Raw genomic sequence first — 57,671 nt, forward strand, 5'->3', positions numbered from 1 at the left:
GAGTTTGAACAGGCCTTGTCATGGTACAAGGCCTGTTTTTTTCTTTCTCCGTAAAAGTTTTATCATAAGAATCAGAAACCTGATTATAATGTAAAAGTCTTCCATCGATACGGGTGGTTGACACTAAAGGAGGGAGATGACAAAATGAAATTAGTTCCAAGATTCAGAAAACAATGGTTCGCTTACTTAACGGTTTTGTGTTTGGCTTTGGCAGCAGCGGTATCTTTTGGCGTACCGGCAAAAGCGGCAGAGAACCCGCAAACTTCTGTATCGAATACCGGTAAAGAAGCTGATGCCACGAAAAACCAAACATCAAAAGCAGAACAGGTTTCCGCCCCTTATGAGGGAACCGGAAAAACAAGTAAATCGTTATACGGCGGCCAAACGGAACTGGAGAAAAACATTCAAACCTTACAGCCTTCGAGCATTATCGGAACTGATGAACGCACCAGAATCTCCAGCACTACATCTTTTCCATATAGAGCAACCGTTCAACTGTCAATCAAGTATCCCAACACTTCAAGCACTTATGGATGTACCGGATTTTTAGTCAATCCAAATACAGTCGTCACGGCTGGACATTGTGTGTACAGCCAGGATCATGGATGGGCTTCGACGATAACCGCCGCGCCGGGCCGCAATGGTTCGTCCTATCCGTACGGTACTTATTCAGGCACGATGTTTTACTCCGTCAAAGGATGGACGGAAAGCAAAGACACCAATTATGATTACGGAGCTATTAAATTAAACGGTTCTCCTGGAAACACGGTTGGCTGGTACGGCTACCGGACTACAAACAGCAGCAGTCCCGTGGGCCTTTCCTCGTCAGTGACAGGATTCCCGTGTGACAAAACCTTTGGCACGATGTGGTCTGATACAAAGCCGATTCGCTCCGCTGAAACGTATAAGCTGACCTATACAACCGATACGTACGGCTGCCAAAGCGGCTCGCCTGTTTATCGAAACTACAGTGATACAGGGCAGACAGCTATTGCCATTCACACGAACGGAGGATCGTCATATAACTTGGGAACAAGGGTGACGAACGATGTATTCAACAATATTCAATATTGGGCAAATCAATAAATACAGCAAACTAGCCATATTCATGTCTATTTTGTTTTTATGCGGATGCAGTTCGCAGACGCATTCTTCTCAAAAAGAAACGACTATTCCTGTCACTCTTCATGTGGAGGATGCTAAGGGGCTGCCGGTCGAAGGGGTTCAAGTGACGATTGTCAAAGCGCCCTCTTCAGATGAGGAGCCGAGTACAGAGATTGGCGAGATACTCGGTAAAACAGACAAAAACGGAGATATCAAATGGGATACCGGCAGAAAAGGCGATTACTCAGTCGCGTTGACGAAGGGTGAAATATCAGTAACCCATCACATCTCGTTAACAGAGGATAAGAAAGATCACGCCATTCCGTTAGTCTTCAAAGAATAGCAGTTTCCTTGATTTTAAGGGAACTGCCTTTTTTTATTTATTGCAGGAAACCAAACTATATACTGGAAATTTATTATGTGAGATAATAAGAAATAGGTATTTTTTCTTACGAGACAAAAGGGGCGCTATCCCTTATTTTATATTAATCAAACCCGGAGGAAAAAGAAGAAGATGATACAAGATTCAATGCAGTTTGCCGCGGTTGAAAGTGGTCTGCGCTTTTACCAGGCATATGATCAAAGCCTTTCTTTGTGGCCGATTGAGTCGGAAGCATTCTATGTTTCTACTCGTTTTGGAAAAACACATATCATTGCAAGTGGGCCAAAGGACGCACCTTCGCTCATTTTGCTTCACGGGGGCCTTTTCAGCTCTGCGATGTGGTATCCGAATATCGCGGCGTTGAGCCGTCAATTTCGTACATATGCGGTCGATATAATAGGAGACAAAAATAAAAGTATACCATCAGCAGCCATTGAAACGAGAGCTGATTTTGCAGAATGGATGAAAGATGTCTTTGATTCTCTTGGACTTGAGACGGCACACCTGGCCGGCCTTTCGCTTGGCGGGTCCCATATCGTGAATTTCTTACTCCGCGCGCCTGAAAGAGTAGAGCGGGCGGTTGTTATGAGTCCCGCTGAAGCGTTTATTTCATTTCATCCGGATGTCTATAAATACGCTGCAGAGCTTACAGGGGCAAGAGGAGCTGAATCATATATCAAGTGGATCACAGGCAACAGTTATGATCTGCATCCTTTACTGCAAAGACAAATTGTGGCGGGCGTGGAATGGCAGGAGGAACAAAGGAGCCTGAAGCCGACAGAAAACGGCTTTCCGTACGTGTTCACAGACCAGGAATTGAAATCGATACAAGTCCCGGTACTTCTGATGTTCGGTGAGCACGAGGTCATGTACCATCAGCAAATGGCCTTTGAGCGGGCTTCGGTATTGGTGCCGGGAATTCAGGCTGAAATCGTAAAGAACGCCGGACATCTGTTATCTCTGGAGCAGCCAGAGTACGTCAATCAACGCGTCTTGTCCTTTTTATGCGGGGGGATAAAATAGTAAGGAACATGAAAAGATTGGCATTCATTTTTCAAAAGGTAACAAATGTTGTATAATAATAGAATTTGAATGCTGCTTTTTTTGGAGCATTCTATGTTATCATGCTTATTGGAGAAAAATTTTTCCTGTAACGCTATTCGATCACTATCGTCAAATAATATAGATGGTTTTACAATTGGAGGTTTGGTTACACTGTGAATTACATCCCCTGTATGATTACGATAGGAAACTTCATTTGCGGATTGCTGGCGATTCATTCCTTGCTATATCACAACATTCATTCAGCAGTGCTTTTTATTTTTACAGGCATGTTCCTTGATTTCTTTGACGGGATGGCTGCTCGTAAGCTGAATGCCGTTTCTGATATGGGGAAAGAACTGGATTCGTTTGCCGATCTGGTTACGTTTGGGGTGGCTCCTTCTATGCTTGCTTACAGTGTCGCGTTGTATACCCTGCCATTTATCGGGATCTTATGCGCATTGACGTACAGCATTTGCGGAATGCTTCGCCTCTCTAAATTTAACATTGAACAAAGCAAGCTCCCGACATTTATCGGTATGCCGATTCCGTTTGCGGGCATGTGTCTCGTTATTCTAAGCTTCACCTATAACCCGATCCTTCTGGCAATCGGCACTTGCGGACTTTCATATTTGATGGTGAGTAAAATAAAATTCCCTCATTTTAAAAAACATGCGGCAGAAAATCTGGAGTCCGGGAGATGGAATTAGTTCAGCAGCTCATAGCGGATTACGGTTATCTCGCTATTTTTTTGATGCTGGTATTAGGAATTGTAGGGTTGCCGATTCCAGATGAAGTGATGATGACCGTTGTTGGCTATTTCACGCATACCGATGTATTGAATTATGAGCTTTCGATATTGATCAGTTTTATCGGGGCTTTGTTAGGTATGCTGATCAGCTACATGATTGGCAGAAAAGCCGGACGCCCGTTTATCGACAAGTACGGCAAGTGGGTCGGCTTAAAAGAAAAAAGAATGATGAAAGTGGAGAAGTGGATGAAGAAATACGGTCCATATTCTCTTATTTTAGGTTATTTTATTCCCGGCGTCAGACATGTGACGTGCTACTTTTCGGGGATCGGCAAAATGGATCTGAAAACGTATGTTGCGTTTGCGGCAATCGGCGCCTTTTTATGGTGCTTTGTTTTTATTACAATCGGAAGGGTTATAGGGATTATTCATGTTTAATACGGCTGTAAAGATTCTGTATCGATCATTGATAGAGCTGACGAATCATCGTCTGTCATCCTATCTGATTAAAGGATTTTGTGAGTCAAAAATCAGCAAACCGGTCATTCCGCTTTTCTCAAAACATTTTCGGCTGAATTGGGATGATGTGGACGGTACGGCTGCTGATTATGGATCGCTGTCCGAATTGTTCATTCGACAAATAAATCTGGAGCGGCGCCCTGTATCAAAAGAGGCGCATGCGGTGGTCAGCCCTGTTGACGGTGTGGTTCAGACGGTAGGAATCATCAACCCGAATCAAACCTTTACGGTGAAGGGGAAAGATTACTCATTCGCTGAGCTGACCGGCTGTAAAAGCGCAGACCATCAATACAATGGCGGTTACTTCGTCGTGCTGTATCTAAGCCCGAGGCATTATCACCGTTTCCATTCTCCGATCAGCTGCAGGTATCAAAAGCTGGCCGAGCTCGGAAATCGCTCATACCCGGTAAATCAACTAGGCTTAAAATACGGGAAAGATGTGCTGTCGAAAAATTACCGGTTTGTGTACGAGCTGAATAGCGGCAGCCGAAATGTCTTGATGATTCCTGTCGGCGCGATGAATATTAATTCTATCGTGCAGACGAATACTCGTGCTGAATTGGAGATCGGCGAGGAGCTGGGATACTTTTCATTCGGGTCAACCGTCATTTTGATTTTTGAAAAAGACGCGTTCCAGCCGTCCGCCAATTTAACAGAAGGCCAAGAAGTTCAAGTCGGAGAACTGATAGGTTACGAAGAGTAAAAAGAGGAGCTTGCATAAACGCAGCGCCTCTTTTTTTGAAGAAAGGTGAGACTCATGGAGAAACAAATCATCAGCTGGATTACAGATTATCAGAACACCGGAGATGAAGCCGTCCTGCGGCAAGTGCGAGAAGTATGCTGGCCGATCGTTGAAACAGTTTTGCATGAGAAGGCAATAGATGAAGAGCAAGCGAACAATTTGCGCGAAAAAGGAATTGAGCGGTTTCCATTCATCATCAGCAAATACCAAGCGGATGTGCAGCTTCCGGTTGAGACATTTTTACGAAATACGTATCGGTTTTACTTTCATCAGGTGATGAGAGAATCCAGCTAAAGCTTCTTTCAACAGAGAAGCTTTTTTTGTTGGCAGGAAAAGGAAACTTTTTCTATATCTATCTCGTAATGACTAGAGAACCTAGCAGAAAAGGAGAGATAGAATTGAAACGAATGATAGTGAGAATGACCCTGCCGCTGCTGATCGTTTGTCTGGCGTTTTCTTCTTTTTCAGCCTCTGCCCGTGCTGCTTCTGAAGAAAAATATTGGGATTCATGGATTGAACGACATGCACAGCCGCTGGATGCTTCCAATGCTTCAAACAAAGACCTTCGCTTTCTGAAGAAGGTGCTGAAGGGAAAACGAATCGTTCAGTTAGGAGAAACCACACACGGCGCTGGTGAAATCAACGCCACAAAGGTCCGCATGATCAAATATCTCCACGAAGAGCTGGGATACGATGTATTGGCCTTTGAGTCCGGCTTTCCTGATACAAATGCATCCTACCTTAATATGGACCAATTAACCCCTAAAAGCACGATGAAAAACTCCATTTACGCTGTATGGCACACAGAAGATGTCGTTGAATTGTTTGATTACATGAAAGAGCAAAAAGAGAAAGGCGATCCGCTGATCCTTACCGGTTTTGATATTCAAAGCATGAAGAATTCATTCAATGATGCTGCGACTCAATGGGTAAAAGCGGTGGACCCTGAGAAAGCAGAGTTGCTCTCCCAATCAGAAAATGAGTTTTCGACATTGGTGACAGACAGCAACACGTTTGATGAATTTACGCAAAAGAAGCAAGAGCTTGTGAAAAACTATCAGAAGCTGATCAAGTTCGCTAAAACACATGCTTCAGAGCTAAAAGATAACCTTCCAAAAGAGCCGAAAGCTTATGAGATGTTTATGCATTCTCTTCAGCTGAGAATTGACGTAATGGAAACGTATATGCTGGAAGAAATGAAAGAAAAACTAGAGGAGTATCCGGAGAATATTGAGGATTTTTCATTCTTTATGAGAGACCGCATGATGGCTGAGCAATTTCAGTGGGTAGCTGACACCCTTTATCCGAAAAAGAAAATCATTGTCTGGGGCCACAATTACCATCTGCGCAAACAGAATACGAAGATGATAAAGGACTGGGTACAGCTAAACGGCCCTAACATGGGTGATTATTTGCCGGAGCAGCTGAAAAAACAAACATATACGATTGGCATTTATGCTTACTCAGGTGCGAGTCTTGATAGCTCCGATAATAAGACTGTTAAGCCGGTTACAAGCCCGCCGCCGTTTGGGAGCCTTGAAGCTTTGCTGAAAGCGGCGGACCGGCCGGCTGTTTTTGTTGATTTTCTCCATACAAAAAACAAGAAAGGCACTTCGTGGATGTATACCCCGCGCACAGCACTCTATTGGGGATTCACAGAAGAGCAGATGATCCTTAAGGAACAATATGATGGTGTCATTTGGCTGGAGCATATCACGCCATCTGTCATTATCAAGTGAACGGTGTCCCCTGTGCTATAACAGGTGGAGTTCACCCTTTGTTTGATAGTTTTCAGATAACTACATCCATTAGTAAATGAATGGAAAATACTTGTGTACCATGAGAAACCCTTGTGCCGCTTAGGTTTGTAAGAGCTTGGATATTTTTATCAGTCTGGGCGGATCTGTTCATCTTTGCGGCATTTTCCTGTATGATATAGTAAGAGTGTGCATAGCAACTAACTATAATTGAACAGGGTGTTTAAAACATGGAAAAACAATACAGAGTATTACTTTACTATAAATATGTTCCGATTGAAGATCCAGAGGCGTTTAGAGAGCAGCATCTGGCTTTTTGTAAGGAGCTTGGTTTGTTAGGCCGTATCCTTGTTTCTTCTGAAGGAATTAACGGTACGGTATCAGGTACGGTTGAACAGACTGAAAAATATATGGAAACAATGAAAGCTGATCCTCGTTTTGCGGACATGGTATTTAAAATTGATGAAGCAGAAGGCCATGCCTTCAAAAAAATCTTCGTCCGCCATAAAAAAGAGCTTGTAACGCTTCGTCTTGAAGATGATGTCGATCCGAACGAAACAACAGGCCAGCATTTGAAGCCTGCAGAATTTTATGAGAAGATGCAGGATCCAAACACAATTGTCATCGACGCGCGTAACGATTACGAGTATGACCTTGGCCATTTCAGAGGTGCAGTCCGTCCTGACATCGAAGCCTTCCGCGAATTACCTGAATGGATCGAAGAACACAAAGATATGCTTGAAGGCAAAAAGATTTTAACGTACTGTACAGGCGGCGTACGCTGTGAAAAGTTCTCAGGATGGCTGGTGAAGCAAGGCTTTGAAGATGTAGCACAGCTTGACGGCGGAATCGTGACATACGGAAAAGATCCTGAGGTGCAAGGCAAGCTTTGGGACGGCCAGTGCTACGTATTTGATGAAAGAATCAGCGTGCCTGTCAACCGTGTCGAGCATGTGATTGTCGGCAAGGACTACTTTACAGGAGAACCGTGTGAGCGTTATGTGAACTGCGCAAATCCATCTTGCAATAAAAAAATGATATGCACACCGGAAAATGAGTATAAATATATGCGCAGCTGCAGCCACGAATGCCGCACGAACCCAAGAAACCTGTATGTGAAAGAGCATAATATGACAGAAGAAGAAGTAAACGCAAGACTGGCAGCGATTGAAACAGAAGATCACGCTGCTGCTGAATAAAAAAAGAACACCTCGGATTGAGGTGTTCTTTTTTTCTATATGCTTTCAGTTTGGCTGTTTGCGGAAACCCATTCTTTTTGGCGGAAGGCCTTTTCCCATTTTGATACCACGATACAGGCGATCGCATGTCCCGGTACGTTCACGCCTGTTCTCGCCATATCCATGACGCGGTCAACACCCGCGATAATGGCAACGCCTTCAGCCGGCAGTCCTACAGCATTGGCAGTCGCCAGAAGAACTACAAGTGATCCTGAGGGTACAGCTGCAATGCCTTTACTCGTCATCACAAGCACAAGCATCATGAGCAGCTGCTGGGACAATGTCATGTCTACTTGAAAGGCCTGTGCGAGAAAGATACAAGAAACCGATAAATATAAGCTGGAGCCGTCACAGTTCAATGACAAGCCGGAGGGAACGACAAATGATACCACTCGTTTGGGACAGCCGTATTTCTCCATTCTATCCATCAGCTGAGGGAGAATGGTTTCAGTGCTGGTGGTGGAAAATGCAATTAAAAACAGATCCCATATCATTTTCAATACTTCGAAATACTTAATCTGAAAGATGAGACCGACAAGCGGAAAGAGGACAAAGAGGATCAGGAACAGGCCAAGGAATACGGTGCCAACCAGCTTAAACATAGGGAGGAGGAGTTCAATGCCATATTGGCCTACAGAAGCAGCCATCAAGGCTAACACGCCGATAGGAGCAGTGACCATGACGATTTGCGTGAGCTTGAACATAATCTGAGCTGTAGATTCAAAAAACTTCATTACTGGTTCAGAAGCTTTGCCGATACCAGCTGCGGCGACACCAAATAAAATGGCGAAGAAAATAACGGCAAGCAAATCATTTCTGGCCATGACATCAATAATGTTTGTAGGGATAATATCCAGGATCATTTGCTTGAAATCAACAACTTTGTCTGTGTAGCCGGAAAGTTCATGGATATCTTTTTTTGCCAAATGGGAGAGGTCAAGCCCGACACCTGGTTTTAAGACATTCGCTAATAAAAGTCCAAGCCCTAATACCAACGTTGTAATCACTTCGAACCAAATGATCGTCTTGATGCCGAGGCTGCCCATTTTTTTCATGCTTCCGCTTCCTGCGGCTCCAATGACAATGGTAGAAAATACAATCGGAACAACAATCATTTTAATCAGGCGGATAAATCCATCTCCGACAGGCCTCAGTGCCATCCCGAAATCAGGAAAAAAGTGGCCGATCACCGCGCCGACAGCCAAAGCGATTAAAATTTGAAACGCGATTAATTTTTTCAAATGAATCCCCCTTTAGAACGATAGAATGTAGGCATATTCATATCATTCGTGATTCAAATGCAAACACCTTTTTTCAAGTTATTTTATTTTGGTAGCGCTTTCATTATGTTGGCGAAAAAGTCCCCCGCAGCAGGGGGGACTTTTTTACTTCATTTGAATGTGCTTTAGACCTTCTTCAGAGGTATTTGTGAAAATAACCGGTGTTATGGCTGAAGCGGCATGCTGCTTGATGTAATTGAGATCAAAGGTGAGAAGCAGTTCGCCTTGTTTGACCGCTTGTCCGCTTGTGACATGTGCTTCAAAGCCTTCCCCATTTAGTTTGACGGTATCAACGCCGACATGAATCAGGATTTCAGTGCCGCCGGCGCTCATAAAGCCGATGGCGTGTTTTGTCGGAAAAATCGAGACGATCTCGCCGTCCGCAGGTGCAACGACTTTTCCTTCTGATGGTATAATCGCAAAGCCCTCGCCCATCATTTTTTCTGAAAAGACTTGATCAGGCACATCTTTTAAAGAGACAGTTTCTCCTTTAATCGGATAAATAAAGGTCTCACCGGAAATCGGCTTCTGCGGTTTGTCAGTTACCGTGTCCAGTGCGGCGGCAGTGTCCGGGACGCCTCCGGCCATGATTGTTTTGATGTCGTCTTTTAAGGCATCGGACTTGGTTCCGAATATTGCCTGGAAGTTGTTGTTGACCTCCAGCACACCTACTGCACCAAGCCGTTTTAATTCATCCTTGCTGACTTGGCTTGGCTGATGAACGGTCACACGAAGCCTTGTGATACATGCATCCAGGTTAGCGATATTTTGCTGTCCGCCCAAGGCCTGCAGCACATGAAAGGCAAGCTGGTCTTTTGCAACTGGAGCTTTCTCCTCTTTCTGACCGTCTTCATCTGTCTCACGGCCGGGCGTTTTCAAATTCCATTTCAGAATCGCAAATCGGAACAAATAATAATAAATGAAAGCAAACACGATCCCGACAGGAATGACAACCCAGCCGTTTGCAGACAGTCCGTAGTTCAAGACGTAGTCAATTCCGCCGCCTGAGAACGTATAGCCGTGGCGGACATGGAATAAATCACAAACGACAAAGATGACGCCGGCAAGAATAGAGTTAATCAAATAGAGCACGGGCGCAACGAACAAAAAAGAAAACTCAACCGGCTCTGTAATTCCGGTCAGCATAGATGTGAGCGCCGCAGAAATCATCACGCCAGAGATCATTTTTTTCTTTTCCGGACGCGCGGTATGGATAATGGCAAGAGCAACTGCCGGCAGACAGAAAATCATGTAAGGGAAATCTCCCATCATAAAGCGCCCGGCTGTCGGGTCTCCCGCGAAAAACCTTGTCAGGTCGCCGGTTACGGTGTTGCCTGTTGATGGGTCTGTGTATTCTCCCATCATAAAATAGAAAGGTGTATAAAAAATATGATGCAGGCCAAAAGGAATCAGTAAACGATAGATCGTTGCATAAAAGAACAGTCCGACTGTTGAATCGGCAATTAAACTGCTGGCTGCGTTAATTCCGTTTTGGATCAGCGGCCAAACGAATGAGAAAATGACGCCGATCACCAATGAACTGACGGAAGTAATAATCGGGACAAAGCGTTTTCCAGAGAAAAATCCAAGGACCGGATGCAGCTCGATTGATGAAAATCGCTTATATAAATAGGCGGCGAGAAGCCCGATGATGATTCCTCCGAAAACCCCCATATCAATCAGGTGCTCGGCTCCTTCATACGGAGGCTGAAGGCCGAGCAATTTTCCCATATTGTCGAGGGTGACGGTTAAAATTAAGTATCCGATGACAGCGGCAAGTCCGGCTACACCTTCTCCGCCGGCTAATCCGATCGCGACCCCCACGGCGAAAATCAGCGGGAGATTATCGAATACAACGCCGCCCGCATCCTTTATAATAGGGATGTTCAGTAGATCCTTGTCTCCGAAACGGAGCAAAAGACCTGCTGCCGGCAGGACGGCAACCGGAGTCATCAACGCGCGGCCAAGCTGCTGCAGAATTTGAAATGCCTTTTTAAACATGACAGTCTCCTTTTATTGTGTTATGAGAATGATGCACTCTTTAATTTTTGAGCTGCTTTATAATCGGCGATAACGGTTACATGATTGTGTTTTTGAAGAATAGAGGCCGGTACATCTGTCGTGACAGGGCCTTCAGCCATCTTTTGAATGGCGTCTGCTTTTTCCTCGCCGCTTGCTAAAAGCACAATATGTTTGCTGAATTCCATGATAGTTTTAATGCCCATTGAAATCGCGAGTCTCGGCACCAGCACCGGATCGCCGCCGAAGAATCTGGCATTTGCCTGTATCGTGCTTTCCGAGAGCTTCACAACACGTGTCCGGTCTTCAAAATCAGATCCCGGTTCATTAAAACCGATATGGCCATTGGCGCCGATGCCGAGAATTTGGACATCAATGCCTCCCGCCTGGCGGATGAGATCCTCGTATACTTTGCAATTCGCCTCAAGCTGCGGATTGTCTCCTTTCGGGATATGAATATGATCAGGCTGCATATTGATATGCTGAAAAAGCTGCTCATGCATAAAATGGTTATAACTTTGCGGATGAGATGGAGAGAGACCAGCGTATTCATCCAAATTAAATGTAGTAACCTTTGAAAAATCAATTTCGCCTGCCTGATAGTCTGAAATCAACTGCTTATACAAGCCGACCGGTGTGCTTCCTGTTGCCAGGCCGAGAACGGCATCTTTCTTAGCTTGTATTTGTTCTTTAATAATGGCAGCGCTTAACTTACAGAGTTCTTCGTAGTGCTCGGCGATCAGAATCTTCATGTGACACCCCCTCAAAGAGATAGGCAAGCACCATATTTGTTATGACCAATTTATGATACTTGTCATTACGAATTTAGCACCGCTCTTATCAAACTGTCAATATTAATTTCTGAAAATTTGTTATAAAAGAAGAATACAAATCTTTCATATTGGGATGGCAAATGGTATTATGGTCTCAATGAAAAAGAACGGATTGCATACAGAATGGGGAGAATGAAATGACAGCTTTATATTCTGTTATTAAGTTTAAAATCATTGAGTTAATTAAATCGGGCAAATATCAGGCGAATGATCAGCTGCCGACGGAGAGTGAGTTTTGCGAACAATATGATGTCAGCAGAACAACTGTGAGACTGGCTCTGCAGCAGCTAGAGCTTGAGGGATATATTAAAAGAATTCAAGGAAAAGGGACATTTGTATCGGCGGCAAAAATACAAACGCCGATTCCGCATAAGATTACGAGCTTTGCAGAACAAATGAGAGGCCTTCGTTCTGAATCAAAAGTGCTTGAGCTTGTGGTGATTCCTGCCGATCACTCCATTGCCGAGCTTTTGAAAATGAAAGAGAATGAACCTGTCAACAAGCTTGTTCGAGTCAGATACGCCGAGGGGGAACCTTTGCAGTATCATACCTCATATATTCCCTGGAAGGCGGCACCGGGGCTGGCGCATGAGGAATGCACCGGCTCGCTGTTTGAATTGTTAAGGACAAAATACAACATTGAAATCAGCAGGGGCACGGAATCGATCGAACCGATTTTAACGGATGAAACGATCAGCGGCCACTTATTAACCAATGTCGGAGCGCCTGCGTTTTTATCAGAATCCCTTACCTATGATAAAAATGAAGAAGTGGTGGAATATGCGCAAATTATTACCCGGGGAGACCGAACGAAATTCACCGTAGAACAGTCATATCATTCAAGCAATACGTGATAAGAAGGGAATGGTCGTTCTATGTTTCTATTGACGAATGGAAAAGTGCTGTGGGGAGCAGTGATTGCTGCATTCATCTTTTCAATTGTATTTTACCCTTTTCTGCCGACGCAGATGCCGATTCATTATGATGTAGCGAACAGCCCGGATCTGACAGTTAACAAGCTGGCGGGGATTGTGATACTGCCTGTTTTGATGGTGGTGTTTGCATGGGCGCGGAAGATCAATTGGCAATTTGTATTCGCGGTGTATATTTTGCTGATTTGCCACATTGTCGTCCTTTATTTAGCGCTCTAAATCAAACAGCCAGAATAAAACTGGCTGTTTTTCTTTAATTTCAGCTTCATCTGACAATGAATGTGGTGTATAATAGCTGATGATCCTAAAGAATATTCTGAAATTTATAGGTGTGAAGCGGCGTATGATCAAAGGAAAGGCTGTATACTTTTTGCAGCTTTAAAAAGACTGAATATTTAAACAATTATGTGAAAGGTGTGCTGATTAGATTGAATAAGCTTATTGAACGAGAAAAAACTGTATTTCATAAGGAAAAGCCCGATCCGTCATCCTTGGGATTTGGTCAATATTTTACAGATTATATGTTTGTGATGGACTACGAAGAGGGAATTGGATGGCATCATCCGAGAATTGCGCCGTACGCACCGCTTACGCTTGATCCGTCTTCATCTGTTTTTCATTACGGCCAGGCTGTTTTTGAAGGATTAAAAGCATACAGAACAGACGACGGCAGGGTGCTGCTGTTCCGTCCGGATCAAAATGTCAAACGGCTGAACAGATCGTGTGAGCGCATGAGTATGCCTCCTTTAGACGAAGAGCTGGTGCTTGAGGCATTGACGCAATTAGTTGAGCTGGAGAAAGATTGGGTTCCAAAGGAAAAAGGAACGTCACTGTATATTCGTCCTTTTGTGATTGCCACAGAACCGAGTCTCGGTGTGAAGGCATCCAAGAGCTATACATTCATGATCGTGCTTTCGCCTGTAGGCTCCTACTATGGCGACGATCAGCTGAAGCCGGTAAGAATCTACGTCGAAGATGAGTACGTGCGGGCGGTGAACGGCGGAGTCGGATGTGCAAAAACGTCTGGAAATTACGCGGCCAGTCTTCAGGCACAGCGGAAAGCGAATGAGCTGGGTTATGACCAGGTGCTGTGGCTGGATGCCATTGAAAAGAAATATGTGGAAGAGGTAGGGAGCATGAACATCTTTTTCGTCATAAACGGGGAAGCTGTCACACCTGCTTTAAGCGGAAGTATTTTAAGCGGGGTGACACGTGCGTCTGCGATTGAACTGATTCGAAGCTGGGGCATTCCGGTTCGTGAAGAGAGAATATCGATTGATGAGGTGTATGCGGCCTCTGCACGCGGAGAATTGACAGAGGTCTTCGGCACAGGCACGGCAGCCGTCGTTACGCCTGTCGGTGAACTCAACATTCATGGAAAAACGGTGATTGTAGGCGACGGGAAAATCGGGGAGCTCTCGAAAAAGCTGTATGAAACGATAACAGATATTCAGCTTGGCAAGGTGAAAGGCCCGTTTAACTGGACAGTGGAAGTGTGAAAATCGAAAAAGAACCTGCCCGGAGGCAGGTTCTTTTTATTTTGAATGAGTCATATCAGCAGCCGGCTGGCTTTTGCGGTTTTTCACATAATATGTTGCATAGCAAATGGCCATAAATGGAACGCCGCAATAGAGTGCGATTCTTTGATTCGGATCAAAGGCAATGCCAACAACGGAAGCCAGGCATAACAGAAACGCGGCAATCGGCACGAACGGATACAAAGGGGTTCTGTATTTCAAATCAGTAACCTTGTTTCCCGCTTCGATATAACGTTTTCTGAACATGAATTGAGAAGCAGCGATTCCCATCCACACGACAACGACGGCAAAACCGGAAATCGACACGAGCACAACGTATACAGTGTCTGGCGCAAATACGCTGGACAGCAACGACAGAATGCCGCCGATCATGCTGAACACCAGCGCGTTAAAAGGGGTTCCTTTTGACGTCAGCTTAGCAAATGTCGGATGAAGCGTTTTTTCTTTTGATAAAGACCACAGCATCCGGGAAGAAGCGTAGAGTCCGGAATTAGCCGCTGACAGGATCGCTGTCAGGATAACAAAGTTCATGATATCGGCTGCGTATGGTACACCGACTCTGTCAAAGACAGCGACAAACGGGCTTTTAATGACACCTGCATCTTGAATCGGAATCAGTCCTGACAGCACAAAAATTGTTCCGACAAAGAAGAGTGAGAGACGCCAGACCGTTGTTTTAATCGCTTTTGGTATTGTCTTGTCAGGATCAACGCTTTCACCGGCTGCGATTCCGATTAGTTCCGTTCCCGAAAATGCAAAATTAACGGACAGCATCGTCATCAAAATCGGGACAAATCCATTTGGAAAAAGCCCGCCTTCCGCCATGAAGTTGGACAGCATCGGAGCGGCTTCTCCGCCTTTGATCGGGATGATGCCGAACATGGCAGAGCCGCCTAAAAGAATAAATAATACAATGGCTAATACTTTGATGCTGGAAAACCAAAATTCTGATTCAGCGAAAAACTTGACCGAAAATGCGTTAAGCAAGAAAATGAACAGCGCAAAGACGGCACTCCACATCCAAACCGATGTATGGGGGAACCAGCGCTGCATTAACAGGCCGGCTGCTGTGAATTCTGATCCCAATGCCACGGTCCATGTCAGCCAGTACAGCCAAGCGACCGTAAATCCGGTGCCCGGCCCTATGTATTTGGCTGCATAGGTGTGAAAGGCGCCGGTCACAGGCATGGCGACTGACAGCTCACCGAGGCATAGCATGACCAGATAGACGATGCCGGCCCCGACTAAGTAGGCAAGTATCGTTCCGGCCGGGCCTGCTTGCTGAATGGTATAACCTGAGCTTAAAAACAGCCCGGTTCCGATGACACCTCCCAAGGAAAGCATAAAGAGGTGCCGGCTTTTCATACTTCTCTGAAAGGTTGTCTCATTCTTGTTGTGGACAGAGTTCATCTTTTTCCAACTTTCTATCAGCGATTTATTTCCTCCTAATATAAAAAATCTCATGTCAGAAAGTGACACGAGACTCCGGCGAACCGGCTTTAAGTTAGAATATACAAACTATTCCGATAAGTCAAGTTGTTTTTAAAGAGCGGGCCCAAGCCGCAATTTCTTGAATATTTTCGGGTTTTGTCCGGCAGCAGCCGCCAATCAGCCTCGCTCCTTTTTCATGCCAGGTGCGGGCGCTCGCCCCGTAAGATTCTGCGCATGCTGCGCCGTTCCACGTTTTTGTTTCCGGATCATATTGCTCACCTGAATTCGGGTAGACAATGATCGGTTTTGACGTGTTCTTTTTTAACTCCTCTATCAAGGAAGGGATATGCTGAAGCGGCGTGCAGTTGATGCCGAGTGCTGCAATTTGGCGGTGTTCATCAAGCCACGATGCGCAGTCAGCGGCAGGTGTTCCGTCACTGATATGCAGGCCGTCTTTAGCACTGAAGCTGATCCACGCATACGTTTCAGGAAATTCCTTCAACAGCCGAACAATCGCTTTGGCTTCAGTCAGACACGGAATCGTTTCGCATGCCAAAACATCAGCTCCGGCTTCAATCAGCGCCTTCATCCGGGGACGATGAAATTCAATCAGTTCATCTTCTGGTATTGCGTAGTTGCCGCGATATTCAGACCCGTCTGCAAGATAAGCGCCATAAGGGCCTACAGAAGCCGCAATGATCGGTTTTGGCCGATTCAAACGGTTCTCTTCAAGCGACCAAAATTCATCACGTGCTTCAGCTGCGATGCTGACGGACAACTCGATGAGCCGGCGTGCTTCCGCTTCGCTCAGCCCGCGTGCGGCAAAGCCTTCAAATGTAGACTGATAGCTGGCAGTGATTGCACAATCGGCGCCTGCCGCGAAATAATCAGTATGAACTTGTTTAATCAGATTTGGCTCTTCCATCAGGATTTTTGCCGACCACAGACTGTCGTTCAAATCACAGCCCTTGCGTTCAAGCTCGGTCGCCATGGCGCCGTCTAGCACAATAAGCGGGTATGTATCTAATATGTGTTGGATAGGATTCATAGAATGTACCGATGCCTTCTTTCAGATTTTTTTGAAAAAGATATGAAAATCGTAATGGAGGCTTACGTGTTTGTCAATAAACGCAAAAAGGGAAAGGTGTTCAGCCCATAAGTCTGAACACCCTTTTCTTATGATATTTGTTTGTTGTGCGTGTCAGTCTTTGTGTCTGAAACCGGCCAGCACTCAATGCCATTATGGTTTTTGAGCACATCTTTATAAAAGACCGGATCCTTGCCTGCTTTTTTCTGGCGTGTATAGTCTTTCAGCGCCGTAAAAACGACCTTTGATAGTAAGAAAATCGCGATTAAATTCACGACGACCATCAAACCCATGAACAAATCAGCAAGATCCCAGACGAGCTGGACTTTGGCAACACAGCCAAACACGATCATTGCAAGCACGCCGATACGGTAGACAAAAATCAGTTTTTTGCTTTTGTTCAAAAAGCCGATATTGGTTTCGCCATAATAATAGTTTCCAATTAGAGCACAGAATCCGAATAACAAAATCAGAATGGCGAGAAAGCCTGATGCCCATGATCCGACATGGGAGCTGAGGGAGGCTTGTGTCAAGGCGATTCCGCTCAGACCCGGAGTATGATAGGCGTCCGAAAACAGGATGATAAAGGCGGTGCTTGTACAAATGATTAGCGTATCTGACAGGACACCAAGCGCTTGAATCAGCCCCTGTTTGACAGGATGGCTTGTTGTGGCGGTGGCAGCGGCATTCGGTGCGCTCCCCATTCCCGCTTCGTTTGAAAAAATTCCCCGTCTGACGCCTTGCATGAGTGCCGCGCCCAAAGCCCCGCCGGCGGCCTGGTCAAAACCAAACGCATTTTTCACGATTAGCGCAAGCACACCTGGCAGCTGCGTAATGTTGGTAAAAATGACGAAAAACGCAACTCCGATATACAGGACAGCCAATACGACGACAATGGATTCAGCCAGCTTTGCAATGCGCTTGACTCCGCCAAAAATAATCGTGCCGAATACAGCAATTAAAATGAGTCCCAATGTCAGGCGGTTTGTGCCAAACGCGTTTTCAAAGGCAAGGCTGACTGTATTGGATTGAACCGAGTTGAAGACGATACCGAACGATAAGGTGATTAACACAGCGAACAGCGCGCCCATCCACCTTTTGTTCAGCCCTTTTTCCATGTAATACGCCGGCCCGCCGCGGAAGCCGTTTACATCTTTTACTTTATAAATCTGAGCCAGTGTGCTTTCCACAAAGCTAGATGCTGATCCGATAATGGCGATAATCCACATCCAGAAGATTGCACCGGGCCCGCCGAGTGCAATGGCGATGGCAATGCCCGTAATATTTCCCGTTCCGACACGGGCCGCCATGCTGATGCAAAAGGCTTGAAACGGAGAAATGCTGTTTTTCGACCGGGAAGCAGCACCTTCTCTTAATACCCTGACCATTTCTTTCAGCATGCGAACCTGTAAAAACTTCAGCCTGAACGTAAAATAGATTCCAAAAGAAAGGAGCAAAACAATTAATAGCTTTGACCACAAAAGATCATTTGCAATACCGACGATATGTTCCAGGATTTGCTGCATAGAATCACCTCTTTTTTCATATTTAAAAAATGCTGAGCTCCCATTCCTGCGCCATATGCTTCAGCAGCATACCGCCAGTGAGGCTGTTGCCGTATTCATCAATGGCAGGCCCGTAAATGCCGATGCCGCATCCGGATTGAAAAGGCTGTTCTCTTCTGGCGCTTGGAGGCACCAGCGCCATGATGCCGCCGGAGACGCCGCTTTTGGCCGGCACGCCGACAAACGCCGCATATTTGCCTGAAGCGTTGTACATGCCGCACGTCAGCATTAATGCCTTGGCCAATTTTGCGACATCTTTTGGAATCACCTGCTTGCGTCGAATCGGATGATACCCGTCATGAGCAAGGATCAGGCCGATCAACGCAATATCTTCTGTAGTGCTCTCCATAGCGCATTGCTTCAAGTACACCTCAAGTGTTTCTTCTACTTCAGCTTCTAAAAAGTTTGTTTCTTTTAAATAGTAGGCCAGCGCTCTGTTGCGGTGGGCGGTTTCCCATTCAGAACGGAATACTTCCTCGTGAATTCTTGGCCGTTTTCCTATCAAAGTTTCCATCACCGAGTAAAGAAACTCGAGCTTTTCGTATGCCGATTCTCCGGGAAGAATCGAAGCGATGGTAAGGGCGCCGGCGTTGATCATGGGGTTGAAGGGCTTTCCCGGCTTGTTGATTTCGAGTCGAATGATTGAATTAAAGGCGTCGCCTGTCGGCTCGACATCTACGCGGTCCAGCACATAGGGAATGCCGCGGCTCATGCAGGCGGCAATAAAGCTAATCACTTTTGAAATGCTTTGCAGGGTAAAAGAGACGTTCCAGTCGCCGGCGTGTATCATCGTTCCATCAGGCTCCAATACACAGATGCCGAGCTGTGAATCATTGATTTTTCCTAATGCGGGGATATAGTTTGCACTTTGTCCATTGGCGGCAAAAGGGCGATAGTACTCAACCCAATCATGCAGCTGTAACGTCGGGTTTATGTCTTTCTGGTGCTCTTTTATCAATTCTTTCATCGAATTCCTCCTCACTGATTTTTTTCTTAAAGGACTGAGGTGTATCAAAACGAAGGCTAAAGGGGCGTTAAACGCTTTCATGATAGCGGAAGGTATAATTACTGTATAATGGCGACTACAGAATCATACAAAATACGACAAAAACATTTTGAAAATAAGCAGTAAGATTTATAAAAACCTTATTTTCTGGGTCAAAAGCAATTTGCAGGTTTTCGCCCGATTCCCCAAAATAAAAAGCGAGGATGTGATCAACATAAAACTGGAACGGTTTATTGAAAAAGACGGATATATACTGGCCCTCATGCTGATAACGGTGCCGCTGGCCGGTGAACTGAAATTTTATCCCCTCAATGAAGAATTCCGGGTCAGCTTTGGGGCACCGGTTTTTTTCTTCTTTTTATCGTTGTTGCGGCATGTGCCCGCTGTGCTGCCGGGTTTTCTGACTGGAGCGGCTGTTTTCATCTTTCGCGTCTTACTGGAATTATGGGGCGGAGGACACAATGGACTGACTCCGATTCTGTATGATCAAGCGTCTGGCTTTTTCTTTTATATGACTTACGCCTGTCTGTTTTCCATATTAAAGGCCAATCGTTTCCGTGAACGGCCGATTATGCTCGGTTTCATTGGGTTTATGATTGAAGTTGTGTCAGATTGTGTCGAGCTGGCTGTGCAATTTCTCATTTTTCATACGGTTGTCACGCCTGAGAAAATCACTGACATTGCGGTGATTGCGATTTCTCACACATTTATTGTGATGAGCTTTTATAGTGTGCTGAAGCTGTATGAAACACAATCGAGAGAAAAACAGACAAGGCAGCAGCACGAGCACATGCTGATGATCGTTTCCAATTTATATGAAGAAACGGTGCACCTAAAAAAGACATTGAAAACGACAGAGAAAGTGACAAACGATTCGTATCAGCTCTATCGGGAAATGAAGGGCAAGGATGTTCAGCTGAGCGGCAGAATCCTGAGACTGGCCGGAGAGATTCATGAAGTGAAAAAGGACAACCAGCGGATATTCGCAGGGCTTTCAAAACTGATTTCGAATGAGAGTTTGAGAGATTATATGAGGGCTTCTGATTTGCTTCAGCTCGTGATTCGAATGAATGAAAAGTACGCTGAAGCACTAGGGAAGCAGATTGATTTTTACTGCTCGATCGAGGGAGAGCATGACGAATATCACGTATTTATCGTGCTTTCGATCATTAATAATCTAACAGCAAATGCGGTAGAGGCTATGGATGAAGAGGGAATGGTCAGCCTGAGGCTCCGTAAGCCAAATGAGAGTATGGTAGAATTCCAGGTGGAAGACAATGGCCCCGGGATTTCCGAGAAAATCGGAGACATTGTGTTTGACCCGGGCTTTACTTCAAAATATGACGAATTTGGCACGCCTTCTACGGGTATCGGACTTTCCTACGTAAAGGAAATCGTGACAGAGCTAGAAGGGGATATCACGTTTGATAATCAGCAGCGGGGAGTGGTGTTTGCCATCAGGCTGCCTGTCCGGCATTTGATTCAGAAAGGGTGAACCAAAAGCTATGCGTTTTTTTATTGCAGATGATGACCGTGCGGTGCGGTCAATCTTAAGGCAGATCATTGAGGACGAAGATCTCGGGGAAGTTGCTGGTGAAGCAGACGACGGAAGCCAAGTGGAAGGGCATATGCTGCAATTTAAGCAGATTGATATTTTATTAATCGATCTGTTAATGCCCGGAAGAGACGGCATTGAGACGATTCGTCAGATCCAGAATACGTACTCCGGCAAAATCGTAATGATCTCTCAAGTGGAGGCGAAGGAAATGGTCGGGGAAGCGTACTCGCTCGGCATCGAATATTTTATCCATAAGCCGATTAACCGCATTGAAATTGTCACGGTTCTCCAAAAGGTGAAGGAGCGGATCGAGCTTGAACACTCGATTGGAGCCATTCAGCATTCTCTAAGCCGGCTTGTCAATCGGACTGAACGGAAAGCGCGTCCCCAGCAGAAGAGTGATAGCGGTTTAAAAGAGGCAGGAACATTCCTGTTGTCCGAGCTGGGCATGATGGGAGAAGGCGGCGCACATGATCTCATGGCAGTCCTGCAGTATTTAGCAGAACGCGAGCAATCCGAGCCGCACGAAAAACAAAGCCCTTCGCTAAAACAAATATTCACCCAAGTAGCGGTACGGAAGCTGGGGACAGGGGCCTCACAGACGGAAGTCAATCGCGAAATGAAAGCCTCGGAGCAGCGTATCCGCAGAGCGATTATTCATTCGCTGCACCATTTTGCTTCACTGGGCACAACTGATTTTTCGAATCCAAAATTTGAAACCTATGCATCGAAATTCTTTGATTTTCCGGTTGTCAGCCAGAAAATGAAAGAACTCCAATCCAAGGATGCAAAACCCCTTGCACCTGCTAGAATAAATATGAAAAAATTCATCCACGTGTTTTTTTTGGAAGCAAAGCTTTTGCATGAAACGATGAAACAAAGAAGGATATAAACCAAACAGCCGGCTGACCAGGCTGTTTTTTTGCTGCGCAGAATCCCGGCCGGACAGTGATTTACCGCTTTTTTATAAAATATCAGAAAATAAAGATATTGACTTATTGTTTATTTGTCTTACAATTAAACAAAAGGATATACGGGAAGGGGCGGTTGTAAAAGAAAAATTAATAAAAGCGCTTTCAGTCAAGGGCTGTATACACAAATAACAGGAGGTTATGTTGATGAGCCGTATTAGAAAAGCACCCGCTGGAATTTTAGGTTTTCCGGTTGCTCCTTTTAACACACAAGGAAAACTGGAGGAAGAAGCTCTTTTTCAAAACATTGAGTTTTTGCTGAATGAAGGCTTGGAAGCGATATTTATCGCTTGCGGGTCTGGTGAATTCCAATCTCTCAGCCAGAAGGAATATGAGCAAATGGTGGAAGTCGCAGTCTCAGCAGCCGGAGGAAAGGTGCCGGTCTACACGGGGGTGGGCGGCAACCTCAGCACAGCGCTTGATTGGGCGCAGCTGTCGGAGAAAAAAGGCGCCGACGGCTACTTGATTCTGCCTCCGTATTTGGTGCATGGCGAACAGGAGGGGCTGTACCAGTATGCGAAAACGATTATTGAAAGCACTGACTTGAACGCGATTCTTTATCAGCGCGATAATGCCGTTCTCTCAGTTGAACAGATCAAACGTCTGACCGAATGTGAACAGCTTGTCGGTGTCAAAGACGGGGTAGGAAATATGGATTTGAATATCAACCTCGTCTATACGATCGGCGACCGCTTAGGATGGCTTAACGGAATGCCGATGGCTGAAGTGACGATGCCGGCTTATCTGCCGATCGGGTTCCACTCTTACTCTTCAGCGATTTCAAATTATATCCCGCATATTTCGCGAATGTTCTATGATGCATTGAAAAACGGAAATGACGAGCTTGTGAAGGAACTCTATCGGCATGTGATTCTGCCGATCAACGACATTCGCAAACAACGAAAAGGCTACGCCGTATCCTTGATTAAAGCCGGTATGGAAATCATGGGTTTGAATGTAAGGAATACAGCCAGACCGCCTGTCGGCCCGGTTGAAAAAGATCATTATCAGCAATTGGAAGCAATTTTGAAGCAGGCGGCTGACCGTTTTCCGAAAAAAGCCGCGACGGTTTGACCAGAAAAAACACGAAAGGGGCAATGGGCATGTCTGTGATCACGGAACAAAACACGTACCTCAACTTTATTAACGGAGAGTGGGTTAAGTCTCAATCAGGCGATATGGTCAAGGTCGAAAACCCTGCCGATGTGAATGATATTGTCGGATATGTACAGAATTCAACGGCTGAAGATGTGGAACGTGCCGTCGCCGCCGCCAATGAAGCCAAAACGGCTTGGAGAAAGCTGACGGGTGCCGAGCGCGGCCAATACTTATACAAAACAGCGGATATCATGGAGCAGCGCTTGGAGGAAATCGCCGCCTGCGCAACGCGTGAAATGGGTAAAACATTGCCGGAAGCGAAGGGAGAAACAGCCCGGGGGATTGCCATTCTGCGCTATTACGCCGGAGAGGGCATGCGAAAAACGGGTGACGTCATTCCGTCTACTGACAAAGACGCGCTCATGTTTACCACCCGTGTTCCGCTCGGTGTGGTCGGCGTGATTTCTCCGTGGAACTTCCCAGTGGCGATTCCGATTTGGAAAATGGCGCCGGCATTGGTATACGGCAATACCGTTGTCATCAAACCGGCGACAGAAACAGCTGTGACATGCGCGAAGATCATTGCCTGCTTTGAGGAAGCGGGGCTCCCGGCAGGGGTCATCAATTTGGTGACAGGCCCGGGTTCTGTTGTCGGGCAGGGGCTTGCTGAGCATGACGGTGTAAACGCCGTTACGTTTACCGGTTCAAATCAAGTCGGAAAAATCATCGGGCAAGCCGCTTTAGCGAGGGGAGCCAAATATCAACTTGAGATGGGCGGCAAAAACCCTGTCATCGTAGCCGATGACGCTGACCTTGAAGCTGCGGCAGAAGCTGTCATAACGGGGGCCTTCCGTTCAACCGGCCAGAAATGCACCGCGACAAGCCGTGTCATCGTGCAAAGCGGAATTTATGAGCGCTTTAAAGAAAAACTGCTCCACCGCACAAAAGATATTACAATCGGAGACAGCTTAAAAGAGGATGTCTGGATGGGACCGATTGCCAGCAAGAATCAGCTTGATAACTGCCTGTCATACATTGAGAAAGGCAAACAGGAGGGGGCTTCCCTTTTAATAGGAGGAGAAAAGCTGGAGAACGGAAAGTATCAAAGCGGCTATTATGTTCAGCCTGCCATCTTTGACAATGTGGCATCTGAGATGACAATTGCCCAGGAGGAAATTTTCGGTCCGGTGATCGCCTTGATCAAGGTGGACTCGATGGAGGAGGCGCTGAACATCGCCAATGATGTGAAGTTCGGTTTAAGTGCATCCATCTTCACGGAAAACATCGGCCGAATGCTTTCTTTCATTGATGAAATCGATGCCGGGCTGGTTCGGATCAATGCAGAAAGCGCAGGTGTTGAGCTGCAGGCGCCTTTTGGCGGCATGAAGCAGTCGAGCTCCCACTCCCGAGAACAGGGTGAGGCAGCGAAGGACTTTTTCACAGCGATCAAAACCGTTTTTGTGAAGCCGTAATGGTGCTGGAAAGAGGCGTGCGTCTCTTTCCCGGCTTTATCACAGCCAGCATATGATTCTCTACTTTGAAAAGGAGAAGATACTATGAAAAAAGACTTTGCGAGTGTTACACCGGCGGGCAAAAAAACGTCCGTGCGCTGGTTCATCGTGTTTATGCTGTTTCTTGTGACCTCTATTAACTACGCGGATCGAGCGACGCTTTCCATCACTGGAGATTCCGTCCAGCATGATTTGGGATTGGACTCGGTCGCCATGGGATATGTCTTTTCTGCCTTTGGCTGGGCCTATGTCATCGGACAGCTTCCGGGCGGCTGGCTGCTGGACCGTTTTGGTTCAAAGACTATCATTGCGTTAAGCATCTTTTTCTGGTCGTTTTTTACGCTGCTGCAAGGGGCGATTGGCTTTTTCTCCGCCGGCACAGCGATTATCCTGCTGTTTGCACTGCGTTTTCTGGTTGGTTTATCAGAAGCGCCTTCATTTCCCGGAAACGGCAGAGTTGTTGCCTCATGGTTTCCAAGCTCCGAGCGCGGGACAGCTTCAGCCTTTTTTAATTCAGCACAATACTTCGCAATCGTCATTTTTTCTCCTTTAATGGGCTGGCTTACCCACTCTTTCGGCTGGCATTCCGTCTTCGTTGTCATGGGTATTGCGGGCATTCTTCTGGCTGTCATCTGGCTAAAAACGGTGTATGAACCGAAAAAACACCCAAAGGTTAATGAAGCTGAGCTTGCGTACATCGAACAGGGCGGCGGGCTGATTTCCATGGATGACAGTAAAAGCAAACAAGAAACAGAATCGAAATGGCCGTATATCAAACAGCTGTTAACGAACCGCATGCTGATTGGCGTGTACATCGCGCAATACTGTATTACGACTCTCACCTATTTCTTTCTCACATGGTTTCCGGTATATTTGGTTCAGGCCCGCGGCATGTCTATTCTTGAAGCTGGGTTTGTCGCTTCCCTGCCGGCGCTGTGCGGATTTGCCGGCGGCGTCCTTGGGGGCATTGTGTCAGACATCTTACTCAAAAAAGGCCGTTCACTGACCTTTGCAAGAAAAGTGCCAATCATTGCCGGCATGCTGCTGTCTTGCAGTATGATTGTCTGCAACTATACAGATTCAGCGTGGCTTGTCGTTGTTATTATGTCGCTCGCGTTTTTCGGAAAAGGCTTCGGCGCATTGGGCTGGGCTGTCGTGTCGGACACGTCTCCGAAAGAATGTGCAGGATTAAGCGGCGGTTTGTTCAACACTTTCGGCAATATTGCCTCGATTACAACACCGATTATTATCGGATACATTGTTAATGCCACTGGATCTTTTAATGGCGCGCTTGTGTTTGTCGGCGCTAACGCGATTGCGGCGATCCTCAGCTATTTGCTGCTGGTCGGGCCGATCAAACGGGTCGTGTTAAAGAAACAAGAACAAGACCCCGATCAATCGTTGCCTGTCTAATATTTATGAAAGCGCTTTATAAAGGGAGGAAAATGCATGAGTTCACCGATACAAGAGCAGGTTCAAAAAGAGAAAAGATCGAATATTCCCTCAATTTCTGAAATGAAGGTGATTCCTGTTGCGGGACATGACAGCATGCTGCTGAATCTAAGCGGAGCACACAGCCCGTTTTTTACCCGGAATATCGTAATCTTAACGGACAGCAGCGGAAATCAGGGAGTCGGCGAGGTGCCTGGCGGAGAGCATATTCGCCGCACACTGGAGCTGTCAGAGCCGCTTGTTGTCGGAAAATCTATCGGTGCGTACCAAGCGATATTGCAAACGGTCAGAAAGCAGTTTGGCGATCAGGACAGGGGAGGGCGAGGAAACCAGACGTTTGATTTGCGCACCACTGTGCACGCCGTCACCGCACTGGAAGCGGCTTTGTTAGATTTGTTTGGAAAGTTTCTTCAGGAACCGGTCGCGGCTTTGCTGGGCGAAGGGAAGCAGCGTGATGAAGTAAAAATGCTCGGTTACCTCTTTTACATCGGCGACCGAAAGCGGACGACCTTGCCGTATCAAAGCGATGAGCAGTCAGATTGTGCGTGGTTCCGTCTGCGCCATGAGGAAGCGCTGACGCCGGAGGCCATTGTGCGTCTTGCCGAATCAGCACAGGAGCGCTATGGCTTTCAGGATTTCAAGTTGAAAGGCGGGGTGCTGCGGGGAGAAGAGGAAATCGAAGCTGTTACCGCATTATCGAAACGTTTTCCAGAGGCAAGGATCACTCTTGATCCGAACGGGGCATGGTCATTAGAGGAAGCTATTGCATTATGCAAAGGAAAGCAAGATGTGCTCGCGTATGCGGAAGATCCGTGCGGGGATGAGAATGGCTACTCCGCTCGTGAAGTAATGGCTGAATTCCGCCGTGCGACAGGGCTTCCGACTGCGACAAATATGATTGCGACTGACTGGCGGGAAATGGGTCACGCAATTCAGCTCCATGCGGTGGATATACCGCTGGCTGATCCGCATTTTTGGACGATGCAAGGGTCGGTGCGGGTTGCGCAAATGTGCCATGATTGGGGTTTGACATGGGGCTCGCACTCCAACAACCACTTTGATATTTCCCTTGCGATGTTTACCCATGTGGCAGCAGCGGCTCCGGGGCGGATCACGGCGATTGATACCCATTGGATCTGGCAGGACGGGCAGCGATTAACGAAACAGCCTTTTGAGATTTCTTCTGGCTGTGTCAAGGTGCCGGATAAGCCAGGGCTAGGCGTCGATATTGATATGGAACAAGTGGAAAAAGCGCATGAGATCTACCGGAAAATGAATTTAGGCGCACGGAATGACGCGATCCCAATGCAGTTCCTGATCAGCAACTGGGAATTTGACCGGAAGCGCCCGTGTCTTGTGCGATAAGTTTGATTGTAAATATTGTCATATCCGCTATTTTGTCTTACAATTGAACAACTGAAGGGAGAGTTGTTCGTGTTCGAAGGTTTAGAGGATTTGAAAGTCGATACAGTCAATCGGAAAACATTAGCCAAGCAGGTCATCGAACGGATTGTCCATTTATTATCGAGCGGACAGTTGAGGGCCGGAGACAAATTGCCGACAGAAATGGAACTGATGGACATTTTGCATGTCAGCAGGCCGGTGCTTCGGGAGGCACTCAGTTCACTTGAAACGCTGGGCGTCATTACGAGAAAAACACGAGGGGGCACATATTTCAACGATAAAATCGGCATGCAGCCATTTTCCGTCATGCTTGCCTTGGCCACTGATAATCTTCCGGCTATCATTGAAGCGCGGATGGCGCTAGAACTCGGACTCGTGACAATTGCCGCGGAAAAAATCAATGAGGAAGAGCTTCAGCGCTTGCAGAAGACGATCGACGATATTGCCAACAGCACTGACAATCTTTATGGTGAAGCGGATAAAGAGTTCCATCGAATTATTGCGTTAAGCGCCAATAACCCCGTCGTTGAAGGGATGATTCAGTCCCTGCTGATCACCCATGCGAAAATTGACAGCCAAATTCCGTACAGGGAGAGAGATGTAACGGTCGAATATCACAAAAAAATATACGACGCCCTTGCCAAAAGAGATCCGTACAAAGCACATTACCACATGTATGAGCATCTGAAATTTGTCCGTGACAAAATTCTAAAAGGAATGAATGAAAAATAATGGTGAGCAACCGCAGTTGAAACGTAAGAGCTGCGGTTTTTTTAAAACCAATTTAGAAAACGCTTACTAAGATATGAGGAGTGATTTTCATATGGCGATGAACCTCAGGAAGAACCAAGCGCCCCTTTACATCAAAGTGCATGAAATAGATAACACCGCGATTATTGTAAATGATGGAGGACTGCCAAAGGGCACTGTTTTCTCATGCGGGCTCGTACTTGAAGAGGATGTTCCTCAAGGACATAAGGTGGCCCTCACCGATCTCAATCAAGGGGACGAGATCGTGCGTTACGGAGAGGTGATCGGATTTGCTGATGAGACGATCAAACGCGGGAGCTGGATACGGGAAGCCCTCGTGAGGATGCCCGCTCCTCCGGCGTTAGACGATCTTCCTCTCGCAAACAGGGTGCCGCAGCCGCGGCCGCCTCTTGAAGGCTACACGTTTGAAGGATACCGAAATGCGGATGGCAGTGCGGGGACAAAAAATATTCTCGGCATCACGACAAGTGTTCAATGTGTTGTTGGCGTTTTGGATTATGCAGTCAAACGAATAAAAGAAGAGCTGCTGCCGAAATACCCAAATGTCGATGACGTTGTGCCGCTGCATCATCAATACGGATGCGGCGTGGCGATCAATGCGCCCGACGCTGTTATTCCGATCCGCACGATTCAAAATCTCGCGAAGCATCCGAACTTCGGCGGAGAAGTAATGGTAATCGGATTGGGATGTGAAAAGCTCCTCCCGGAAAGAATTGCCTCCGAAAATGATGATGACATTCTATCGCTCCAGGATCACCGGGGTTTTGCGGCGATGATCCAATCCATTTTGGAAATGGCGGAGGAACGGTTAATCAGGCTGAACAGCAGAACCCGGGTGTCATGCCCTGTTTCGGATCTGGTTATCGGCCTGCAATGCGGCGGCAGTGATGCGTTTTCCGGCGTGACGGCGAACCCTGCCGTGGGGTATGCGGCTGATTTATTGGTTCGCGCAGGTGCAACGGTTTTGTTTTCTGAAGTGACAGAGGTGCGGGATGCCATTCATTTATTAACGCCGCGGGCTGTCAGTGAAGAGGTCGGACAATCACTGATCAAAGAGATGAAGTGGTATGACAGCTATCTCCGGCGGGGAGACGCAGACCGAAGCGCAAACCCGTCACCAGGCAATAAAAAAGGCGGATTATCCAATGTGGTGGAAAAAGCGTTAGGCTCGGTAGCCAAATCAGGCACAAGCCCCATCTCCGGCGTGCTCGGTCCTGGTGAAAGAGCAGAGCAAAAAGGCCTGCTGTTCGCGGCGACACCGGCAAGCGATTTTGTGTGCGGCACCCTGCAGCTGGCTGCGGGCATGAATCTGCAGGTGTTTACGACAGGGAGGGGAACACCGTATGGCCTGGCTGCTGCGCCGGTGCTGAAAGTATCGACGCGGCATTCCTTATCAGAGCATTGGGCAGATTTAATCGATATCAATGCCGGCCGAATCGCGACAGGAGAGGCCAGTATCGAAGATGTAGGCTGGGAAATCTTCAGGACGATTTTGGATGTGGCAAGCGGCCGCAAACAAACGTGGGCAGACCGTTGGGGTCTTCATAATGATTTGTGCTTGTTTAATCCTGCTCCAGTGACTTGATTCATTGTTCTAGAAGATCGAAATTGGAATATGATAATTTACGTACAAAGAACGGAGGGGTTACAGCATGGCATTCATTAGATTCCGAGTGACACGAATTCAATAGTGAACAACTCTCGCCTGAATGCGAGAGAATCGGGATGAATCCGCCTATGTATGAGCCCTTATATGGTTATAAAAAAAGAGGGTGGCGTGCCTGCCCTTTTTTTGTGCCTTCAAGCATCCCTTCTCTCTACTGCAGGCCGGAGCATGAGAAGGGGGAAATGGGATGACAAACCTTAACGAAAAACAGCTTATCACTGAGATTGTCGGGCTTGCACGCAGCCAAGGTTTGACGGTTCATTCTGAGAACGCGCAATTGAATGAAACCGGAATGGACTTTCAAGTTGTATTTGCCAAGGACGACACAGGTATGCCATGGGTGCTGCGAAAACCGCGGCGAAGTGATGTTGTGGAAAGAGCATCCGCAGAAGGCATAACGCTTGCCTTTCTCCGCGCGAATCTGACTGCTGATGTGCCGGATTGGAGAATTCATACACCGGAATTGATCGCTTACCCCATGTTAAAAGGAACGCCGGCTGCTGGAATTGATTTGGAACAAAAAAAATATGTATGGAATATGGATCATCAGCCGCCGTCAGACGATTTTGTCGGCACACTTGCCGACATACTGGCTGAATTACATGGCACGGATCAAATATCTGCTGGGCAATCCGGAATAGAAGTGATAAGGCCAGAAGATTTCAGGCAAATGACAGCAGACTCTATGGTTGATGTGAAGAATAAGCTTGGCGTATCTACGACGCTTTGGGAAAGATGGCAAAAGTGGATAGATGATGATGCATACTGGCCGGGTTTCTCTTCTTTGATACACGGCGATCTCCACCCGCCGCATATCCTTATCGATCAAAATGGACGTGTCACAGGACTTCTGGATTGGACAGAAGCGAAGGTTGCTGACCCAGCCAAAGATTTTATCTTTTATCAAATGCTGTTCGGGGAAGAGGAAACTGCCCGTTTGCTTGAATACTATGATCAAGCAGGCGGCCGGAAATGGGCCAAAATGCAGGAACACATCTCAGAGATGCAAGCGGCATATCCATTGGAAATAGCTAAATTCGCTCTGCAAACACAGCAGGAGGAGCACGTCAATATGGCGCTAGAAGCACTCGGTGTAACATCGGATTAAGAATTGACTTCGTTTCATGAACCGAGTATTATAAACTTTACAAATAATAGAACGGATCAACAATCGTGAGGAAGAGCAAGTACGCACAGAATGGAGGTTCAGAGAGTCGGTGGCAGGTGTGAACCGATCCTCCCCTGTTGCCGAATGGGCTTCTGAATTGCTTTGCTGAACGGATAGTAGGCGATGCCGGGTTTCTCTCCCCGTTACCAAGAGAGGAGTATCGAAACATAGGTTTTCTGTACTTAGAGTGAATGGCTGTATAGCTGTTAATAAAGGTGGTACCGCGAGACCCTCGTCCTTTGCATAGGACGGGGGTTTTTGTGTTTCTTAAAGGAGGTGACGGCCAATGGACGATGGCTGGTGGTGGCATAGCAGATGAGTTAGAAAGGAGGATATCAAATGGTCATTGCAACTGATGATCTTGAGGTCGCATGTCCTAAATGTGAAAGAGCGGGAGAAATCGAAGGAACACCTTGCCCGGCCTGCAGCGGCAAAGGTGTTATTCTGACTGCTCAAGGATATACGCTTCTGGATTTTATCCAAAAGCATTTGAATAAGTAAAGGAGAAAAGCTGAGCTGAGATGAGAGCAAAAGAGCAGAGTAAGATTAGTGAGGCCGCATCAGGTACGATTTTTTTGCTGATCGGAACAGTTTGTTTTGCGTCTAAATCGATTTGGATAAAATGGTTATACCAAATGGGTGCTGAGCCAGATGCCGTGCTGCTATACAGGCAGCTGCTGGCTGTTCCGCTGTTTTGGCTGATTTTTTTAATATACCGTCCTCCAATGCCAGACGGTAAGAAAAAAGGAGACATATGGAAGGCTTGTGGCGCGGGAGTGTTTTGTTTTTTTCTGTCTCCCTTGCTTGATTTTATCGGGCTGAACCATGTATCCGCAATGGTTGAACGTATATTGCTGATGAGCTATCCGTTGTTTGTGTTTGGACTCACCGCGTGTCGTGACCGGAAAATGTCCTCAATTCAGGACCTTTTCGCAGTTCTGGCGGTCATGTTTGGGCTTTTCTTGGCGCTGGGCGGCTGGAATGCTGAGCTTTTTCAGGCGAATATGATTGGAGCTGTATTCATTTTGTTATCTTCGGCCGTCTATGCTGGTTATCTTGTCCTTTCCGGGCATCTCGTCCATCAAATCGGGGGTATCCGTCTCAATGCATACGGGATGACAGCTGCTGGAGCTGCCATGATGCTTTACACAGGGATAAAATCGGCGGCTGGCATGAATACGCCAATGGCAGCATATCCGCTTGCTATGTATGGTTTGTTCGCGGTAATTGCAGTCGTGACCACTGTGATTCCATTTGTGCTAATGCTTGAGGGCATAAAACGAATCGGGGCACAGCGAGCCGCCGCCATTTCAATGGCAGGGCCTATCCTGACGATTTTCTATGGAGCTTTATTTCTCGGTGAACGGCTCGGGCTTATTCAAGTCATTGGATGCGCTGCCGTATTCTTTGTCATTACGGGCATAGAATACAGGAAGCTGAAAACAGGAAAAAAAGAATAATTTTTATAAAACACACACGTTTTTCAATTACAATAAGTGTAATTACGTGTGTGTTTTTTGATTTTGTAAAGGTTAGGTGAGAAGATGCAGCGCATATTGCTTGTAGAAGACGACCACTCAATCAGTGAAATGGTGGATCATTATTTAACAAAAGAAGGCTTTGGAATTGTGCATGCTTTCGACGGAGAAGAGGGCATCCGGCTGTTTCAGCAGGGTTCATACGATTTAGTCCTCCTTGATATCATGCTCCCGAAACTGAACGGCATGGATTTTCTGAAAATCATCCGGGAAAAAAGCAATATACCGGTCTTAATGATTTCGGCAAAAGACGGAGATGTGGACAAGGCATTGGGACTGGGCTTTGGGGCGGATGATTATATCGCCAAACCGTTTTCGATGATTGAGCTGACAGCTAGAGTAAAAGCCGCGATACGGCGGGCGACGCAATATTCGGCAGAGGAGCCGGCTGTGAATAAGGTGATCCGGATTCACCAGCTTGCGATAGACGTAGACAATGTTTCCGTTTTGAAAAACGGACAACCGCTCCAGCTGACGTCAACAGAATGGCAGCTGCTGTGCTTATTTGCATCAAATCCTAAAAAAGTGTTTACGAAAGAACAAATCTACCGTTCCGTCTGGAATGAAGAGTACTTTGATGATCAGAACATCATTAACGTACATATGCGGCGGCTCAGAGAAAAGATTGAGGATGACCCCTCCTCCCCTCAATATATTAAAACGCTATGGGGCATCGGTTATAAATTAGGAGAGTTTTAGAATGACAGTGCTATGGGTGGCCGCTGTCATCGCTCTGGCGTGTCTGAATGTGATTCAATTCATAATGAAAAAGAAGCGGGACGGGAATCTGGCTTACACGGCTGACCAGCTTAGCTACATGCTCAGCCGGGATTCGGCAGGACAAATTTTGCTTCCTACAGACGATCATGCGCTCAAAGACTTGCTTGTTAACATCAATCTTATCGTTGAGAATCGTCAGCAGATCAGCGCCCAATTTGCCAAAACAGAGCAATCCATGAAGCGGATGCTGACCAATATGTCGCACGACCTGAAAACGCCGTTAACGGTCATTCTCGGTTATATCGAAGCCATTCAAAGTGACCCGAACATGCCGGACGAAGAGCGGGAAAGATTGCTGGGGAAGCTCCGCCAGAAAACAAATGAACTTATTCAGATGATCAATTCCTTTTTTGATTTAGCGAAATTAGAATCTGAAGATAAAGAGATCCCGATCACCAAAGTACATATGAACGACATATGCAAACGAAATATCCTTCACTATTATGACACTGTTCAGTCAAAAGGCTTTCAAGCAGCCATCGATATTCCCGATACGCCGGTGTATGCGCAGGCGAATGAAGAGGCTCTGGACAGAATCCTGCAAAACCTATTGTCCAATGCGATTCAATATGGCGCGGCCGGCAAGTTAATCGGGCTGACGCTGTCTTATGATGAGAGGAACATCGCCATCACCGTATGGGATCGCGGAAAAGGGATTAGTGAAACCGATCAGCAGCGGGTGTTTGAGAGGCTGTACACACTTGAAGAATCCAGAAATAAAGCATTTCAAGGAAGCGGACTGGGTTTAACCATTACAAAACGGCTTACAGAAAAAATGGGAGGCACCATATCCGTCCAAAGCAAGCCGTACGAACGGACTGCATTTACGATCACATTGAAACGCATGACATATTAATCGTAAGAATTTCTTAAGGTTTGAGAAATAAAAATGACAGGGCTCGCCGCTACAATAGAAAACAGGAAAAGAGAGGGAAGGAGCAACAAAGTTGACTTATATCGTACAAACAAACGGACTGACCAAAACGTATCAGGGCAAAGAGGTCGTATCCAATGTCAGCATGCATATTAAAAAAGGTGAAATCTATGGCTTTCTCGGCCCGAACGGCGCGGGGAAAACAACCATTATGAAAATGCTGACGAGCCTTGTCAAACCGACTAGCGGTGAAATCATCATCCTTGGGAACAAGTTCACCCACACGTCATATGAGGTACTGGGGAACATCGGCAGCATGATTGAATATCCGATTTTTTATGAAAACCTGTCAGCTGAAGAAAATTTAGATCTGCATTGTGAATATATGGGATACCACAATAAAAAAGCCATACAAGAAGTGCTGGATATGGTGAATTTAAAACAAATCGACAAAAAACCCGTCAAAACCTTTTCCCTCGGGATGAAGCAGCGCCTTGGAATTGCGCGTGCCATCCTCACGAAGACGGATCTGCTCATTCTGGATGAGCCGGTGAATGGTCTTGACCCTATCGGCATTAAAAAGATCAGGCAATTGTTTCAAGTGCTGAGCAAAGAGTACGGTATGACGCTGCTGATCTCAAGCCACTTGCTGAGTGAAATCGAACAAATCGCGGACACGATCGGCGTCATTCGGGACGGCAGGCTGCTTGAAGAGGTATCAATGGAGGATGTCAGGGGCCAGAACACTGAATACATCGAGCTTGTTACATCGAATCAGACAAAGGCCTGCTTCGTTCTTGAGAAAGAGCTGCAATTAACCAACTTTAAAATTTTAAATGAGAAAACAATCCGAATTTACGAAGCCGAAGCCTCACAGGCTGCTATATCCAAAGCGCTGATTTTAAATGATGTAGACATTGAATCATTGAACAGAAAGTATACGTCGCTGGAGGATTATTTTATCAAATTGATCAACGGCAATAGCATCAGTGCGTAAAGGAGGAGAGACACGTTGATGAATTTGATCAGAATCGAATTAAGAAAAATGAAAATGGGCTGGTATATCAGAGGTGCCCTCATTGCCAACGTGATCATTATGGGCTTTATGTGGCTGATCAGTTATTCCGAAAAAGCCGATGGCGGGGTTTCGTTCCAAAGTACGGATGAAGCATTCCTCATCATCGGCACCTTCGTCAGAGCGGTATTTATCGTATTTGGCGCTGTGCTGATCGTAAAATTGGTGATTTCGGAATATAAAAACAAAACCATTCTTGTGATGTTCACGTACCCGATCAGCCGTAAAAAGCTGCTCACCGCTAAGCTCATGATCGCGAGCGGACTGACGTTTATCACGATTTTACTTTCAAATATACTCATAGCCGCTGGTTTCTTTTGGCTGAACTCGATCTACCATTTCATACCGGGAGAGCTTACTTCCGAGATCATTTCTCAACAGGCGGTCAAAATGGCGGTTTTCGCTTTTGGCGCCGCTGGAACCAGTTTAGTTCCCATCTTTTTTGGGATGCGTAGACACTCAGTTCCGGCGACCATCATTTCATCTGTAGTAATTGTGATGCTCATCAGCTCAACAAGTCCGGGCTTCTCGATTTCATCTGTTGTGTATATCCCGTTATCGTTAGCGGCATTCGGATTGTTCTTTTCCTACATGGCGATCAGGAATGCGGACAAGCAGGATGCGTAAACAAAGGCGCCCAATATGTATAAAAGGCCGATGCTGTCAGCACCGGCCTTTCCATTATGAGTCTGTTCTTGTTTCAAGATAATGCTTCTTGCCAATCTCTTTGCTCATCATATAGAAATGGAAGCAATATTCACCGATTGCCATGACGATCGCGCCGAATAAAGCCGCCAATGCAACTTCACCGCCAGTCATCCCCATAGAAAGCGGCATGCCCATCAGCCAAATCACGAGAAAAGCCAAGCCAAAATCAGCCAAAGTTGCAATCATATTATTCCATTTCGGCAATACATAAAGATCGCCCAGCAAATAAGAAATAACCCCTAACACAATCGTCATTAGCAGCGTATCACCAAACGTGAAACCAAAGCCCAGACCAAGCACCAGATACAACACAATAATCGTCATAATACCTTTAATAGCGAGCGCTTTCACATGTGTCATTGCAATTCCTCCTTTTGTCATTTGATTTGTTATGTATAATTCCTCAAATGTAAAAAGTTAAACCTTATTTCTTTTCGGAGGCGGGTGCAAATCTGCTGGGGAGGGGTCAATGATGTGAATCCAGGAATTGAGGCTGCGGCGCTTCGACAGCGGAAACATGAAGCTTGTACCGCACCGGACGCTGCTTTGACGTTAGATGAATGAATTTAAAAACTTCTCTGTCCCTCCGTCATCACTTTTGAAGTAATGAAATATGATGAAAAGAGATGAAGGGGAGGTGACGTGATGGCGGTCGTGAGAGCAACGAGTGCGGATGTTGATTTGATGGCAAGGCTGCTCAGAGCGGAAGCGGAAGGTGAAGGCAAGCAGGGGATGCTGCTTGTCGGCAACGTTGGAATTAATCGGCTGCGGGCGAATTGCTCAGATTTTAAAGGCCTCCGCACCATCAGGCAGATGATTTATCAGCCACACGCGTTTGAGGCTGTGACTCATGGATATTTTTATCAAAGGGCGCGAGATAGCGAGCGTGCCCTTGCACGGCGGTCGATTAACGGTGAAAGACGCTGGCCGGCAAAATTTAGTTTGTGGTACTTCAGGCCGGAGGGGGACTGTCCAGCCCAGTGGTATAACCAGCCGTTTGTGGCCAGATTTAAGTCACACTGCTTTTATCAGCCGACGGCGGAGACGTGTGAAAATGTATATAACACATTTTAGAGACAGGACACCGTTCAAATTGAACGGTGTTTTTCTTTGAAAAGATGCAATGGAAAATATGCCTGTGAGATAATCGAAAAAAAAGAGTTGACGGAGATGACAGAATGGCAACAATTGACCTGCAAAAGAAAAGTGTAAAGATCGTACTGGAGAAAAAGCAGTTAACGAAGGTGACGGCTCGTGTCGGACTGGTTCTTGATATGACGGGATCGATGAGACCGCTCTACAAAAACGGGACGGTTCAAAATGTGGTGGAGCGGATTTTGGCAGTGGCTGATCAGTTTGATGATAACGGTTTGCTGGATGTATGGGTGTATGATAATGAATTTTCCCGATTAAAGCCAGTTTCAGAAAAGGATTTTTCGGGCTATGTCGATCGTGAAATTTTAAATAATGACAGCTTGCATAAATTCGGCAGAAATGATGAGCCGCCAGTCATGAAGGACGTGCTGCGCAAATATGTTGCGGAGGAACCGAGCTCGTATCCTGCTTTCATTGTTTTTATCAATGACGGGGGCTGTAAAAAGTCAATCAAACCGATAATTGAAGCTTCTTCTGATAAACCGGTGTTCTGGCAGTTTGTCGGCATCGGAAACGGAAACTTTGATTTTCTCAATAAACTGGATACGTTAGAAGGGCGTGTCATTGATAACACGAACTTCCTGCATATCGAAGAGATTGACCGCATTTCTGATGATGAGCTTTATGATGCTCTGCTTGCTGAATTTCCATTTTGGCTGAAAGAAGCGAAGGAAAAAGGGATTGTAAGAGAACAAGAGCCTCCTGCTGAAAAGCCGAAAAAGAAGGGCTTTTTCAGCAGATTGTTTTCGAAATAACTGATAAGGCACTGAGTCATTCTGCGAAATGGCTCGGTGTTTTTGTTTTTTTAAGATCATGTGAAGAAAAATAGTCCGAATGGGCGGCTTGCAAACGACAGGATATGCAGAAAACGCGTCATTCAGCCAGCTTTCGGCATGTTTCAGCGGCAGGCTTGTGAGGGAAGACCTGTTTTTGATGTTCAGCGCTTACAATCGGTTCACACTTCTTCACAGTCGTTTAACAATGATTTCCTATAATGGAGACGATCAATGAGGAGAGAGGGGATCTTGAATGGCATACGACAGTCGTTTTGATGAATGGGTACAGAAACTGAAAGAGGAAAGCTTTCAAAACAATACGTTTGACCGCCGTAAATTTATTCAAGGAGCGGGGAAGATTGCAGGACTTTCTCTTGGATTAACGATTGCCCAGTCGGTTGGGGCCTTTGAAGTAAATGCTGCGCCTAAATTCTCAAGCTATCCGTTTACATTAGGGGTAGCGTCAGGTGATCCGCTTTCTGACAGTGTCGTGCTTTGGACACGCCTGGCACCAGATCCGCTGAATGGCGGGGGAATGCCGAAGCAAGCAGTGCCTGTCAAATGGGAGGTCGCAAAGGATGAGCATTTCCGCAAAATCGTAAGAAAAGGCACTGAAATGGCTAAACCGAGTCTTGCCCATTCCGTTCATGTGGAAGCGGACGGGCTTGAGCCAAACAAAGTGTACTATTACCGTTTCAAAACCGGCCATGAACTAAGCCCTGTCGGAAAAACAAAAACACTGCCTGCCCCTGGCGCCAATGTGCCGCAAATGACCTTTGCATTTGCTTCCTGCCAGCAATATGAGCACGGATATTATACGGCCTACAAGCATATGGCAAAGGAAAAGCTTGATCTTGTCTTCCATCTCGGTGATTACATATATGAATACGGCCCAAATGAATATGTATCAAAAACAGGCAATGTCCGCACGCACAACAGCGCGGAAATCATTACGCTGCAAGACTATCGGAACCGTCACGCTCAATACCGTTCTGATGCCAATCTTAAAGCTGCACATGCGGCATTCCCTTGGGTTGTAACTTGGGATGACCATGAAGTTGAAAACAACTATGCCAATAAAATACCTGAAAAAGGACAGTCGGTTGAAGCATTCGTGCTCCGCCGCGCGGCAGCATACCAGGCATACTATGAACATATGCCGCTCCGCATTTCCTCTTTGCCGAATGGCCCAGATATGCAGCTGTACCGGCACTTTACGTACGGAAACCTGGCGTCCTTCAATGTGCTTGATACCCGCCAGTACAGGGACGACCAAGCCAATAACGACGGCAATAAGCCGCCTTCTGATGAATCGCGCAATCCGAATCGGACCCTGCTTGGAAAAGAACAGGAGCAGTGGCTCTTCGACAATTTGGGCAGCTCGACAGCCCACTGGAATGTGCTGGCGCAGCAGATTTTCTTTGCAAAGTGGAATTTCGGGACAAGCGCAAGTCCGATCTACAGCATGGATTCGTGGGACGGCTACCCGGCTCAGCGCGAACGGGTTATCAATTTCATTAAAAGTAAAAATCTGAATAATGTTGTCGTACTGACAGGTGATGTACACGCAAGCTGGGCATCGAATTTGCATGTCGATTTCGAGAAGACAAGTTCAAAAATATTCGGAGCCGAATTTGTCGGAACCTCGATCACATCCGGAGGAAACGGAGCCGATAAGCGAGCGGATACGGACCAAATTTTAAAAGAAAATCCGCACATCAAATTCTTTAACGACTATCGCGGATATGTCCGCTGTACAGTGACGCCTCACCAGTGGAAAGCCGATTATCGGGTGATGCCATTTGTGACCGAGCCGGGCGCAGCCATTTCCACGAGGGCTTCATTCGTTTACCAGAAAGACCAAACTGGGTTGAGAAAGGTATCATCCACAACAATCCAAGGCGGGGTGAAGCAATCCGATGAGGTCGAAGAGGATCGTTTCTTTGCGCACAACAAAGCCCACGAAAAACAAATGATTAAGAAGCGGGCAAAAATCACGAATTAAGGAGTGGAAATTATGTTTTCAAACATTGGAATACCGGGCTTGATTCTGATCTTCGTCATCGCCCTCATTATTTTTGGCCCTTCCAAGCTGCCGGAAATCGGGCGTGCCGCCGGACGGACACTGCTGGAATTTAAAAGCGCCACAAAATCACTTGTGTCTGGTGATGAAAAAGAAGAGAAATCAGCTGAGCTGACAGCGGTAAAGCAGGACAAAAACGCGGGCTGAATGCTGATGAGGCAGACACCGGGTCTGCCTCTTTTTTTATGAAAGGGAGGGCTTTTTTGAATGGATAAAAAAGAAACCCATCTGATCGGGCATTTAGAAGAGCTTCGCCGCCGGATTATCGTCACCCTTGCGGCATTTTTTCTATTTCTCATCACGGCTTTTTTGTTCGTACAGGACATTTATGACTGGCTGATCAGGGATTTGGATGGAAAGCTGGCTGTGCTTGGGCCGAGTGAAATCCTCTGGGTGTATATGATGCTTTCCGGCATTTGTGCCATTGCGGCTTCTATCCCTGTTGCCGCGTACCAGCTGTGGCGTTTCGTTGCACCGGCGCTGACGAAAACGGAGCGCAAGGTGACGCTCATGTACATACCAGGTTTATTTGCGTTGTTTTTGGCGGGCATCTCCTTCGGATACTTTGTCTTGTTTCCGATCGTGCTCAGCTTTTTGACTCATTTATCCTCCGGCCACTTTGAAACAATGTTTACGGCTGACCGCTACTTTAGGTTTATGGTGAATTTGAGCCTGCCGTTCGGCTTCTTGTTTGAGATGCCCTTGGTGGTGATGTTTTTAACAAGGCTGGGCCTCTTAAATCCTTACAGACTGGCCAAAGCGAGAAAGCTTTCCTATTTTCTGCTGATTGTCGTGTCCATATTGATTACACCGCCTGATTTTATTTCTGATTTTCTCGTGATGATCCCGCTTCTTGTCCTGTTTGAAGTGAGTGTCACCCTATCGGCGTTTGTCTATAAAAAGAGGCTGAGGGAAGAAACAGCGGCGGCCGCTTAGTGCAGCGTACCGCCCGGTGACTTCACATCCTCATCATATTGTGCGGCCGTAACAGCGGCGATTCTCAATGCCCGGACAATCGTGTCCAGGCTGAGGCTCGGCGCTGTTTTGTCGATTGTTTGCTGCGGAATGTAAGGAATATGAATAAAACCGCCGCGAATGTGCGGGGATGTCCGGCTAATGTGATCCATTAACCCGTAGAACAAATAGTTGCATACAAAGGTCCCCGCTGTGTAGGAAACCGCAGCTGGAATGCCGTGTTCCTTCATCTTAGCAGTCATTCGTTTCACGGGAAGCCCTGTCCAGTAAGCGGCGGGTCCGTCTGGAGAAATCTCTTCATCAATCGGCTGATGTCCTTCGTTATCGGGGATCCGCGCATCTGCAAGATTGATCGCCACTCGTTCCGGTGTAATCTGCATCCGTCCTCCTGCTTGGCCGACACAAATTACGATATCCGGCTGATGTTTTTGAATGGCTTGGCGCAGAGTGTCCAGAGCGGATCTAAAGACAGTAGGAATTTGTTCCGCTGTAATGATTGCTTCTTCCGTCTCGAAACCATTAAGCCGTTTCGCCGCTTCCCATGATGGATTGACGGTTTCTTTGTCAAAAGGGTCAAAGCCAGTGATCAGCACTTTTTTTCTCATTTTCCCATCTCCTTTTTCTTTCATTCTATTGTTTATTTATGGGTTTTTCATCAAAATAATGTAAAGGAGTGAATCATAATGGAGCATTTGCCGCAGCAGTATCGTCATTTATTCCCAACCTTGCAGACGCATACGATGCTTGCCAGCTGTTCTCAGAGCGCATTGGCAGAGCCAGTATCAAGGGCGATCCAGGATTATCATGATAGCCTGCTGTATATGGGGACGAACTGGAAAGAAGCGATCGAAAAAACAGAGTTTGCGAGAAACGAGTTTGCAAAGCTGATCGGGGCTGAACCGGATGAAGTGGCGATTGTGCCGTCAGTTTCTGATGCGCTGGTTTCTGTAGCATCGTCCTTAACTGCATTTGGAAAGAAGCACGTTGTATATACAGATATGGATTTTCCGGCGGTGTCTCATGTTTGGCAGGTACACTCCGATTATACCGTATCCGTCATTCCATCAATAGGCGGCGTGCTGCCGCTTGAACAGTATGAAACGCATATTTCGGATGAAACAGTACTGACGTGTGTTCCTCACGTTCATTATCGTGACGGCTATGTTCAGGATATAAAAGCGATTGCCGAGATTTCTCAGAGAAAGGGCTCTTTATTGTTTGTAGATGCTTATCAATCAGCCGGGCATATTCCCATTGATGTGAAGGAATGGGGCGTAGATATGCTGGCAGCAGGCACCCGGAAGTATTTGCTCGGCATACCGGGTGTGGCGTTTCTTTATGTGAGAAAGGAGCTGGCTGACGCACTGAAGCCGAAAGCATCAGCTTGGTTCGGCAGAGAGAACGGATTTGATGGGGATTATGCAAAAGACGCGCGTCGTTTTCAAACGGGCACCCCAGCTTTTATCAGCGTATACGCAGCTGCAGCTGCTTTATCGCTGCTGAATCATATTGGGGTTTCTCATATCCGGGAACATGTGAAAATGATCTGTGCCGATGCAGTTCAATATGCCGCTGAAAAAGGCCTGAAGCTGGCGGCAGGACAAGAGGGGATTCAGCCGGGCATGGTTGCGATCCGGGATGAGCGGGCATCGGAAACGGCGGCGTTGCTGAAGAAGAAAAAAGTGATTTGCGCGCCGCGGGACAATGTTATCCGTCTCGCTCCCCATTTTTATAATACGAAGGAGGAAATGCGGCACGCGATTGATGAAATCGCGGCGAAAATGGTCTATAAGTAAACATAGAAAAACCCCTGAACACTAGGTCAGGGGTTTTTCATATTAATGATCTACCTTCACGCGCTTCATAAAGAAAGCGCCAATTAAACCGATAATGGCAACAATCATTGCAAACACAAATGCGTGCTGTACACCCGCTGTCAAAGCTTGCGGGATGACTGCCGGATCGGCAGGGTTTTTAACTGTACTCATATAATCATGCTGGCCTGCAGCCATAATGCTGACCGCAACCGCTGTTCCGATAGCGCCGGCCATTTGCTGCAGCGTGTTCATAATGGCGGTGCCGTCTGGATAAAATTCGCGCGGCAGTTGGTTTAAACCGTTTGTCTGTGCAGGCATCATGATCATAGAAATCCCGATCATCAAGCAGGTGTGCAGGATGATAATCAGCACAGCCGTTGAAGTGGTCGTGACATTTGAGAAGAACCATAGTACAACGGTGACAATCACAAATCCCGGAATGACAAGCCATTTCGGCCCGTATTTATCGAACAAGCGGCCTGTAACAGGGGACATAAATCCATTTAAAATACCGCCCGGCAAGAGAACAAGACCAGCTGCAAATGCAGTCAGGACTAAGCCGCCTTGCAGATACATCGGCAGAAGCAGCATAGATGACAGAATGACCATCATACAAATGAACACCATGATCACACCCAAAATAAACATCGGGTATTTGAACGCACGGAGGTTCATCATCGGCTGCTTCATTGTCAGCTGGCGGATTGAAAATAGGATAAGGCCGACAACGCCGACAATCAGCGACACGATAACAGTCGGGCTGGACCATCCCCCGGAGCCTTCACCCGCGTTGCTGAATCCGAACACAATGCCGCCGAAGCCAATCGTCGACAGGATGATAGACAATACATCGATTTTCGGCTTTGTCGTTTCAGATACATTCTGCATATATGCGATACCGAAAACAAGCGCCAGCACAAGGAATGGAAGAGAGATCCAGAAAATCCAGTGCCAGTTGAGATGCTCCAGAACCAATCCTGAGAAAGTTGGGCCGATGGCGGGCGCGAACATAATGACAAGACCGATCGTTCCCATTGCGGCGCCCCGTTTATGAGGCGGGAAAATCACCAAGATTGTGTTAAACATTAGGGGCAGTAAAAGACCGGTTCCAAGTGCCTGAACGATCCTTGCCGCTAATAAAAACGAGAAGCTCGGCGCAAGCGCCGCAATGAATGTACCTAAAATTGAAAAGATAAGTGACACGGTAAAAAGCTGTCTTGTTGTGAACCACTGCAACAGCAGTCCTGAAACAGGAACAAGGATACCGAGTACGAGCAGGTAGCCCGTCGTTAACCATTGGACGGTTGCCGCTGTAATGTTCAATTCCTTCATAAGGTCGGTTAACGCAATATTCAGCGCTGTTTCACTGAACATGCCGATAAAACCGGCCAACAGCAAGGAAATCATAATCGGCATCACTTTGTATTGCTGAGATGCTTTAGCTGTTGTTTCCAAAATTATTTCCCCTCTCTATCAACTGCATGTAGTATGTCGTTTTTTTATCTCTTCAGCAGGTCAGGAATGCAGCTGGAGATATGAAGGAGCGGCGTACTGTTTTTTGCCGTCAAAGATAAAAGGATGCCGCCTTCAATCATCGCATTAACCACAGTGCTGGCTTCTTTTGCACGGCTCTCGCTGCAGCCAGTCTGCCGCAGTTTTTCCTCATACACAGAGGCCCATTCTTTGTAGGCTTCATGACAGGCTTCGCGCAACGGTTCGCTTTTCAATGACGTCTCAGCCGCTAGCAAGCCCACAGGCAAGCCTTCAATGTCTTCCGTACATGAAAACTGGCAGGAGAGCTCCTTCAAAAAGGCTTGAATGCCTTCCGCTGGATCGGTGTAGGCTTCCATGCAGTCCGCGATTTTCTGACGGATATACTCCTTCATCTCATTCACGGCTTCCATCGCAAGCTGTTCTTTACCCCCGGGAAAGTGGTAGTAAAGAGAGCCTTTAGGCGCGCCGCTTTCCTTTATAATCTGGTTCAGCCCCGTGCCGTAATACCCTTGCAGCTGAAAAAGCCGGGTAGCTGCCGAAAGGATTTTCTCACGGGAATCTCCATAACTCATAACATTCCCACCTTACTGAATTGCAATCAAAAATATAGTGACTGGTCTATTATCTTGATTCAATCATCAATTGTCAAGAAAAAATCATTGTATGAAAAGACAAAAAAAGAAGGATATGACAACAAAAAATACTGAGAGAAAAGCTGACTGATCTTTTGACTGAATAGATAAAATATTCAAAGATTAATCATCATATGGATGCAAGGAGAGAAATAGATGAAAAAACAACGAATGCTCGTACTTTTTACCGCACTATTGTTTGTTTTTACCGGATGTTCACATTCTCCTGAAACAAAAGAATCCCCGAAAGAAAAAACGCAGACACAAAAAGTCTCTTCGGCTTCTGCCTCTGAAAAAAAGGATCTGCCGAATATTAGAATTTTAGCGACAGGAGGCACGATAGCTGGTGCCGATCAATCGAAAACCTCAACAACTGAATATAAAGCAGGTGTTGTCGGCGTTGAATCACTGATCGAGGCAGTTCCAGAAATGAAGGACATTGCAAACGTCAGCGGCGAGCAGATTGTTAACGTCGGCAGCACAAATATTGATAATAAAATATTGCTGAAGCTGGCGAAACGCATCAACCACTTGCTCGCTACAGATGATGTAGACGGAATCGTCGTGACTCATGGAACAGATACATTGGAGGAAACCGCTTATTTTTTGAATCTTACCGTGAAAAGTGATAAACCGGTTGTTATTGTCGGTTCGATGAGACCTTCCACAGCCATCAGCGCTGATGGGCCTTCTAACCTGTACAATGCAGTGAAAGTGGCAGGTGCACCTGTGGCAAAAGGGAAAGGGACGCTTGTTGTTCTAAACGACCGGATTGCCTCAGCCCGATATGTCACCAAAACAAACACAACCACAACAGATACATTTAAATCAGAAGAAATGGGCTTCGTCGGAACAATTGCAGATGATATCTATTTTAATAATGAGATTACCCGTAAGCATACGAAGGACACGGATTTCTCGGTTTCTAATCTTGATGAACTGCCGCAGGTTGACATTATCTATGGATACCAAAATGACGGAAGCTACCTGTTTGACGCTGCTGTAAAAGCCGGAGCAAAGGGGATTGTATTTGCCGGTTCTGGGAACGGGTCTTTATCTGATGCAGCCGAAAAAGGGGCGGACAGCGCAGTCAAAAAAGGCGTCACAGTGGTGCGCTCTACCCGCACGGGAAATGGTGTCGTCACACCAAACCAAGACTATGCGGAAAAGGACCTGCTGGAATCGAACTCTTTAAACCCCCAAAAAGCACGGATGTTGCTGATGCTTGCGCTTACCAAAACAAATGATCCTCAAAAAATCCAAGCTTATTTCAATGAGTATTGAAGAAAAGAAGGCGAATAAGCCTTCTTTTTTTTGGCTTTTTAGGACCAATAATGACCTCTGAATCTTAAAATTTCTTTAAAAATAAGCCGAAATTACCCTTTACTTAATTAATTTGGTAACGTAATATAATTGGAGAATTTGTTACAAAAAAGGAGGATATTATGAAATTTGTAAAAAGTAAGTTCATTGCACTTGTAACAATTTTGATGCTGTCTGTTACATCGCTGTTTGCGTTGCAGCCGTCAGCAAAAGCCGCTGAACACAATCCAGTCGTTATGGTTCACGGTATTGGAGGGGCATCATTCAATTTTGCGGGAATTAAGAGCTATCTCGTATCTCAGGGCTGGTCGCGGGACAAGCTGTATGCAGTTGATTTTTGGGACAAGACAGGGACAAATTATAACAATGGCCCGGTATTATCACGATTTGTGCAAAAGGTTTTAGATGAAACGGGCGCGAAAAAAGTGGATATTGTCGCTCACAGCATGGGGGGCGCGAACACACTTTACTACATAAAAAATCTGGACGGCGGAAATAAAATTGCAAACGTCGTAACGCTTGGCGGCGCCAACCGTTTGACGACAGGCAAGGCGCTTCCGGGAACAGATCCAAATCAAAAGATTTTATACACATCCATTTACAGCAGTGCCGATATGATTGTCATGAATTACTTATCAAGATTAGATGGTGCTAGAAACGTTCAAATCCATGGCGTTGGACACATCGGCCTTCTGTACAGCAGCCAAGTCAACAGCTTGATTAAAGAAGGGCTGAACGGCGGGGGCCAGAATACAAACTAATCAGATCAATAACCTTGAAGAATGCTATTCTTCAAGGTTATTCTGCTTTCAGCACAATGGTTTTCGCAGCCATATCATGAACGGCTTGTTTTTTCTTCGTAAATGCGGCTGTCAAATAGATCAGGCGGGAGAATACATGCACCCACGCTATGATGTAACGGACAATCGCCTGTAGGAAAGAAATTTTCTCGTGTGTTTCGTCTCTTACGATTTGCAGTCCGATGATTTTTTTGCCCAGTGTGCCCTTCCAATTTGTCAGCGGCATCAGCAAAGGATACACAAGCAACATGAGTATGGCTACAATAATGACGCCTGCGGAGCCGTCGCCAAACGTAAATCCGGCAGCCAAAATCACTGCTGCGGCAATGATTACATCAAGTACAAGAGCGCAGGCGCGCAGCATAAAACCAGCTAGTTCCAACTTAAACACTCCTTAAAATTTTAGATAAATACCTAATGATTGTAAAAAAGAAGGGCCTAAAGTGGGAATAGGTGATAAGCCTTAATTCACAAAAGATGATGAAAATGTCATAGGTAAATTGGCATAATCAGCCAGCCAATCATATTACCAAATTCTTTTTTAGCCCGAAACCAAGCCCTCAGAAGTTATTTTTGTTAAAATAGAAAAGTTACAACAGAATTCGGAGGGTTTATTGTGGGAAAAGTGAAACGAAATGCCCCTTGCCCATGCGGCAGCGGCAAGAAATATAAAAAATGCTGCGGAAGTAAAGTTGTCGACTTCCCGGCGGAACTAGCGGCAAAAGAAGCGAAACAAATTCAGGAAGACTTAGTGGAGTATGCCTTCACAGTACATAGAGAAAGCATTTCAGGCTTTATCAACCAGCATGATTTTCTTTCTGCTATGGACAGACAGACCAAAGACATCAGCGTATTTAACTTAGGAATCTGGGGAATTTTCTTCCACCCGCTTGCTGGTGAGAAGACAATCTTCGAAGAGTACCTTCAGAAAAAAGGCGATTCGATCACTCGTCCGAAAACGCGTGAGATCGTAGAATCATGGCAGAGCATGACGCCTGCTTTATTGCTGCTGAAGGACCTGAAGGAAGGCATCATTCACTTTGAAGATGTCATTACGGCAAAACAATTCGAAGTGGAAATGGACGCCAGCAATCAAGACCTTCCTCCAGTGGGAAGCCTGATTCTTGGATACCCAATCCACGAAGCGGAAAAAGCAGAATTCTTCATGCAGTTCACGATCTTCCCGGTGAAGAGAACAGAAGCTCTGATCAGCAAGGTGAAGAAATATGCGGATGCCGCTGTGAAGGACGGCAAAACGCCGGAGGACTTCATGAAGCAGGAATTCAACAACGTTCTGTTCGCGTTGTTAGCTGAGAAAGATGAAGAGCCACAAGCAGAGAAAGCGGAAGTAAGCACTGTTGAGTGGGCAAACGACTTGGAGAAAGAAACCGCTGCGGCTATTGAAGAAGGCATGAGCGGGGAAGAGTATCCGACTGAATTGATCCCAGCTGTTATTGACATCTGGAAAACATTCTGCGAGAAAAAATCACCTGTCATCAGAAAGCCCGAAGCTTTTGCGGCGGCAGTTGAATATTATGTAAACGCGATTTCTCTTAACGGCGCGTCCGTTTCTCAAGCTAAACTGGCGAAAAAATACGGCGTCAGCGCATCAACGATTTCCAGCCGTTACAAAGAAATTGAAAGCACGCTGCAGGATGAAGCGGATCGTTTTGCACAAGCGTTATCCTCATAATGAAAAAAACCTTGAAAAGCCAGGCTTTTCAAGGTTTTTTTATTTCTGAAACGGAATTTTGATTTCTAACCGGAAGACGGGGTGGCGGTAGGTAAAATCCAGTCTGCCAAAAGCGCTCTTCACCAGTTTTTGAATGATATATGTGCCCATGCCTTCATGAGCGCCGTTTTTCGTTGAGCGGCCAAACGATTGATAGATTGTATCGAGCACTTTTGGGTCCATCCCGGGAGTGCTGTTTTCACAAGTCAGTACATAAAGTCCGCTGCGCAGTGAAGTCTCCAGTTTAATCTCTGCTTTTTCTCGGGCCTCCGCCGCGCTGTCGAGCGCATTTTCTAATATGTTGCCGACCAAGCTGACCTGATCAGCAGGCGAAAACGGAAGGGAAGAAAGCGGTGTATGCATATGCAGCGAAACACTCACATTCGAGGCGCGGGCTTTTTCTAAAAAATCATAAAGCACCCCTGCAACGTACGCGTTCTCTCCTTTCAAAAAACGGTCATATTGACTGTATTGATCCGCCCAGTTTTGAATATATGCTTGTGTATCTGCCTTGGGCTGAGCTGATTTGATTGCAGTGATATGTTTCATTGTGTCATGATTCCGGCTTCTGACATCAATCAGCATTTGATTGGCGTGCTGTTCAGCCTGAGTCAGCTTATCAATTTGATCAGAAAGCCTTGCCTGCAAAGCAGACTGTCCGATACGGAGCCCTTCACACCCTGCAAATATCGCGATTACACATAATGCCGGCATGATGTTTGTGCCGATCAGCACCACTCCCGCCGACATCACTTGAATCACGGCAATCCATGCACAAAGACCTGAGGAACAGTGTTTCCACATCCGCTTCGTTTTCCAAATGTACAATCCTGCAGCAGCTGCGCCTAAAACAGCGGTGAGCCAAGAGACGGCTGTGCTGTGTGAAAGAGCAGCAGCTCCCTGATAACATATGAAACTAAATAAAATCAGATAAAGACATTGAAAAAGGGTAATCACGTACTAAACTCCTCAAAAATAGTAGTTTTGAAAATAATCAAGCTGCTGCTTGGTGATCATCGCTTTTTTAGACGTTCCCTCAAAGGAAACTGTAAATGAATGCTTGGTATAAGCGGAAAAATGCTTTATGTAATGAATGTTGATAATAAAGGAACGATGCGAACGAAGAAAATCTTTTTCGGGCAGGTCGCCTTTAATATCATTTAATGTTTGATACGTTTGCACCTCTTCGGCGGTTGTCACAATCGTCGTCGAACGTCCCGTCCGTTCTGCGAAAATAATATCCTTCTTTTGCAGGACATGCATTTCAGACTTTTGCTTTATCAATATACGCCCATTTAAACTCGTTTCCGTTTTCTTTTTCAAGTACCGGTCGAAGGAAGCGGCCAGACGGTCGGCATAGTACGGCTTCATAATATAATCATGGACGTTCAGGTCAAAGGCGTGAACCGCATAACCGCCGTGGCCGGTAACAAAAATCACATCCACATCAAGTGAATGGGATTTGATCAAATCAGCAAGCTCGTAGCCAGACATATGGGGCATCTCGATATCGGCAAGCAGCAGATCAATGTCTCCGTTCTTTACCCGCGTGTAGGCTTCCTTCGCTGAATCGGTGGAAAAGACAATTTCGACGTCCTGCATTCTGGACACGATCGCTTCCAGCTTCTCTAAATCTACTCGATAATCATCTACAAGTCCGACTTTTACCATTATCATTCCCCTAGTTACATAGAATCATCTTTATTCTATCCCATTTCGCGACATAAAAAGAACTCTTCGCGACAACTTTATCCAACTAATCCAGCTTTTCGTATATAGTCATTACTAGAAATAAAGATAAGGGAGATTGTGACATGATTACACTGACCGATTGCAGCCGCAGGTTTCAGGATAAGAAAAAAGTAGTCAAAGCGGTGCGAGATGTAAGTTTAACAATTGAAAAAGGAGAAGTCGTCGGCATTCTCGGAGAAAACGGTGCCGGCAAAACCACGATGCTGAGAATGATTGCTTCCTTGCTTGAACCATCACAGGGTGTAATCACAGTAGACGGCTTTGACACGGTCAAGCAGCCGGCTGAGGTCAAAAAAAGAATCGGTGTCTTATTCGGAGGAGAAACCGGGCTTTACGACAGGATGACCGCTAAAGAAAATCTCCAATACTTCGGTAGGCTGTATGGGCTGAACCGCCACGAGATCAAAGCAAGAATAGAAGATTTATCGAAACGGTTCGGCATGCGCGATTATATGAACCGGAGAGTGGGCGGGTTTTCTAAAGGCATGAGGCAGAAAGTCGCCATTGCCAGAGCGCTGATTCACGATCCGGACATCATTTTATTTGATGAGCCGACAACTGGGCTTGATATTACGTCAAGCAACATCTTCCGCGAATTTATTCAGCAGCTGAAAAGAGAACAAAAAACGATTCTTTTCTCCAGCCACATTATGGAGGAAGTGCAGGCGCTCTGTGACAGTGTCATCATGATTCACAGCGGAGAGGTGATTTACCGAGGGGCGCTTGAATCCCTATACGAGAGCGAGCGCAGTGAGGATTTGAATTACATCTTTATGTCTAAGCTTGTCAGGGGGATTTCTTAAATGCTGAGCCATATTTATAAAAAAGAAATGATCGACGCTTTGCGCGACAGAAAAACGATTTTACTCACAATCTTAGTGCCGATGATTATGATGCTTGGACTTGTCTTCTTTTATGAAAGCATGCTGTCCGACAAAGGGGAGCAGTACACGCTGGCTGTCGGCCATTCGCTTCCGCCCGCACTGGAAAGCAAGCTTAATGAGATTGACGAAATCAGCGTAAAAACATTTGCAAAGCCTGAAGAGGCAGTTGATGAAGGAAAAGCAGATGCCTATCTGAACGTCCCGAAAGAGTTCGACTCATATGTCAACAGCATGACACCTTTTAAGGTTGATTTTTACGGCAATTCAATCGATCAAGGGTCGTCAAATGCCATGCAGCTTGTGCAGTCTGCCTTAGATCAGTACAAAAATGAAATTGTGCAGCAACGTTTAACAAATAAGCATATTGATCAATCGGTGATCCAGCCGTTTACGATTCAGCAAAAGGAAGCGGATGAGGAGAAAGGGACTTCCGCTATTATGCTTTCCGCCATTCTGCCCATGCTGATTCTGACTTCCATTGTTTCCGGCGCAATGCCGATCGCTCTTGATATCATGGCCGGTGAAAAGGACCGGAAGTCAATCGAGGCGCTGCTATTAACGCCAGTCAGCAGAAACAAAATGCTGGTCGGCAAGTGGCTTGCGGTTTCCACTTTTGGCGTGGCTTCAGGTGTATTGGCTTTGGTGTTTTTGATTTTGTCCACCGTGTTATTCACCGAAAATTTAAAAACGGCCTTCCAGCTGGGAGATCATATGTGGAGTGTAATCGGCGCTTCAGCCTTAATCATTGTGCTCTCTGCATTGCTGATCTCTGCGATGGAGCTTTTCATCAGCATCATGTCCAGCTCGGTAAAAGAAGCGCAAAGTTATATGTCTCTCGTCGTCTTTCTGCCTGTGTTCCCGATGTTTTTCATCTTCAGCAAGGCACCGAACCAATTTGACTTATCATACTTTCTCATCCCGTTTCTGAACCTGCATGCGTTATTTAAACAGCTTTTATTCGGGATGGTTGACCCGGCTGCCATTTTGTCTACGTCAGGAACCATCGCCGTGCTCATCGCCATCTTCTTTTTACTAGCCAGAGCCTGCTTCCTGAAAGACAAATGGGTTCTTCCAAAATAAACTTGCGAAAGGAGAAATACACTTTCTCCTTTTTGTATATCCTGAAAAAAGAAGGAAAATAGAAAAAGGATATCTAATACAAAAAGTGACCCTGCACTATTTTTCATCAAAATTGGTTTCAAAGGAGAAGGAACAATGGATCAAACAAGTACACTCGGCAAAACGAAGCTGAAGGTGAAGCGGATCGGATTCGGCGCGAATGCGGTCGGCGGGCATAATCTATTTCCAAATCTAAATGATGAAACAGGGAAGGATTTAGTGCGCACGGCATTGGATGGCGGCGTCAATTTTATCGATACCGCCTTTATATATGGATTGGGGCGATCTGAAGAATTAATCGGCGAAGTCTTACAGGAACGCGGCGTGCGGAATGAGCTCATCATCGCCACCAAAGGAGCTCATAAAGAAGTGGACGGCAGCATTGAATTAGACAATAGCCGGGAGTTTCTTCGCAGCGAGGTCGAGAAGAGCCTGAAGCGGCTGAAAACAGATTACATTGATTTGTATTATGTTCACTTTCCGGATGGAAAAACACCTCTCGCTGAAGTGGCGGGCACTTTGAAAGAGCTGAAGGATGAGGGGAAAATCAAAGCAATCGGCGCTTCGAACCTCGATTATCAGCAATTGCAGGATTTTAATGCTGACGGCTATTTGGAGGTCTTCCAGGCCGAATATTCTCTCATACAGCGTGATGCCGAGAAAGAGCTTCTTCCGTACTGTGAAAAACAAGGCATCTCCTTTATTCCTTACTTTCCGCTTGCGTCCGGACTGCTGACAGGAAAATTCACGCGAGACACCGTCTTTGATGATTTCAGAAAGGATAAACCTCAATTTCAGGGTGAAACGTTTATCCACAATCTCAAAAAAGTAGATAAGCTGAAAGCAGTAGCGGAGGAAAAACAAGCGGATACGGCACATGTCGCCTTGGCGTGGCTGTTAACGAGACCGGCGATTGATGCCATTATTCCAGGAGCTAAACGACCTGAGCAATTACAGGATAACCTGAAAACCTTGAACATTGAACTGACCGAAGACGAAGTGAATTTCATCAGCGACATTTTTAAATAAAAAGGAAATAGCCGTCACGGCTATTTCCTTTTGGTGTTTTATTCTTTGATGAATGCTTCGACTAATTCTGCTGCTCTGTAATCATCCATATCAAGCTGCCATTGGTCGATGTCATTTTTCTTCATTTTCACTTCAACTGTTTTTTCAGATGAAGCAGGTCCAAGCTTTTTGAATTCCTCAGGATAGACTTGAAGCGCGTATTTCACTGCCTCTTCATAGCTGGCACTAGAGTTTTTACTGTAGTAGTCTTTCACTTTGTCTTCGATACGGTCTGAAAGAGAAGATGCATCTACAGGTTTAACTGTGGCTTCAACAATTGCTTCGTCTTTAGAGATTGAAGTCGTTTTTGCCTGAATGGAAGAGTTTTTGCTTAATCCCTCTTTAATGCCGTTCACGATATTATCAAGCGCTTTGCTGTCCGCATATGTGCTGGAAAGGCCAGAAGCTGAGAGATAACCGTCTTTGGCTGATTCATTAAAATCATTTACAATTTCATTTTTGTTAGCGCCGGTGATTTTTTCGAAATCGGCGTTATCTTTGCCGAAAAGAAGGACATCAACATAAGCTGATAACGCTTTTGCAGAATCTTGGAGCTTATCTGCCGTCGCCAGGATTTTTTTGTCTTTTCCGTCAATTTTAAAAGTAACTGATTTTGGCTTTTTATCACCGTAAGATTCCGGCGTATAGTTAAGCTCGTATTGCTTGCCTTTATCTACAACGAAGAAAAGATTTCCTTCTACGGATTTGTCAGCGTTAATCGTGCTGCCTTGAAGCTTTTCGCTATAGTCTTCAGGGTCTGTGTCAGACATTTTGGTATCACCTTGATACAATGTGAAATCCATACTGTCTACATTCAGCGGGTCTTTTCCTGTGTTTTTCACCGCGACATTGACTTTTAACACAAGCTGGTCATCTGAAGTGGACTTATCATATTTAGACGGAAGCGTGTAAGAGACATCCTTGATTTTGACTTGAGCTATATCTGAGCTTTTTTCTGTTTCTGATTCTTTCTTCTCCGCGCTTGTTTTGCTGCCGGAACAAGCAGCTGTAAACATCATCAGCAGAAGAATTAGGAAAACAGCGTACGTTTTTTTCTGAAACATTCATTTTTCCTCCTCAAATGGTTTAGGAAAGGGGAGTCTTTTGTCTTTGAGAAATGGATCTTTTTGAATGGATTAGCATCATATAACCAAAAAAATCAGTTCTTTTCTCACGGTTTTCACCGGATTTTCTGGAAACTCCGCCCTCCTTTGTCATGAATGGACCTATAAAAAGTTACAACGGAATTAATTTTAAGATTATTAGCTTTTATATTGAATAGGTTCATCATCCTATTTTTGGTGAAAAATGTTCTGGTAAAACTGGTAAACTCAGAAAACTGTGTATTTTAGACTATTACTTTTTGATTAGTTGGAGGGAACTTAAGAAGGATGAAAGGGGCTGCCTTTGTGAAGAAAGAGGGACTGAAACAAAAAGCACTGGAAATCGGCCGGGTGCCGACACACTTAAAACTGGAAATTGAAGATTATGGCGGTGATGACAAAAGAGCTCATTTTTGTTGGGCAGATCCTCAGGATGAGAATATCGGCATTATCGTGGAACTTGGACCGGACGGAGAGCTGGAATCCCTTTCCCGTGATATTGAACCTGAAAGCGGAGAAAGGCTGTCTGAGGAGAAACTAGAGGATATCATGCGCCAATTTGTCGAGACTCATCATCCGGGGGCACTCTCTGCCTTTGTTCGTGAAGAAAATGACCGTGCATACGGCAATAAAGTGAGATTTTCATATGTTCAAATGGAGGCTGGGCTTCCTCTCCCCATGAGCGGATTTATGGCTGATGTTTCCTTATCAGGTGAGATCGTTTACTTCCGCTATTACGGCGAAGCAGGCAGCATCATCAAGCCAAAGAGGGTCGCGGATGTTGAAGAGGCACTTGCCTTTATCAAGAAGGACGTGGAGTTCGACCTTTTGTTTCAGGTTCTCCATCGTTCTGTTTACAAAAATGGAGATGATAAGCCGCATTTGGTGTATGAGCCTGAATGTAGGGCGATTACCGTACCTGCGGATTTGGTTCAAGAAGAACAAGGAGGAGTTGATGATGACGATAATTACAGGGAGCCTGAGAGCTTTCCTCTCCCTTTATTCGAGGGCATCCACGAAAAGGCCGATCCTGACAGCATGATTGGTATTGAAAATGGGTTTGTCAAAGAGCGGGAAGCGGATTTGGGAGATGGGAGAATCGGAATCGTTTGGCGGAATCCGGATGACCCTGTGTATCAGCCGGCGGATAAAAGCATGGACAGCTGGTTTAAGGGACGGACTCATCAAGTGCTGAAAACCATCTATAACAAAGAAACCGGAAAACTTGAAGGCGTCATGTCATTTATGGAGAAAAAAGGGCCGCTGACAGTAACTTTGGCAGAGTGTGAAAAAATCGCGCTTCGCTTTCTGTTTGCTTTATTTCCGAATGCCGATCAATATTTTAGGATCAGATACGACGAAAAGGATGAAGAGGAAAACGCAGTCGCTGTTTTTACATTTGAAGCGCATTGTCACGGAGTTCCGATCCGATTTGGGCAGATCAGAATTTGTGTCAGCCGCCAGACAGGGTATATCACCGTTTATATGGGACCGGATATTGACCCAAATGAGCTGGCAACCATTGATCCTGTGCCGGCCATTTCAGTTGAACAAGCCAAGTCTATCTTTTGTCAGCATTTTAAAGTTGAGCTTGGCTGGGAAAGAGAATATCACGATAATGAAGAACACAGCTACCGGCTCGTCTATAGGCCGGTGTATCCGCATTTTATCGATGCACATACAGGAGAGGCTGTCTTCAGCTTATGGTGAAACAGCCAAAAGTCACGCAATTGCCTCGGATATAGAAGAGAGTATGTGATGAAAGTAACAGAAAGAATCTCGAAAAACAATGACAATAATAGAAAAGGACCTTTCTTCACTTTAAATGAAGAAAGGTCTTTTTATATAATAAACAGGATTCTCTTTGTCGTAGACTCTTTGAAAGGGATGACTTCATTGGTTAATAAACAGCTGAAAAAGAAGGCGCAGGAGATCGGAAAAGTACCGACGCATTATGAGATTGAGATAGAAGATTACGACCAAAAGCAAAAGAAGAACGGGCAGGCATATTTTATCTGGAAGGACCCTAAAGATCCGGAAAAGCACATTACAGTTGAACTTAGAAATGACGGCGCTTTGCTCACCTTTTCAACAACTGTCCGCTCCGAGACAGACAAACAACTTCCAGATGCCGAGCTGAAGCTGACGGCTCTTCAGTTTGCCGCTGCCAATCATCCCGGCACATTTATGAATTTTCATTTTCAAGGCAAGGAAGAACGGGGGCAGCACATCCGGTTTGTCTATACCAAAATGGAGCTGGGGCTTCCGATTCCCAATTCAGGCTTTTTAATTGATATGACACGCAGCGGTCAGATTGTCCACTTTCTATATTACGGGGAAGGGCATAAAGCCGAAGTTCCGACGGAATTTGTAGCAAAAGAGAAGGTTGTGTCCCATTACTTAAACACAATGTCTTTTGAGCTGATGTACGATGTCATTGATGGCGAACAGGAACCAAGGCTCGTATATGAACCGATTCTCCCGGGATACAGCTATCCTGCAGATGTAGACGAAATTGTGCCCGACCAGCATATCGCAGATGAAAGAATAGAAAACACGGCGCCACTGCCGCCGCTTCAGAACAAGGAAGAAGTTGATATATTTGCCTTGCTGGGTTTTACCTCTGATATGCAGAAAGTCAGTGAAAGAGACTTTGGAGAACAAATTGGAAGCACATGGCGCAGGGGCGCTTCGCCGGAGCGTAAGGATTTAAGCATCGGAAGCTATTTTGAAATGAGAAATAAAAACACAATCAAAATGAAGACGGATAAAAGAACCGGAAAATTAAAAGCAGCGCTTTCTTTTATGGAGCGGCCGAACAACCGCCAATGCTCCACGGAAGAATGCCAAGAGATAGCGCTTCAATTTTTGTATGCCCTCTATCCGAGAGCGGCTGAGTTTTTCAGGGTGAATCCCGTCCGAATTGATGAGAGAGGGAGAGTCCGCAACCATTTTTCTGTCTGGTATAAAGGAGTGCCGCTGCGGTTCGGCGCTGCCCGCATCATTGTCAATCCGGAAACTGGGTTGATTGACGCTTTTATGGCGCCTGATATTGAACCTGAACAATTGGAAGCGATAAATCACAGGCCGGATGTTTCCGCTGAAGAAGCGAGAGAAGCGTTTTTAGCCGCTTTTGATGTGAAGCTGGAATGGCAGCCT

Annotated in this window: 60 protein-coding genes and 1 other annotated feature (2 of these 61 running past the window's edge); of the genes, 43 read left to right on the forward strand and 17 right to left on the reverse strand. The window is 46.0% G+C overall.

The features are described from left to right. From purT to MHH79_RS01370, 10 genes are all read left to right on the forward strand, one after another. Window position 1: a 1-nt sliver of a phosphoribosylglycinamide formyltransferase 2 gene (purT, locus tag MHH79_RS01325; protein ID WP_301183770.1), read on the forward strand. 1,169 nt of this gene lie to the left of the window's left edge; just 1 of its 1,170 coding nucleotides falls inside the window; its start codon lies beyond the left edge, outside the window; the stop codon is cut by the window's left edge — 1 of its three bases falls inside, at window position 1. Between the two features lie 143 nt (window positions 2-144). Then, window positions 145-1,086 (forward strand): extracellular metalloprotease Mpr, encoded by a 942-nt coding sequence (gene mpr / locus MHH79_RS01330; RefSeq protein WP_015252930.1) that lies wholly within the window; start codon window positions 145-147, stop codon window positions 1,084-1,086. Then, the gene (locus MHH79_RS01335; protein WP_015482736.1) at window positions 1,049-1,447 is read left to right on the forward strand and encodes a YbfJ family protein; all 399 of its coding nucleotides are present in this window, start codon (window positions 1,049-1,051) and stop codon (window positions 1,445-1,447) included. The genes mpr and MHH79_RS01335 overlap by 38 nt, the downstream gene beginning before the upstream one ends. 171 nt (window positions 1,448-1,618) lie before the next feature. Next, window positions 1,619-2,509, forward strand: coding sequence for an enantioselective carboxylesterase CesB (gene cesB, locus MHH79_RS01340; protein WP_309529908.1), 891 nt, complete (start codon window positions 1,619-1,621; stop codon window positions 2,507-2,509). 194 nt (window positions 2,510-2,703) lie between these two features. Beyond that, window positions 2,704-3,237 (forward strand): CDP-diacylglycerol--serine O-phosphatidyltransferase, encoded by a 534-nt coding sequence (gene pssA / locus MHH79_RS01345; protein WP_014475661.1) that lies wholly within the window; start codon window positions 2,704-2,706, stop codon window positions 3,235-3,237. Beyond that, entirely contained in the window at window positions 3,228-3,716 is a 489-nt protein-coding gene (locus tag MHH79_RS01350) for a DedA family protein (RefSeq protein ID WP_309529907.1), read from the forward strand. The genes pssA and MHH79_RS01350 overlap by 10 nt, the downstream gene beginning before the upstream one ends. After that, complete coding sequence (locus MHH79_RS01355) at window positions 3,709-4,500, forward strand: phosphatidylserine decarboxylase (RefSeq protein WP_014475662.1); 792 nt, start codon at window positions 3,709-3,711, stop codon at window positions 4,498-4,500. The genes MHH79_RS01350 and MHH79_RS01355 overlap by 8 nt, the downstream gene beginning before the upstream one ends. Window positions 4,501-4,554: 54 nt before the next feature. Further along, window positions 4,555-4,833, forward strand: coding sequence for a hypothetical protein (locus tag MHH79_RS01360; RefSeq protein WP_047182011.1), 279 nt, complete (start codon window positions 4,555-4,557; stop codon window positions 4,831-4,833). A 104-nt stretch (window positions 4,834-4,937) separates the two neighbouring features. Then, a complete protein-coding gene (locus tag MHH79_RS01365) occupies window positions 4,938-6,278 on the forward strand; it encodes an erythromycin esterase family protein (RefSeq protein WP_251218054.1) in 1,341 nt (446 codons plus the stop codon). Between the two features lie 248 nt (window positions 6,279-6,526). After that, window positions 6,527-7,495, forward strand: coding sequence for a rhodanese-related sulfurtransferase (locus MHH79_RS01370; protein ID WP_003246287.1), 969 nt, complete (start codon window positions 6,527-6,529; stop codon window positions 7,493-7,495). Window positions 7,496-7,530: 35 nt separating this feature from the next. Here the strand turns inward: MHH79_RS01370 and gltP are convergent, their stop codons facing one another. From gltP to nagB, 3 genes are all read right to left on the reverse strand, one after another. After that, window positions 7,531-8,775, reverse strand: a complete 1,245-nt coding sequence (gene gltP, locus MHH79_RS01375; protein ID WP_003234847.1) for a glutamate-aspartate/proton symporter GltP — start codon at window positions 8,773-8,775, stop codon at window positions 7,531-7,533. A gap of 144 nt (window positions 8,776-8,919) precedes the next feature. Continuing rightward, window positions 8,920-10,815, reverse strand: a complete 1,896-nt coding sequence (gene ptsG / locus MHH79_RS01380) for a glucose-specific PTS transporter subunit IIBC (protein WP_063335982.1) — start codon at window positions 10,813-10,815, stop codon at window positions 8,920-8,922. Window positions 10,816-10,835: 20 nt separating this feature from the next. After that, window positions 10,836-11,585 carry a glucosamine-6-phosphate deaminase gene (gene nagB, locus MHH79_RS01385; RefSeq protein ID WP_063335983.1) on the reverse strand — a complete coding sequence of 250 codons (750 nt, stop codon included), beginning with the start codon at window positions 11,583-11,585 and terminating at the stop codon, window positions 10,836-10,838. Between the two features lie 218 nt (window positions 11,586-11,803). Between nagB and gamR the strand changes: the two genes are divergently transcribed. From gamR to MHH79_RS01400, 3 genes are all read left to right on the forward strand, one after another. Beyond that, window positions 11,804-12,520 (forward strand): transcriptional regulator GamR, encoded by a 717-nt coding sequence (gene gamR, locus MHH79_RS01390; protein WP_100506641.1) that lies wholly within the window; start codon window positions 11,804-11,806, stop codon window positions 12,518-12,520. Window positions 12,521-12,541: 21 nt separating this feature from the next. Further along, window positions 12,542-12,817 (forward strand): DUF1648 domain-containing protein, encoded by a 276-nt coding sequence (locus MHH79_RS01395; RefSeq protein ID WP_015382652.1) that lies wholly within the window; start codon window positions 12,542-12,544, stop codon window positions 12,815-12,817. Window positions 12,818-13,026: 209 nt separating this feature from the next. Beyond that, window positions 13,027-14,097: a branched-chain amino acid aminotransferase gene (locus MHH79_RS01400; protein WP_063335986.1), complete on the forward strand. Its 1,071-nt coding sequence runs from the start codon at window positions 13,027-13,029 to the stop codon at window positions 14,095-14,097. Window positions 14,098-14,133: 36 nt separating this feature from the next. On the opposite strand, the gene mmuP is transcribed toward MHH79_RS01400, so the two are convergent. The 4 genes from mmuP to MHH79_RS01420 all read right to left on the reverse strand — a co-directional run bounded on the left by mmuP (window position 14,134) and on the right by MHH79_RS01420 (window position 19,186). Then, window positions 14,134-15,546: an S-methylmethionine permease gene (gene mmuP / locus MHH79_RS01405; protein ID WP_015482742.1), complete on the reverse strand. Its 1,413-nt coding sequence runs from the start codon at window positions 15,544-15,546 to the stop codon at window positions 14,134-14,136. 121 nt (window positions 15,547-15,667) lie between these two features. Beyond that, a complete protein-coding gene (mmuM, locus tag MHH79_RS01410; protein WP_047182017.1) occupies window positions 15,668-16,615 on the reverse strand; it encodes a homocysteine S-methyltransferase in 948 nt (315 codons plus the stop codon). A 128-nt stretch (window positions 16,616-16,743) separates the two neighbouring features. Further along, on the reverse strand, window positions 16,744-18,180 hold the full coding sequence (locus MHH79_RS01415) for an alanine/glycine:cation symporter family protein (protein WP_015382657.1): 1,437 nt from the start codon (window positions 18,178-18,180) through the stop codon (window positions 16,744-16,746). Between the two features lie 22 nt (window positions 18,181-18,202). After that, complete coding sequence (locus MHH79_RS01420) at window positions 18,203-19,186, reverse strand: glutaminase (protein ID WP_063335988.1); 984 nt, start codon at window positions 19,184-19,186, stop codon at window positions 18,203-18,205. A gap of 301 nt (window positions 19,187-19,487) precedes the next feature. On the opposite strand from MHH79_RS01420, the gene glnK reads away from it, so the two are divergent. The 15 genes from glnK to MHH79_RS01495 all read left to right on the forward strand — a co-directional run bounded on the left by glnK (window position 19,488) and on the right by MHH79_RS01495 (window position 35,718). Then, window positions 19,488-20,720, forward strand: a complete 1,233-nt coding sequence (gene glnK, locus MHH79_RS01425) for a two-component system sensor histidine kinase GlnK (RefSeq protein ID WP_080030709.1) — start codon at window positions 19,488-19,490, stop codon at window positions 20,718-20,720. 10 nt (window positions 20,721-20,730) lie between these two features. Then, on the forward strand, window positions 20,731-21,675 hold the full coding sequence (gene glnL / locus MHH79_RS01430) for a glutamine utilization two-component system response regulator GlnL (RefSeq protein WP_340034920.1): 945 nt from the start codon (window positions 20,731-20,733) through the stop codon (window positions 21,673-21,675). A gap of 226 nt (window positions 21,676-21,901) precedes the next feature. Next, window positions 21,902-22,828 (forward strand): 5-dehydro-4-deoxyglucarate dehydratase, encoded by a 927-nt coding sequence (gene kdgD, locus MHH79_RS01435; protein WP_003246372.1) that lies wholly within the window; start codon window positions 21,902-21,904, stop codon window positions 22,826-22,828. A gap of 29 nt (window positions 22,829-22,857) precedes the next feature. Next, a complete protein-coding gene (gene gucD / locus MHH79_RS01440; protein WP_063335990.1) occupies window positions 22,858-24,324 on the forward strand; it encodes an alpha-ketoglutaric semialdehyde dehydrogenase GucD in 1,467 nt (488 codons plus the stop codon). An 84-nt stretch (window positions 24,325-24,408) separates the two neighbouring features. Next, window positions 24,409-25,776 carry a glucarate transporter GudP gene (gudP, locus tag MHH79_RS01445; RefSeq protein ID WP_003234818.1) on the forward strand — a complete coding sequence of 456 codons (1,368 nt, stop codon included), beginning with the start codon at window positions 24,409-24,411 and terminating at the stop codon, window positions 25,774-25,776. Window positions 25,777-25,812: 36 nt separating this feature from the next. After that, a complete protein-coding gene (gene gudD, locus MHH79_RS01450) occupies window positions 25,813-27,180 on the forward strand; it encodes a glucarate dehydratase (protein ID WP_063335991.1) in 1,368 nt (455 codons plus the stop codon). Window positions 27,181-27,249: 69 nt separating this feature from the next. Continuing rightward, window positions 27,250-27,951, forward strand: a complete 702-nt coding sequence (locus MHH79_RS01455) for a FadR/GntR family transcriptional regulator (protein ID WP_063335992.1) — start codon at window positions 27,250-27,252, stop codon at window positions 27,949-27,951. 91 nt (window positions 27,952-28,042) lie between these two features. Further along, on the forward strand, window positions 28,043-29,575 hold the full coding sequence (gene garD, locus MHH79_RS01460) for a galactarate dehydratase (protein ID WP_014478709.1): 1,533 nt from the start codon (window positions 28,043-28,045) through the stop codon (window positions 29,573-29,575). A 268-nt stretch (window positions 29,576-29,843) separates the two neighbouring features. Further along, window positions 29,844-30,764: a macrolide 2'-phosphotransferase MphK gene (mphK, locus tag MHH79_RS01465; RefSeq protein WP_309529899.1), complete on the forward strand. Its 921-nt coding sequence runs from the start codon at window positions 29,844-29,846 to the stop codon at window positions 30,762-30,764. 56 nt (window positions 30,765-30,820) lie between these two features. Continuing rightward, window positions 30,821-31,067 (forward strand) — a binding site (T-box leader). 96 nt (window positions 31,068-31,163) lie between these two features. Beyond that, window positions 31,164-31,325, forward strand: a complete 162-nt coding sequence (gene rtpA / locus MHH79_RS01470; protein WP_003234807.1) for an anti-TRAP regulator — start codon at window positions 31,164-31,166, stop codon at window positions 31,323-31,325. A gap of 20 nt (window positions 31,326-31,345) precedes the next feature. Further along, window positions 31,346-32,284, forward strand: coding sequence for a DMT family transporter (locus MHH79_RS01475; RefSeq protein ID WP_340034921.1), 939 nt, complete (start codon window positions 31,346-31,348; stop codon window positions 32,282-32,284). A gap of 96 nt (window positions 32,285-32,380) precedes the next feature. Next, the gene (gene ycbL / locus MHH79_RS01480; RefSeq protein WP_080344252.1) at window positions 32,381-33,061 is read left to right on the forward strand and encodes a two-component system response regulator YcbL; all 681 of its coding nucleotides are present in this window, start codon (window positions 32,381-32,383) and stop codon (window positions 33,059-33,061) included. Between the two features lies 1 nt (window position 33,062). Further along, window positions 33,063-33,998, forward strand: coding sequence for a two-component system sensor histidine kinase YcbM (gene ycbM / locus MHH79_RS01485; RefSeq protein ID WP_063335995.1), 936 nt, complete (start codon window positions 33,063-33,065; stop codon window positions 33,996-33,998). A 91-nt stretch (window positions 33,999-34,089) separates the two neighbouring features. Next, window positions 34,090-35,013: an ABC transporter ATP-binding protein gene (locus MHH79_RS01490; protein WP_340034923.1), complete on the forward strand. Its 924-nt coding sequence runs from the start codon at window positions 34,090-34,092 to the stop codon at window positions 35,011-35,013. Between the two features lie 18 nt (window positions 35,014-35,031). Beyond that, on the forward strand, window positions 35,032-35,718 hold the full coding sequence (locus MHH79_RS01495) for an ABC transporter permease (protein ID WP_080467383.1): 687 nt from the start codon (window positions 35,032-35,034) through the stop codon (window positions 35,716-35,718). Here the strand turns inward: MHH79_RS01495 and MHH79_RS01500 are convergent. Together MHH79_RS01500 and MHH79_RS01505 are read right to left on the reverse strand one after the other, a co-directional pair. Next, complete coding sequence (locus tag MHH79_RS01500) at window positions 35,679-35,813, reverse strand: hypothetical protein (protein ID WP_119122840.1); 135 nt, start codon at window positions 35,811-35,813, stop codon at window positions 35,679-35,681. The two genes, MHH79_RS01495 and MHH79_RS01500, sit on opposite strands and share 40 nt — an antisense overlap. After that, entirely contained in the window at window positions 35,773-36,159 is a 387-nt protein-coding gene (locus MHH79_RS01505) for a YndM family protein (protein ID WP_003246313.1), read from the reverse strand. Before MHH79_RS01505 ends, MHH79_RS01500 begins: the two co-directional genes overlap by 41 nt. Window positions 36,160-36,444: 285 nt before the next feature. Here MHH79_RS01505 and cwlJ point away from each other — a divergent pair, with 285 nt between their 5' ends. From cwlJ to tatC, 6 genes are all read left to right on the forward strand, one after another. Continuing rightward, the gene (gene cwlJ, locus MHH79_RS01510; protein ID WP_015715185.1) at window positions 36,445-36,873 is read left to right on the forward strand and encodes a cell wall hydrolase CwlJ; all 429 of its coding nucleotides are present in this window, start codon (window positions 36,445-36,447) and stop codon (window positions 36,871-36,873) included. Window positions 36,874-36,977: 104 nt separating this feature from the next. Then, on the forward strand, window positions 36,978-37,709 hold the full coding sequence (locus MHH79_RS01515) for a VWA domain-containing protein (RefSeq protein WP_047183526.1): 732 nt from the start codon (window positions 36,978-36,980) through the stop codon (window positions 37,707-37,709). A gap of 79 nt (window positions 37,710-37,788) precedes the next feature. Further along, window positions 37,789-37,965, forward strand: a complete 177-nt coding sequence (locus tag MHH79_RS01520) for a hypothetical protein (RefSeq protein WP_003234785.1) — start codon at window positions 37,789-37,791, stop codon at window positions 37,963-37,965. Window positions 37,966-37,983: 18 nt separating this feature from the next. After that, window positions 37,984-39,735 (forward strand): alkaline phosphatase PhoD, encoded by a 1,752-nt coding sequence (gene phoD, locus MHH79_RS01525; protein WP_015382673.1) that lies wholly within the window; start codon window positions 37,984-37,986, stop codon window positions 39,733-39,735. Window positions 39,736-39,747: 12 nt separating this feature from the next. Beyond that, window positions 39,748-39,960: a sec-independent protein translocase protein TatAD gene (tatAD, locus tag MHH79_RS01530; RefSeq protein ID WP_003223835.1), complete on the forward strand. Its 213-nt coding sequence runs from the start codon at window positions 39,748-39,750 to the stop codon at window positions 39,958-39,960. Window positions 39,961-40,020: 60 nt separating this feature from the next. Further along, window positions 40,021-40,749, forward strand: coding sequence for a twin-arginine translocase subunit TatC (gene tatC, locus MHH79_RS01535; RefSeq protein ID WP_047182026.1), 729 nt, complete (start codon window positions 40,021-40,023; stop codon window positions 40,747-40,749). On the opposite strand, the gene pcp is transcribed toward tatC, so the two are convergent. Further along, complete coding sequence (pcp, locus tag MHH79_RS01540; RefSeq protein WP_021481871.1) at window positions 40,746-41,393, reverse strand: pyroglutamyl-peptidase I; 648 nt, start codon at window positions 41,391-41,393, stop codon at window positions 40,746-40,748. The genes tatC and pcp overlap by 4 nt on opposite strands. 78 nt (window positions 41,394-41,471) lie before the next feature. Between pcp and MHH79_RS01545 the strand changes: the two genes are divergently transcribed. After that, window positions 41,472-42,584 carry an aminotransferase class V-fold PLP-dependent enzyme gene (locus tag MHH79_RS01545; RefSeq protein WP_340034924.1) on the forward strand — a complete coding sequence of 371 codons (1,113 nt, stop codon included), beginning with the start codon at window positions 41,472-41,474 and terminating at the stop codon, window positions 42,582-42,584. 42 nt (window positions 42,585-42,626) lie between these two features. On the opposite strand, the gene lmr(B) is transcribed toward MHH79_RS01545, so the two are convergent. Then, on the reverse strand, window positions 42,627-44,066 hold the full coding sequence (gene lmr(B), locus MHH79_RS01550) for a lincomycin efflux MFS transporter Lmr(B) (RefSeq protein ID WP_063336001.1): 1,440 nt from the start codon (window positions 44,064-44,066) through the stop codon (window positions 42,627-42,629). Window positions 44,067-44,104: 38 nt separating this feature from the next. Then, window positions 44,105-44,671, reverse strand: a complete 567-nt coding sequence (gene lmrA / locus MHH79_RS01555) for a transcriptional regulator LmrA (protein WP_063336002.1) — start codon at window positions 44,669-44,671, stop codon at window positions 44,105-44,107. 216 nt (window positions 44,672-44,887) lie between these two features. Here lmrA and ansZ point away from each other — a divergent pair, with 216 nt between their 5' ends. Then, on the forward strand, window positions 44,888-46,015 hold the full coding sequence (gene ansZ, locus MHH79_RS01560; RefSeq protein WP_340034925.1) for an asparaginase AnsZ: 1,128 nt from the start codon (window positions 44,888-44,890) through the stop codon (window positions 46,013-46,015). A 161-nt stretch (window positions 46,016-46,176) separates the two neighbouring features. Further along, window positions 46,177-46,815, forward strand: a complete 639-nt coding sequence (lipA, locus tag MHH79_RS01565; protein WP_063336004.1) for a lipase LipA — start codon at window positions 46,177-46,179, stop codon at window positions 46,813-46,815. A gap of 37 nt (window positions 46,816-46,852) precedes the next feature. Here the strand turns inward: lipA and MHH79_RS01570 are convergent, their stop codons facing one another. Beyond that, a complete protein-coding gene (locus tag MHH79_RS01570) occupies window positions 46,853-47,236 on the reverse strand; it encodes an RDD family protein (RefSeq protein ID WP_063336005.1) in 384 nt (127 codons plus the stop codon). A 234-nt stretch (window positions 47,237-47,470) separates the two neighbouring features. On the opposite strand from MHH79_RS01570, the gene MHH79_RS01575 reads away from it, so the two are divergent. Then, window positions 47,471-48,547 carry a helix-turn-helix domain-containing protein gene (locus tag MHH79_RS01575; protein WP_003246276.1) on the forward strand — a complete coding sequence of 359 codons (1,077 nt, stop codon included), beginning with the start codon at window positions 47,471-47,473 and terminating at the stop codon, window positions 48,545-48,547. Window positions 48,548-48,586: 39 nt separating this feature from the next. Here the strand turns inward: MHH79_RS01575 and natK are convergent, their stop codons facing one another. Then, window positions 48,587-49,543, reverse strand: coding sequence for a two-component system sensor histidine kinase NatK (gene natK, locus MHH79_RS01580; RefSeq protein WP_340034926.1), 957 nt, complete (start codon window positions 49,541-49,543; stop codon window positions 48,587-48,589). 12 nt (window positions 49,544-49,555) lie between these two features. Further along, a complete protein-coding gene (gene natR / locus MHH79_RS01585; protein ID WP_063336007.1) occupies window positions 49,556-50,257 on the reverse strand; it encodes a two-component system response regulator NatR in 702 nt (233 codons plus the stop codon). 143 nt (window positions 50,258-50,400) lie between these two features. Between natR and natA the strand changes: the two genes are divergently transcribed. The 3 genes from natA (at window position 50,401) to MHH79_RS01600 (ending at window position 53,370) form a co-directional block, all read left to right on the forward strand. Beyond that, window positions 50,401-51,141 (forward strand): sodium ABC transporter ATP-binding protein NatA, encoded by a 741-nt coding sequence (gene natA, locus MHH79_RS01590; RefSeq protein WP_015252894.1) that lies wholly within the window; start codon window positions 50,401-50,403, stop codon window positions 51,139-51,141. Beyond that, window positions 51,142-52,302 (forward strand): sodium ABC transporter permease NatB, encoded by a 1,161-nt coding sequence (gene natB / locus MHH79_RS01595; RefSeq protein ID WP_340034927.1) that lies wholly within the window; start codon window positions 51,142-51,144, stop codon window positions 52,300-52,302. 135 nt (window positions 52,303-52,437) lie between these two features. Continuing rightward, window positions 52,438-53,370, forward strand: a complete 933-nt coding sequence (locus tag MHH79_RS01600) for an aldo/keto reductase (protein ID WP_063336009.1) — start codon at window positions 52,438-52,440, stop codon at window positions 53,368-53,370. Window positions 53,371-53,408: 38 nt separating this feature from the next. On the opposite strand, the gene MHH79_RS01605 is transcribed toward MHH79_RS01600, so the two are convergent. After that, window positions 53,409-54,473: a DUF4352 domain-containing protein gene (locus MHH79_RS01605; RefSeq protein WP_003234750.1), complete on the reverse strand. Its 1,065-nt coding sequence runs from the start codon at window positions 54,471-54,473 to the stop codon at window positions 53,409-53,411. Between the two features lie 22 nt (window positions 54,474-54,495). Further along, a complete protein-coding gene (locus MHH79_RS01610; protein WP_003246334.1) occupies window positions 54,496-54,627 on the reverse strand; it encodes a hypothetical protein in 132 nt (43 codons plus the stop codon). 173 nt (window positions 54,628-54,800) lie between these two features. On the opposite strand from MHH79_RS01610, the gene MHH79_RS01615 reads away from it, so the two are divergent. Together MHH79_RS01615 and MHH79_RS01620 are read left to right on the forward strand one after the other, a co-directional pair. After that, window positions 54,801-56,222: a YcdB/YcdC domain-containing protein gene (locus tag MHH79_RS01615; protein WP_063336010.1), complete on the forward strand. Its 1,422-nt coding sequence runs from the start codon at window positions 54,801-54,803 to the stop codon at window positions 56,220-56,222. A gap of 186 nt (window positions 56,223-56,408) precedes the next feature. Further along, on the forward strand, window positions 56,409-57,671 hold the 5' portion of the coding sequence (locus MHH79_RS01620; protein ID WP_063336042.1) for a YcdB/YcdC domain-containing protein. It continues 99 nt past the right edge of the window; only the first 1,263 of its 1,362 coding nucleotides appear in the window; it begins with the start codon at window positions 56,409-56,411; its stop codon lies beyond the right edge, outside the window.

The sequence above is a fragment of the Bacillus sp. FSL K6-0993 genome, from assembly GCF_037977205.1.
In the GTDB taxonomy this organism is placed as follows: domain Bacteria; phylum Bacillota; class Bacilli; order Bacillales; family Bacillaceae; genus Bacillus; species Bacillus subtilis.

What these genes read in the sequence shown, in the direction of transcription:
- mpr (WP_015252930.1), top strand. Translation starts at nt 145, where the DNA reads ATGAAATTAGTTCCAAGATTCAGAAAACAATGGTTCGCTTACTTAACG.
- MHH79_RS01335 (WP_015482736.1), top strand. Translation starts at nt 1,049, where the DNA reads ATGTATTCAACAATATTCAATATTGGGCAAATCAATAAATACAGCAAA.
- cesB (WP_309529908.1), top strand. Translation starts at nt 1,619, where the DNA reads ATGATACAAGATTCAATGCAGTTTGCCGCGGTTGAAAGTGGTCTGCGC.
- MHH79_RS01350 (WP_309529907.1), top strand. Translation starts at nt 3,228, where the DNA reads ATGGAATTAGTTCAGCAGCTCATAGCGGATTACGGTTATCTCGCTATT.
- MHH79_RS01355 (WP_014475662.1), top strand. Translation starts at nt 3,709, where the DNA reads ATGTTTAATACGGCTGTAAAGATTCTGTATCGATCATTGATAGAGCTG.
- MHH79_RS01360 (WP_047182011.1), top strand. Translation starts at nt 4,555, where the DNA reads ATGGAGAAACAAATCATCAGCTGGATTACAGATTATCAGAACACCGGA.
- MHH79_RS01370 (WP_003246287.1), top strand. Translation starts at nt 6,527, where the DNA reads ATGGAAAAACAATACAGAGTATTACTTTACTATAAATATGTTCCGATT.
- ptsG (WP_063335982.1), bottom strand. Translation starts at nt 10,815, where the DNA reads ATGTTTAAAAAGGCATTTCAAATTCTGCAGCAGCTTGGCCGCGCGTTG.
- nagB (WP_063335983.1), bottom strand. Translation starts at nt 11,585, where the DNA reads ATGAAGATTCTGATCGCCGAGCACTACGAAGAACTCTGTAAGTTAAGC.
- gamR (WP_100506641.1), top strand. Translation starts at nt 11,804, where the DNA reads ATGACAGCTTTATATTCTGTTATTAAGTTTAAAATCATTGAGTTAATT.
- MHH79_RS01395 (WP_015382652.1), top strand. Translation starts at nt 12,542, where the DNA reads ATGTTTCTATTGACGAATGGAAAAGTGCTGTGGGGAGCAGTGATTGCT.
- mmuP (WP_015482742.1), bottom strand. Translation starts at nt 15,546, where the DNA reads ATGAACTCTGTCCACAACAAGAATGAGACAACCTTTCAGAGAAGTATG.
- mmuM (WP_047182017.1), bottom strand. Translation starts at nt 16,615, where the DNA reads ATGAATCCTATCCAACACATATTAGATACATACCCGCTTATTGTGCTA.
- MHH79_RS01415 (WP_015382657.1), bottom strand. Translation starts at nt 18,180, where the DNA reads ATGCAGCAAATCCTGGAACATATCGTCGGTATTGCAAATGATCTTTTG.
- MHH79_RS01420 (WP_063335988.1), bottom strand. Translation starts at nt 19,186, where the DNA reads ATGAAAGAATTGATAAAAGAGCACCAGAAAGACATAAACCCGACGTTA.
- glnK (WP_080030709.1), top strand. Translation starts at nt 19,488, where the DNA reads ATGCTGATAACGGTGCCGCTGGCCGGTGAACTGAAATTTTATCCCCTC.
- glnL (WP_340034920.1), top strand. Translation starts at nt 20,731, where the DNA reads ATGCGTTTTTTTATTGCAGATGATGACCGTGCGGTGCGGTCAATCTTA.
- kdgD (WP_003246372.1), top strand. Translation starts at nt 21,902, where the DNA reads ATGAGCCGTATTAGAAAAGCACCCGCTGGAATTTTAGGTTTTCCGGTT.
- gucD (WP_063335990.1), top strand. Translation starts at nt 22,858, where the DNA reads ATGTCTGTGATCACGGAACAAAACACGTACCTCAACTTTATTAACGGA.
- gudP (WP_003234818.1), top strand. Translation starts at nt 24,409, where the DNA reads ATGAAAAAAGACTTTGCGAGTGTTACACCGGCGGGCAAAAAAACGTCC.
- gudD (WP_063335991.1), top strand. Translation starts at nt 25,813, where the DNA reads ATGAGTTCACCGATACAAGAGCAGGTTCAAAAAGAGAAAAGATCGAAT.
- garD (WP_014478709.1), top strand. Translation starts at nt 28,043, where the DNA reads ATGGCGATGAACCTCAGGAAGAACCAAGCGCCCCTTTACATCAAAGTG.
- mphK (WP_309529899.1), top strand. Translation starts at nt 29,844, where the DNA reads ATGACAAACCTTAACGAAAAACAGCTTATCACTGAGATTGTCGGGCTT.
- rtpA (WP_003234807.1), top strand. Translation starts at nt 31,164, where the DNA reads ATGGTCATTGCAACTGATGATCTTGAGGTCGCATGTCCTAAATGTGAA.
- MHH79_RS01475 (WP_340034921.1), top strand. Translation starts at nt 31,346, where the DNA reads ATGAGAGCAAAAGAGCAGAGTAAGATTAGTGAGGCCGCATCAGGTACG.
- ycbM (WP_063335995.1), top strand. Translation starts at nt 33,063, where the DNA reads ATGACAGTGCTATGGGTGGCCGCTGTCATCGCTCTGGCGTGTCTGAAT.
- MHH79_RS01495 (WP_080467383.1), top strand. Translation starts at nt 35,032, where the DNA reads ATGAATTTGATCAGAATCGAATTAAGAAAAATGAAAATGGGCTGGTAT.
- MHH79_RS01505 (WP_003246313.1), bottom strand. Translation starts at nt 36,159, where the DNA reads ATGACACATGTGAAAGCGCTCGCTATTAAAGGTATTATGACGATTATT.
- cwlJ (WP_015715185.1), top strand. Translation starts at nt 36,445, where the DNA reads ATGGCGGTCGTGAGAGCAACGAGTGCGGATGTTGATTTGATGGCAAGG.
- MHH79_RS01515 (WP_047183526.1), top strand. Translation starts at nt 36,978, where the DNA reads ATGGCAACAATTGACCTGCAAAAGAAAAGTGTAAAGATCGTACTGGAG.
- MHH79_RS01520 (WP_003234785.1), top strand. Translation starts at nt 37,789, where the DNA reads ATGGGCGGCTTGCAAACGACAGGATATGCAGAAAACGCGTCATTCAGC.
- phoD (WP_015382673.1), top strand. Translation starts at nt 37,984, where the DNA reads ATGGCATACGACAGTCGTTTTGATGAATGGGTACAGAAACTGAAAGAG.
- tatAD (WP_003223835.1), top strand. Translation starts at nt 39,748, where the DNA reads ATGTTTTCAAACATTGGAATACCGGGCTTGATTCTGATCTTCGTCATC.
- tatC (WP_047182026.1), top strand. Translation starts at nt 40,021, where the DNA reads ATGGATAAAAAAGAAACCCATCTGATCGGGCATTTAGAAGAGCTTCGC.
- pcp (WP_021481871.1), bottom strand. Translation starts at nt 41,393, where the DNA reads ATGAGAAAAAAAGTGCTGATCACTGGCTTTGACCCTTTTGACAAAGAA.
- MHH79_RS01545 (WP_340034924.1), top strand. Translation starts at nt 41,472, where the DNA reads ATGGAGCATTTGCCGCAGCAGTATCGTCATTTATTCCCAACCTTGCAG.
- lmrA (WP_063336002.1), bottom strand. Translation starts at nt 44,671, where the DNA reads ATGAGTTATGGAGATTCCCGTGAGAAAATCCTTTCGGCAGCTACCCGG.
- ansZ (WP_340034925.1), top strand. Translation starts at nt 44,888, where the DNA reads ATGAAAAAACAACGAATGCTCGTACTTTTTACCGCACTATTGTTTGTT.
- lipA (WP_063336004.1), top strand. Translation starts at nt 46,177, where the DNA reads ATGAAATTTGTAAAAAGTAAGTTCATTGCACTTGTAACAATTTTGATG.
- natR (WP_063336007.1), bottom strand. Translation starts at nt 50,257, where the DNA reads ATGGTAAAAGTCGGACTTGTAGATGATTATCGAGTAGATTTAGAGAAG.
- natA (WP_015252894.1), top strand. Translation starts at nt 50,401, where the DNA reads ATGATTACACTGACCGATTGCAGCCGCAGGTTTCAGGATAAGAAAAAA.
- natB (WP_340034927.1), top strand. Translation starts at nt 51,142, where the DNA reads ATGCTGAGCCATATTTATAAAAAAGAAATGATCGACGCTTTGCGCGAC.
- MHH79_RS01600 (WP_063336009.1), top strand. Translation starts at nt 52,438, where the DNA reads ATGGATCAAACAAGTACACTCGGCAAAACGAAGCTGAAGGTGAAGCGG.
- MHH79_RS01605 (WP_003234750.1), bottom strand. Translation starts at nt 54,473, where the DNA reads ATGTTTCAGAAAAAAACGTACGCTGTTTTCCTAATTCTTCTGCTGATG.
- MHH79_RS01610 (WP_003246334.1), bottom strand. Translation starts at nt 54,627, where the DNA reads ATGACAAAGGAGGGCGGAGTTTCCAGAAAATCCGGTGAAAACCGTGAG.
- MHH79_RS01615 (WP_063336010.1), top strand. Translation starts at nt 54,801, where the DNA reads ATGAAAGGGGCTGCCTTTGTGAAGAAAGAGGGACTGAAACAAAAAGCA.